A 56,332-nucleotide genomic window follows, 5' to 3' on the forward strand; every position below is an offset into this window, starting at 1 on the left:
CCAAATTCCTCCTATAATGTTGTATTCCGAAAAGTTCGGTTATCTTAAAATTTTACCCAAGAACGCTTTTGTCCGCTCATGTGTCGGATTATCGAAGAAGTGCTCCGGAGTGCCTTCCTCTACGATCATGCCGTCAGCCATAAAGATGACCCGATCGGCAACCTGTCTCGCAAAGCCCATTTCATGCGTCACGACAACCATCGTGATGTTCATGCTGGAAAGTTTGATCATGACATCCAATACTTCCTGAACCGTTTCAGGATCCAATGCTGAAGTGGGTTCATCGAAAAGAATGATTTTCCGCTGCGAGCAAAGCGCTCTTGCGATTGCCACCCTTTGTTGTTGCCCGCCTGAAAGCGTTGAAGGATAAACATTCGCCTTTTCGCGCAAGCCAACGATATCCAAATATTCGTAAGCCATTTCTTCCGCTTCTTTTTTGGATTTGCCTTGCAGCTTCATAGGGCCGATTGTCAGGTTCCCTAACACTGTCATATGTGGATAAAGATTAAATTGTTGAAAAACCATTGCAGAGGAATGACGCACAATATCCAACTTGTTTTTAGTTGTGACTTCTGTACCGTCTATAAAAACTTTTCCGTCTGTAGGTTCTTCGAGGAAATTCATACAACGCACCGTTGTACTCTTACCTGAACCTGAAGGACCGATAATGACCACTTTTTCCCCTTCGGCAACTTCCAGGTTGATATCCTTCAACACATGGTTGGCGCCGAAATACTTATTTACGTGCTCTAACTTAATCAATTTTGCCTCAACCCCTTTTGTGCTCGTCATCATACTACTATTATTTCAAGAGCATGGATTGGATCCTTATCAAGAAAGGACCGCTTCTTATTATTATACCATTAATCAAAATTATAATGAAAGCATGATTAAAAATCAATTAAATTGTTCCGTAGAATTGTTAGGTTTTCTAACACGTATTTTCTGTATTCTTACTTAATCGTTAAAAACAGCCTGTTTTGTGCCTGTTTTATGAGAAAGCCTTCCACGATTGTCGCTTTGATAAAAATAAATCCGCGTAAATGAAGCATATCGAGAAAAAAAGCTTCATTCGCAACATATTGTCTGACGGACAATTTATTGGTAATTCTCATTTCATTTCGCGGTTATGCACTGGATCAGCCGAAATGGGCACATTTCAGTATCACTTTCAGCCGTTTTTTGATAAAATGACTGCAGATGAAAATTCCATGATAAAGGGGTACTTACTTTGCCAGAAAAACATAATAAAATTCTTTCTTCCAAAAACTGGGCACCACATACGCACCAAGCGCTGAATGCTGTCATCGCTGCCTACGGGAACCAAAACAGCTCATTCGACCCAGCTGACCCTCCTTACGTTGTATTTGATTTCGACAATACTTCCGCCATCATGGATATAGAGGATACCTTGATGCTTTACATGTTGCTGCATTTGGATTATCGTTTGACACCCGATCAGTTCCATGCGATTCTGATGGATGGCCTTGAAAATGTAGGCGCAACAGAGGCTACGCTCCTTGATAAGACCAATCCGCTTGCTACTATCGGCAATATCGCTGACGATATCAAAACGGCCTATGCTTGGTTGTATAGGCAATATGAAGGTTTTATGCAAGGCGGTATTCTCTCTCTTGAAGAAGCTAAAAAAACTTCTTATTATGAAGAATTCGCTGCAAAAATCCGTCTGTTCTACACGGTCATCAACGGCGACTTCAAAAGAAAAGCCGGCTATCCTTGGATGACTTATCTTTTCGCTCAACGCACAAGCGAAGATTTGCGCCAACTGGCTTACCAATCCATCTCTTATTGGTTGCAGTTCGGCAAATTCGAACGCGTGACCTTGACAAGCCCGGCTGAATTGCCGAGCAAAGCTGGCGTCATCGTATCCCATTACGATACAGGTTTGGCGTTCCCTACCGAATTGAAGGAACTCTACCACGTCCTGAAGGCGAACGGCATCGTCGTCTATGTCATTTCGGCTTCACCTGTGGATGTCGTCCAGGTCGCCGCAACGCATCCGGACTTCGGTTACGGGTTGGACAACGAGCACGTCATCGGCATGTATTACAAGAAGGATGAAAACGGCCTGATCCAACCGTGCATGGAACCCGGCAAAAACATCACCAAAGGCCCCGGCAAGACAGCCGTCATCACGGAACAACTGATGCCGAAGCATAACGAAAAACAGCCGCTGATGCTCTTTGGGGACAGCACCGGCGACTACGATATGATGGTGGAACTGCAGGACACCAAACTCTGCGTCCTCTTCAACCGCTACATGAAAGATGACACCCAAAAATTGGCGCGCGAAGCCTTCGATACAATCGAGGATGCAAACCCGCGCATCGTTCTGCAAGGACGCGACGAAAACAAAGGTAGCCTGCGCCCTTCCGAAAAGACGATCCTTTTGGGGACCCAAGAAGAAGTACTCATCCACGAAACCTAGACAAAAAGAAGCCTCCGCACAATTGAAATATTGTGCGGAGGCTTCTTTTTGTCTATAAAATGATGCGGGATTCGAATTTTTGATGGCAGGTAGGACATTTCACTGTCTTCTTGCCGCGTTTGACGGGCAAACGCAAAGTCGTCCTGCAGTTGGGGCACTTGCGGAAACGGGCCACTTTGATTTCCTTGAACCTTCTGAAAAGCAGCTTCAGCTTTTTCTGGTTCGGTTGCCACCACTTCAGGAATTTGCGGTTTTCCTCAGCGCGTTTATAGATTTTTTTCGAATAAACCCTGAACAGAGCCCAGAAAATCAAAAGTTGCGCCACGAAGACCAACACACCAAAGTCTGTCATTGCACCCAAAAAGTACAGCACCATCCCAGAAATGATCAACGCATTGTAGAGCTGATCCGCGCCGTATCTCCCGCGCATAAAATTCATCATTTTTCTTTTCAATTTTTCCAATTAACTATCCCCTTATCGCTGCGCTGGAATGTTCCTGATGCTTAAGCATCGGCAACAGGGCTTCCATGCACTGTTCCTTCATTATATCACAGCGGACAACGGGGAAATGTTAAGAATAATTGAAAATGATGAGTAGCTAATAATGTGCGGCGGACAGTCCGCCGACGTTGCAGACCGCAAACTGACCGTCAGCTCCGGTGAAGCACGCCTGGCCGGAAAACAGGGTTCAATCCGAACTTGTCCTCCGGTGAGCACCGGCTAACAGGAGCTGAGTCTGTATTCTGTTCCCCAGCTCCGGCTAGTCCCGCCTGGCCGGAGTTGGAGTTCAGACACTCAAAAAAAATCAGCAAAAAAAGAGGCACCAGCCTGATCAACAGGATGGTGCCCCTTTACGAGCTGATTTATTTTTCTTATTTTGCTGCTTGTTTACGGCGTTCAGCCAAGATAGCAACGTTTTCTGCCACTTTTTCTTTAGTCAACGGATAGATGAACCATAGGCATAGCGCAACGCCTGTGTACCCGATTGCAGGCACGAGTGTAGCCACATCGTAGATGCTGTCAAGAACGGAAGCTTCTTGTGTTGCCGCAGCTGATGCGTAACCGATAGCAGCCAGAGCGAAACCGCCCAATCCGCCAGCCAAAGCTTGACCAAGTTTTCTAGAGAAGGAGTAGACTGCGTATACTGTACCGCTATCCGCAGTTCCGGTTTTCACTTCTTGGTAGTCGATGATGTCCGTGATGAAAGCCCAGATGACTACATTGAAGTAGTTCATTCCCAGACTTGCAAGAAACGCCATCGGCAAGAATAACATGACATTGTCTGTATGTAGGAAGTACAGGACTCCGTATACAGCTGCCGAGAAGAACAACGCTACTGTCGCTGATTCTTTTTTACCGAAACGCGAAGCGATTTTTTGTGCGAAAGGTGCAAGCATCAATGTTCCGACAGTACCCAGAATACCGGCTACAGCCAATGTCTTGGAGCTCTTGAAATAATCAGCATAAAGATAAGCATTCATCGTGTTCACCAACAGCATGGACAATAACAGGAAGATTGCAGCTGCGATGATGCCGCCTAGTGCGCGGTTTGTTGATAAGCCTTTGATTAGAACTGCCATCTCTTTACCGAAAGATTGTTTTTCAGTTTCCGGTTTTTGTGGAATCTGTACACGTTCGATCGTGAAGTGATAGCAGAATTGGTACAGTGCGAAAGCAAGAACAGCAAAAACACCGGCAAGGAGCGTGAAGCGTTCAGGAATTACGATTTGTGCACCGTTAGCGTCAGTCTGGTAGACGAACAATGGAACAAAGAATGAGATGAAGATGCTAGCAAGGCTGGCTCCCATGCTGCGGAATACAGAAAGGGAAGCACGATCTTCAGGTTTCTCACTGATGACGGATGCCATCGAGCCATAAGGGATGTTGATCGCTGTGTAGCAGATGCTTCCCCAGAACAGATAAGTCACAAAGATGTAGACGATTTTTGCAGTCATGGACCAGTTTTGAACGACTGATAAGAACATCAGGAAACCGGCGATGACAGCGAATGGTGCTACGCGTTTGATCCAAACACGGAAGCGGCCGTCTTTTGAAGGTTTCAGCGTATCAACGAGACGTCCCATCCCCATATCCGTAAAAGCATCGACAATCCTCGCTGACAAGAACAACGTACCTACAACGGCTCCGCTGATCCCCAACACTTTTGTATAGAACAACATCAAGAAAGAACTTGAGAAGATGAAGAACAGGTCATTTGCGATGTCCCCCGCCATATAGGCTAATTTATCGATCAGACCGAATTCCCTTACATTTCTCTTGTCATCGGTTACATTTTGAACTTTATTTACGCTTGCATGTTGCATTTCATGACCCCTTTTCTTATTTTGATAAATCGACGCCGAACCAGTTGATAAAATGGATAGAAACAATATCACTATGCGATACTCGGTTGCGATTAAAAAACGATAAACGTTTTCAAATGAAACTACGTAACATTTACACACAAAATATACCACGCATTTTTTGCGCATACAACGGATTTATTATTAACAATTTGTGAACGTTTTTCACGATATCTGTCCTGTTCTTGATCCAGCAATTATGTAAACGATACCAAAAAGACCAGCTATCCCTATGTTAATGTGGATAGTTGGCCTGAAAATTAATGCTGTATTTTGACCTTCGTCACAATTGTTTCATTCCCCATCACCAGCACGTTCGTCAAAACAAATGCCATGATGAAGGTAGCGATGCCGATCACAACATACATCGTCAATTGGTACGGATCATAAATATACATCAGTGGCGACAACAACACCGCCAATCCGTAACTGTTCGCCTGGATCCCTAGCAGCGAAAGGGCCATGCCTCCCAGAGCGGAACTCGCCAACATCACGCCGATCGCCTTCATACCGGTGCGCATCACGACCCCGAACAGCGCCGGTTCGCTGATGCCCAGCATCTGGGTAACGGTCGCGGAAATGCCGGCCGTTTTTACGGCGGCGCTGTTTGTCCGCAAAGCAATCGCCAGACACACGGCAGCGTTCGCAAAGCCGTACATCGCGCAAACCGTGATCAGCGGGTTGAATCCGGTTGAAGCGATCAGCGACGTTTCGATCATGATGAACATGTGGTGCATCCCGGTCATGACCGCTATCGGATAGAGGAAACCGATGATCAGGCCGCCGATGCCCAGAGGCAGATGCAGGAACATTTCGATCAGTTTGACAGCCTGTGCTTCAAACCCATGCACCAAGGGGCCGAGCACAAACAGCGCGATGAATACGGAAACCAGGATGACCACAAACGGCGTGAAAATGAGGTCCATCGCGTTCGGCATCACCTTACGCAACTTCTTCTCCAGATTGGCGCCGATGATCCCGGTGATCAAGGCAGTCAAAATGGAGCCTTGGTAACCGACCAATGGAATGACACCGAAAGCCATAATCGGTTCAGCAGTTCCGCTCGCTACGGCATAAGCATTCGGCAAGGCCGGCGAAACCAGCATCAAACCGATCAGGAAGCCGATGATAGGCAAACCGCCGACTTTTTTGAACGCCGACCAACAGATGAAGGCGGTCAGGAAACCGAAGGCTGTGTCCGTCAACACGGTCACGCTGGCGCTCAGCCAAGTTGGTATGGCATCAGGCGTAAGCCCCATCGCACCCAGTACGGTTTCATTGAAAAGCACGCCCTTCAGTCCCAGGAACAGTCCGGTTGCGCCCAGAATCGGGATGATCGGGACAAAGATATCCGCAATATTGCGGACTCCCCGCTGCAATGCCGATGATTCATCCCTCGCTATCTCGTCTTTGGAAGCTTCGCCGAAGGAATACAGCGCTTGCAATTCGGCGTATACTTTATTGACGATGCCGGCTCCGAGGATGATCTGATACTGGCCGGCGTTATAGAAAACGCCTTTGACTTCCTCCACTTCCTCCACCTGATCGTCATCGATCGCTTTGCGGTCCTTCACCTGCAGACGCAAACGCGTCGCGCAGTGGGTAGCGGAGACGATATTATCGTCCCCCACTATCGCTACTATTTTTTTGGCAATCTCCTGGTAATTCGGCAATTTAGACATGTTCTTCATCCTTTCTGATCACGATGGTTTGGTATGGTTTTAAAATCGATTGCGTTCCGGATTGTTCGATGTTTTCGTAGTTGTTCAATAAAACTTCTCCGGAAACCTTCTCTGTTGCGGTTTCCTGATTGCTCATGTTCACAAAAATCTGGATGACCTCATCCCCGACGCGCTCATAGCCGATCACATCATCAGGCGTCTCCAATGGTCCGAATGCTCCATAGATCAGCGTATTCTTATAAATAGAATGATTTCTGAGCTGGATCATCTGTTTATAGAAGCTGAAGATGGAATCCGGATCGTTCACTTGATCCGCAGCGTTGACTTCTTCGTGATCGCCGACTAGTTTGAGCCAAGTTTCTGTTCCCTCATTGAAACCGGCATTTTTCGTGGCATCCCATTGGAAAGGCGTGCGCCCGTTGTCGCGGGAGCGTTGGTTCACAAAAGCGAGCGATTCTTCCGCGGTGAAGCCCTCCAGCACCGCGCGCGGATAGTTATCCAGGCTGGACACATCATTGAAGTCAGCGATCGAATCCCTTTTGAAATTCTTCATGCCGATTTCCTGCCCTTGATAGATGTAAGGCGTCCCCCGCAGAAAGAAGAAGAGGGTTCCCAAGGCTTTCGCGCCAATTTCGTTCTGGTAGGCTTCATCCTTGATGTATTTGGAAAGGGACCGCGGCTGATCGTGGTTTTCCAGGAAGTTCGCTCCCCAGCCGGCTTTTTGGACAGCTTTTTGGCTTTCGAAAATCAGTTCCTTCAGTTCCTTCGGCTTCCAGTCGGTCTTGCGGAACCATTCGCTTCCGTTCTCCACATCGATATCCGCATAATGGAAATCGAAGATCATGTTGAAATAGCCGCCTTCCCCGATGTATTGGTCAAATTCATCATAAGTCACACCGGGCGCTTCGCCAACAGAAACGCATGGATAGTTGTTGAAAGTTTTCCGGTTCAGTTCCGCCAAGAAGTCGGCGATTCCCGGTCGGTTCCTTCCTTTGTGCTTCACGCTGGCCAAACCATCCGCTCCATCGGCAGGTACATCACTGTAATCCTGATCCTTTTTGATGAAGGTGATAGAGTCGATGCGGAAGCCGGCAATGCCTTTTTCCAGCCACCAATTGATCATCATGTAGATTTCTTCGCGCAAGGCTGGATTTTCCCAGTTCAAGTCTGGCTGTCGTTTGTCGAAGGTATGGAAGTAATAGTTGTTTTCTTCACCCGGTACTTTTTCCCAGACACTGCCGCCGAAAATGGACCGCCAGTTGTTCGGCGGGTTTCCGTTCTTGCCTTCCTTGAAGATGTAATAATCCCGGTATTCGCTTGCCGGATTGCGCAAAGCCTGCTGGAACCAGTCATGCTCATCTGAGGAGTGGTTCACGACCAGATCCAGAATGACGCTGATATTCCGCTTCTTGGCTTCATCCAGCAATTCCTCAAAATCGGCCATCGAACCGAACTCGGGTTGGATCCCTTGGTAATCGGAAATGTCGTAGCCGTTGTCGACCATCGGCGAAGTGAAGATTGGACAGATCCACAGCATCGTGATCCCCAGTTCCTCCAGATAAGCCAATTTCTGTGTTATCCCTTTGATGTCCCCACTGCCGTCGTTGTCGCTGTCATAAAAACTCTTCGGGTAAACCTGATAGACGACATCCTCTTTCCACCATTGCTTCTGTTCCATGTGTTCGCTGTCCTTTCTTTCCTTGGTTGCGTTTTTCATGCTGACTCCTCCGCTTGTGGTATCGATACCACATTTCTGTTTTTTGAGAACCCGCCTAAGCGGATTCCCGTTTGATCAATTCTAATTTCAGTTCTTTCGTATCTATCTGATAAGCAGTCTCTTCGATCTGCGCTACCAACACCTTCGTGGCTTCTCTTCCCAATGCATCGACCGGTTGCGCGATCGTCGTCAACTTGACCGCAAGCATCGCCGTGAACGGTTGATTGTCGAAGCCCATGATCGCCAAATCTTCGGGAACTTTCTTCCCTGCCTCCAGGAACTTCTGCAGAATGCCGCTGGCTACTTCGTCACTGCCTGTGAAAATCGCATCCGGCCGGTTGCTTTCCGGCAAGCTCAAAATGTTCTCTGCAATCTGATGACCATCCGCAATCGTATGGACCTCCTTGAAGATCCAATCTTTCTTCATCGGAAGCTTGCTCTCCAATAACGCCTTCTCGAATCCCGCCGTCCTGGCATTCCCGTGGCCGCCCTTAGTCAGGCTGCCGCCCGTACAATAGGCGATTTTTTTGTAGCCTTTCCCGATCAGGTAGTTTGTGGCTTCAAAAGTCGCCTGTTCCTGATTCGTATAGACTTGCGGAATCGTCGAACCCGGGATCCTTTCGTTGCAGAAAACGATGGGTCCGTACTCTTGGTACGTTTCGATCACATCGGGATTTCCTTCTACTGAGCACATGATCAATCCTGTGATCACCTGTTGCTTCAGCAGCTCCAGCATCTTCAGTTCGGCCGCCGGATCGTCATAGGTCTGCATGACCAACACGTTGTAGCCCAACAGCTTGCTGTTCTTTTCGATTGAATCCACCAGATAGGAGAAAAATGGATTCGTTATGCGCGAAACCAGGATCCCGATCATGGTGCCTTTTTTGGAACGCAATTGCGTCGCCACCATGCTGGGCGAATAGTTCAATTCATCCATCGCGTCTTTGATGCGTTTCTTCTTATCATCCGAAATATAAGGATGGTCGTTCAGATACCGGGATACTGTCGAAACGGACAGCCCTGCCTTTTTCGCAACGTCCTTGATTGTCGCCATGCGAATCACTCCTCTCATATTTGTGGTATCGATTTCATAAACAAAGTATAATGGAACCGATTCCGAATGTCAACAGCGATTTTTTAAATTGTTTTTTTTATTTTTATTTTTATTTTTATGCTGCAGGCTCCAAAAAAGAGGAACGAAAGCAATCATCAGATGCCTCCGTTCCTCTTTCTGCAATTATTCTTAAAGATCGATCACATCGCCGCCGGTCACGCCATAGATTTGGGCGGTCACATAGCTAGCGTTATTGGATGCCAGGAAGACATAGACATGCGCCAGTTCGACCGGCTGCCCCGCTCTTCCCAACAACGTTTTTTGTCCGAATTCCGGCAACGCGCCTTCCGGTTGCCCGTGATCCAGTTGCAACGGCGTCCAGATTGGACCCGACGCCACGCCGCTCACGCGGATGCCTTTCTTGGCGAACTGTTTCACCAAACTGATCGTGAAGCTGGCGTTTGCAGATTTGGTGGCGGCATAATCCATCAAATGGGCACTCGGATTGTATGCCTAAACCGAGGTTGTCGGGGGATGATGGCGTCCACCACCAGCAAATGCGGTTAAGCAGCTTTCACCAGTCCGAACATCGAAATGATGTTGCCCACGAGAGTATCTTTGCTTTGTTCCAACGGCAATTACGAGATAGGCTTCCGCACAATTTTTTGTGCGACGTTCAGGACTAATGAAAGACTATCAAATGTTTGTTCCTTAATTGTATATTTTTTATTAAAATAGCCCTCTACAATAATACTCTTAGTTAATTAACTAAAAACATGTTAATATTAAACAATAAAGTATAAAGGAGTTAAGCGAATGATTATTGATGATATTCTTGTTTGGGTACAAAAACTGCCATATTGGCAACAGCTTATATCTGAAAAAATTTTACAAGAAAGTCAAATTCAAGAGGAATTTTTGAATGAGATTTACTCCATTTTTAAACAAGAGAATGAACTATTGAATCAATCATTAATTGAAGAAAAAATTATTTTCCCAGTAAAGGCAAAAAAAACAACTACGGATACCGCAATCAAATGGAAAGGCTTGGGCAATGTTTCTGGTGTCAATGCTTTGAAATCAAACGAAACTTTAGAAATTGGTAATCAACTTACTTTAGTCTATGGTGAAAATGGCAGTGGAAAATCTGGTTATACTCGAATTTTAAATAATATATTTATTTCTCGAGGCGATAAAAATATATTACCCAATATTTTCAAAGATACTCAACAAGACACCCCTTCTGCAAAGATATTTTTTCAAGGTGGAGATGGTACTTCAGAAGAACTTTTATTCCCGGAAGATCGAGACCATTCCTACTGTAAAAAAATTTCTGTTTTTGATTCTACGAGTGCATTAAATGATTTAACCAAAGAGTCAGAGTTAAATTTTGCTCCCATTGAATTTCAATTTTTTGATCAGTTATTACAGTTTACCAACGAAATAAAGAAGAAATTAGAAAAAGAAATCGATGGAAGAACCTTAGATAATGATTTCCCTAATTATTTTGATAAAAACACATCTATAAAGAATTTATTATCTAAATTAGATGGGAATACCGATATAAATGAATTTATGCTACAAGTTAAAATAACAGAGGAAGACACTGATTTTTATAACGAAAAAGCAAAACGAAAGGTGCAATTACAAGCTCTTAATTTAGAAGGTAAACTATCTGAATATAACAAATTAATCTCCAACATAGAAGACATGAAAGTAAAAATAAAAATCTTGAATGAGCAGTTCGATTCGGAACGATTATCAAAAATGAAAGAATTATTATCTGAAAGGGAAGCTTATAGAATTTTATCTTTCAAAGAAGGCCTAGAACAATTCGAAAATGAAAAAATTGAAAACTTAGGATCAGCTGAATGGAAAGAATTTATAGTAGCTGCCCAAAAGTATTATCTGAGTATTGGTAAAGAGATTAACTATTGCATGTTCTGTAAACAGGATTTAGATGGAATTGAAGTAATTGATAAGTATTGGAAATATTTACAAAGTAGTGCTGAAAAGAAATCGAACGACCTTAATAGAAATATAAAAAAAACACAGGACAATTTTTCTACTCTTGATTATGAAATCCTTACTAATGGAACAAAAATCTATGATTGGCTTCAAGAAAATCAAATTACACTGTTTGAAACTTTAATAGATAGTGAGCAGAAGTTTAAATTATTGAAAGAAAAAATTGTTCAATCTCTTCAAACATACATTTGGGCCCCTGAAATAGAAGAACTTTCCTTAGATATAGAAATTTTTAACTCTGCAATAACTTTATTAAATGAAAAGATATCTTCATTGGATTCCGAAAAGGTAAAAAGGGAAATTAATGAAATCCAAAGTTTTGAAGATGAATACTTAGATAAATTAAAGGTTGAAAAGTTAATACCTAAAATCAAAATATTTATTCTAAACAGTTTGTGGGTTGGCCTCGCCAACAAAAAGAAAATATCTACTCGACAAATAACTTTATATCAAAATCAATTATTTTCAAAATATGTTACAACTGAATATGTGTCAAAATTCAATGAAGAATGTATAAAACTTAAAGCAAATTTTTCTGCAGAAATATCTCAACGAGGAAGTAAGGGCACTACTCTTAACAAACTTACTGTAAAAGGGAAAAAAACCGTAGAAATTCTGAGTGAAGGAGAACAAAGGTCTATTGCTTTAGCAAATTTTCTAGCTGAAACTAGTCTTCACAATGAAAATATATGTGTCATTTTTGATGACCCTGTTTCTTCTTTAGATTATAAGAGGAGAGAGGTAATATCAAACCGTTTAGTTGAGGAAGCTAAGAAAAAGCAAGTTGTCATTCTAACTCACGATTTGACTTTTTCACTATCAATACAAAATAGATGTTCTGATCAAAAAGTGGATTGTATTTCTACGACTATCAGAAAGATCCAAAAAACAACTGGAATTATTGATAACTCAATACCGTGGATTGGAATGCCTGTAAAGCAAAGAATAGCACATTTGAAAAATAAGCTTCAACAAATAGAAAAAGATTATAAAACTATCACCCCAGAATCAATAGAAACATATCACGAATATCACGAATTAGCTAAACGTTGGTGTGGAGATTTAAGAGAAACATGGGAAAGAACGATTGAAGAAATATTATTCAATAATTCTGTTCAAAGATTTAGTCCTGCAATACAAACACAAAGGTTAAAATCCGCTACTTTCACTACAGCACTTTACGATGAAATTGAGAAAGGCATGGGGAACTGTTCTAACTGGGTTCACGATCGAGCATCAGGATTAGGAGAAGATATCCCTTCCCTCGATGACTTAAAAAAATATCTCATTGAGTGTGAAACTTTTATAAAAAATAACAGACCAAAATAAATACTTGTACTAAGCAGTCTTGTAATATCTAGATTGCTTTTTTATTTGGAGAAACAATTTTGAAACAAAAGATTCGCAATAGTTTATGTACTAATACTTTCATATATATTTTTATCCATAACAACACTTCCCAATCGAATTGAGAAGTGTCCAAATTGGAATATTCAGAATGTCAATTTTTTGAATATTATGAAGATCTGCGAGTTTTCTTTAGACCTGGTTTTGCATATTTTCCTAGTATTTAACAGCTATAATTCCCCTCCCAACAACAATATTTCTATCTTCTTCTCTGCCCTCTTTGGTAAGAATGATTATATACTTTAAAAATTAGTGTCGCGAAGCTCCTCAGCAGCATCGGCCAACCAGTTTACGTTGCGGATAAGCGCTCTGCCTTGCAGAATCAGGTCTGCCTGGTTGGTTTGAAGGATGTGTTCGCACAAGCCAGGATTGTCCAGTAGCCCTACCGTGGAAACCGGAATCGAAACAACTTCTTTCATCGCAGTGGTGTAAGGGACTTGATAGCCTGGACGGACGGGGATGTTCGGTTTCTTATCAATAAGCCCGCCTGTGGAAACGTCGATGCAATCGATGCCGCCTTTTTCAAGCCATTTCCCGATTGTTTTCCAATCAACCAAGCTGTTTTGTTTTTCTGAATCATCATATGCCGTCAGGGATAACCTGATCCAAAAGGAACTATTGAAGGCGCCGCGTATTTGCTCGATGATTTCTTTTGCAAACAGGTAACGGTTTTCCAGCGAACCAGCGTATACATCCGTCCGTTCGTTGGTCAACGGGGACAAAAATTGATTGATCAGATAGCCGTGTGCGCCGTACAGCTCGATCATGTCGACGCTAGCAAATGCGGTACGTTCTGAAGCTGAATCCTCATAAGTCATGGATATTTATTGGCTGGCAAACCGAATATATTCTGATACTTAGTGAGGATTTTTTTACACTGATGGAGGCTATCCGAAACCATGGGCCTGGTCCATGGTTTTCATTTCCACAAAATAAAAACTCTATCCCTTTTGATATGGATAGAGCATGTAATACGCCAGTTTTTTTTAAATTGGACTTATTTTTTATGATCCTTCTGTTCCAAATCAGGTAGAGGACGAATGCAGCCAAGACAATGACAATCGGCAGAGCCACAAACAGCGGTATGCTGATGGGCTACAGCATACCGCTGGATACCGCCGTTGAGCGCAAAAGTAAAGACGAAAAAAAAGGACAAAAGCACTTGGATGCTCTCGTCCTTCCTTCTTCTTGTTTTGAAATTATTTTTTCTGAATAGTATCTTCAACAATTTATGATCGAAGATTCATAAATCACAGATCGATCACATCGCCGCCGGTCACGCCATAGATTTGGGCGGTCACATAGCTGGCGTTGTTGGATGCCAGGAAGACGTAGACATGCGCCAGTTCGACCGGCTGTCCCGCCCTTCCCAACAAGGTTTTCTGCCCGAATTCCGGCAAAGCGCCTTCCGATTGCCCATGATCCAACTGCAACGGCGTCCAGATTGGTCCTGGTGCCACCCCGTTCACGCGGATGCCTTTCTTGGCAAATTGCTTCGCCAAGCTGATCGTGAAGCTGGCAATTGCGGATTTGGTGGCGGCATAATCCATCAAATGGGCACTTGGATCGTATGCCTGAATGGATGTTGTCGTGATTATGGCGCCTCCCGCCGGCAGATGCGGTTCTGCAGCTTTCACCAGTCCGAACATCGAGATGATGTTGACTGTGAACGTATCTTTGACCTGTTCCAACGGCAATTCCGAAATGGACTCCCGCGCAATCTGCTGTGCGGCATTCAATACAAGTGTGTCCAGACCGCCCAATGCTTCGACGGTTTTATCGATTATTTCTTGGTATTTACTCTCATCGCGAAGGTCATATGGAAGCAAGACAGCTTTCCTGCCGGCCTTCTTTATGTATTCGGCAACTTCGTCAGCATCGCGTTCTTCCCCAGGGAAAAATTGGATCGCCACATCGGCGCCTTCTCTGGCATAAGCGATCGCTGCAGCTCGTCCGATTCCGGAATCGCCACCAGTGATCAATATACGGCGATTCTCCAACAAGTGGTTGCCTACGTAGCTTTCCTCCCCGCAATCGGGTTTCGGTAGCATCTTATCTTGCAAAACAGGGGTGTCTTGATCCTGATCTGTAAATTTTCCAGTGTGATACAACTCTCTTGGATCCTTCAAAATAGGTTCAGCCATCTAATTCACTCCTTTGTCTTTGTAAGAATAGTCTAATACACTTACTTACAATTTGGAAATGATAAGCCTTAGAAAATCTGAACAGATTCGTTTAGACTTGAATAGAATAGAAAAATTTTTACCTCGCAATTTTCTCTTCATCCGCCTTGTATGAGTTCTTAAAGAGATAGATATCTATATCAAAAAGACCTCACTCTTTCAGGAAATGAGGTCTTTTGGGCTAAAGCTGAGTATACTTATTTTAAAGAAATGCAATTTTATCAAGCATCTTTTGCAATTTGGTTATTGAGAAGATTTTAATTACTCTTTTACAAGACTAACCGTAATTTTAGGAGCGTTACGACTATAATTAGGAACTTTCTCAGCGAATTTTTGCAAGTGAGACATTTTATTATGTAACTCAATCGCTTCTGCGCTTTCCCATTTTTCAACCATTACAAAACTATTTTCATCTGTAATAGCTTGGTAAAGTTGATAAGATAAGCAGCCTTCTTCTTTCTTAGATTCCTTAATTAGTTCTGAAATTTCAATTAAAAATTGTTGTTTTTGCTCGGTTATAATATAAAATTCTGCATTGATTACTATCATTTCTCCACCTACTTAAAATTAGTGATTTTCTCTGGCGCAAACCGAACGGATTCGTAGCCTTCTTCCATTGCCTTCCCGATAGATAAGATCATGACCGGGACATATCTTTCTTTATCCAAATCAACTGCCTCCGCCAATTGATCAGCTTCAAAGCCGCCGATGGGATTTGTGTCATAGCCATGAGCACGGGCCACAAGCATGAATTGCATCGCTGCCAAGCTGGAATCGATTTTGACAACATCATTCATCTGCTCTTTTGAAAAGTTTTTGTAGTAAGGAATGATCGCAGCCAATTGTTGGTCCCGAACTTCTGCGGACATTTTCCCTTGTTCGACGGCTGCGTTATAGATTTCTTCCCCATGCTCATAGCATTGCATATCCCCGAATATCAAAACCATCGCTGACGAAGTATCATTTTGTCTTGTGTTGAAACGGATCAGCGGTTTCAATTTGACTTTTGCTTCCTCGCTCTCGACTACCACAAAACGCCAAGGTTGCATATTTACGGATGACGGTGTCGTTGTGGCTTCCTGGATCATTTCCAGCATTTCTTTTTGACTGATTTTAAAATTTTCATCATAAAGACGGATGGATTTTCTTCCGAATGCGATATCCGAAAAATCGTTGTTGATGAGTTTTTTTGTCATGGTAATAGCCTCTTTCTTTTTATCTTTTCAAGTATAGTTTGTTCAGCAAATCGGATAATTGTTCTGCCTCCTCAGCGCTTAATGACAGCGATAAGGAAGATTTACCCTGATCATGTTCTTTTCCGCAGGCTGCCAAATCTTGGATTGCCTGCTCTGATAATTGAACAAAGACCTCTCTGTTGTTCTCTGCATTCCGATTTCGGATGACATAGCCCTTTTGTTCCAATATTTTCAGATGGCGCGTGATTGCCGCACTGTCTATCTTCAGTTCTGTCTGGATCTGATTTTGGGAGCACGTCCCCTTTTCTTTCAGGAACATCAGCATCTCATATCGCGTCAAACTGAAGCCCGTTTCTTTTTCGAACAGCGTATTGATTTCCTGATTTGTGAGTTTGATCTGATATAGCAACCTGCTGATCTCTCTCAAGTTCATAAATGTTCACCTCGATTATGCGGATTTTCCTGGCTGACCGAACGATTGACTGGTCAACTGTTGATTAATCAATCATAAAGCAGCAGCTAACTTTTGTAAAGCAATTTGCCTGGAAAGCAATCAGACATGCTGCCTTCTTATGATCCTATAAAAAAAAATCCCACTCTTCCGAATAGGATCACCCAATTTGTAACATGCGAGCAGCAAGTGCACCGCCCATGAATTATCTTTTGGAAGTCACAAGAGTTATGTAAGGATAGTTACTTACTGACTAAATAGAGTAAAATACCTGCAATTAGCCCACCACGAAGTGCAGCCGATAATAAGTATAGTGATTTTTGAAAACTTTTTCCTCCTAACAATCCATACACAAATATACCTACGCCAGTTGCTAATCCCATATCAACAAAAGCTCCTCCAGTTTGGTGTATAAGAGAAAAAGTCATTCCATGGTTCAGTAACCAAATTGGACCAACAATTAGAAAAGCCGACAAAAAACCTCCAACTACTTTCCAGCGGTTTACCAACCTTCCCCATACTTGTATGATAGCGAAAGGTAATATAAATCCGCCTATAATTGTTAATATTTCTCTATACATCGGGAGCCCCCTTCCTTCTTTCAAAGTAGTGTGAAACTACTGCTGCAAACACTGCACCGATTGATAAAAGAATAATTGTCGGTAATGATGAAAAGCTATTATTAACCCCTTTAGATAAAACATCTCTCGTAAAAACAGCAATCGCGATGCCAGCTCCCATATCGACTGTCGCTGCCTCACTGTCTTGATAGATTAGACCCTTGTAGTGAACAATATACCAAACGGGTCCAATTATTAATATTGCCGCTGCAAAACCAGCATAAATTCCCAAAATGGAAACATAACTCCAAAGGTAAGGGACCAAAAAACCAGCTAAACAATACGCCAAAAATGTTCTGATATAGTTCAAAGACAACACCCCCTGATACCACAAATAATAACATGAGTCCTCTTGTTAATCAGTCAAATTGTTCATTTAATAACACCGTTTACAATTTGTTCACGAAAGTTAATAATTATTGTAAACAGTGTTCTAAGAACGGAGATATTCTGCTATTAAGTTAAGGCTTGACTAACTATCCATTCTCCCCTATTGAATTTGAGACTGCCCCTCATTTCCATAAAAAAAAGACCCCGCTCTTTCGATTGGGATCTCCAAAATATCATAGATTAACTTACTTATTATAAATCTTTGGACCTTTGCGCATGTTCTTAATATCATTTTTCGGCGTGTCGATTTGTTTAGACCTTCCGCCGCCTTGTTTATTCTTGATTATTTCTAACATTTTTTCTTTTGGACTCACTGTTTACACCGCCTTTGTTGATGGAACACTCCATATTTTCATTCTATTGAATTGATGCCATAAAAAAAGCATCAGCAAAATGCCGATGCTTTAAGGCTGTTAATTGATTTGTCAAATTGGTCTTTTGAACCAAATTGAAGCAAAAAACTTTTTTAAAAACGTTGATACAATAAATATTAACGTTTTGAGAATTGTGATGCTTTACGAGCTTTTTTCAAACCTGGTTTCTTACGTTCAACCATACGTGGGTCACGTGTTAACAGACCAGCTGCTTTCAATGGTCCGCGGAAGTCAGGATCTACTTCTAATAATGCACGAGAGATACCGTGACGAGCTGCTCCAGCTTGTCCAGTGAATCCGCCGCCGTTTACGTTAACGAAGATATCGTAGCTACCTAAAGTACCTGTAAGGTTTAAAGGTTGTTTGATTACTTCATATAAGTAAGCGAATGGGATGTATTCTTCCATGTCTTTTTTGTTGAAGATGATTTTACCTGTTCCAGGTAATAAACGTACGCGTGCAGTCGAATTCTTACGACGACCAGTTGCGATATATTGTGCTTGTGCCAATGAAATTCCCTCCTTAAATTAGGTTAGTGATGTCTAAAACTTCTGGTAGTTGAGCTTCGTGTGGGTGAACTGCTTCACCGTATACGTGTAACTTAGTGAATTGTTTAGCACCTAAAGAGTTCTTAGGTAGCATGCCTTTAACAGACAATTCAACTAATTTTCTTGAATTCTTAGCACGTAATTCACCAGCTGAAATTTGTTTTAGCCCACCTGGATAACCTGAATGACGGGAATAAATTTTGTCAGATGCTTTTTTACCTGTTAATGTAACTTTGTCTGCATTGATAACAATCACATAATCACCAGTGTCTACGTGTGGTGTGAAAGTTGGTTTGTTTTTACCGCGTAAAATAGTTGCAACTTGTGTTGATAAACGTCCCAATGGGATGTCAGTCGCGTCGATTACGAACCATTTGCGGTCGATCTCGTTTGCTTTAGCCATGTATGTTGTACGCACGTTTGTTTCCTCCATATTCTTCTCTGTCTGTTTGATCCAATTGAGTTTCCGGGGCTCATCGTGGGGCAAACAATACCGTCTTATATGATACGACATCCCAAAGGAATTGTCAAACGATTCAAAAGAAATAATTTATCATTTACTTCGTAAAAAAGTCTCCACATACCGCATGGACTGCGATAGTGAAGGCTTCTCAGATTATTTTTTCAAATATAAATATAATTGCTCGATGACCTCTGCTGGCACAAATGGATAGGACCCTTTGCTGGAGGTCTTGTGCGGCTTGAACGCTTCGATGATACTGTTATCCTTCACAATATCCTCCACCGAGACGAACGCGCCTTTTTTCGTGAGCGTCAATTCAAATGCTTCATATTCTTCTACTGCGACATTCTTTTTCGGAACCGAGTAATGCGCCATGCTGGCTTGCACGGAAAGGACCACATCATTCGGCAGACCGATTGCTTCATAAAACTGGGGCATAGCGGCAGCCACAAAATCCGGCACATCGCCGCGTGGGATGCGTTTGAGCTCTTTGATGAACGTTACCATTATTCCACTCTCCTTCATTCATTCTTATACTTCCATTATACGCGAGTTTCGTAATTTTAACATCATTCCAGAGAAATAACCGTTCAAGCGTGATCGGTTATTTCTCGCAACTTCACTGACTTTAAATACATAAAAATATTGACCACTTTAAGCCCTCATGCTACCATTGCACTAACATTAATTTTAAATGATAAATAAATGATAATGCACTTATGTATGTCATTTCGCATAAAGGAGAATCGATGATGGACAATATCAGCATTCAAAGTTATCTTGCGCAATTGGGCAACAGAAAAGATCCGAAAACCGGCGCCGTCAGTGCACCGATTTATTTGTCCACAGCTTATGGACATCCTGGTTTGGGCCAATCGACCGGCTATGATTACACCCGCACTGCCAATCCGACTAGGGATATCCTTCAGGAAGGCTTGGCTGTTCTTGAAAACGGCGTCCAAGGCTTCGCCACCAGCTCCGGCATGAGCGCCATCCAGCTCGCCTTCAGCATTTTTCCGGCCAACAGCCATTTCGTCGCGTCGAGGGACCTTTACGGCGGCAGCTTCCGTTATTTCCAGGATATGGAGAAAAAAGGCTTCTACTCCTTCACTTATGTCGATGATCCGATCGATATCGCGTCCGCCATTCAGGACAATACGGCCGCTGTCTACATTGAAACGCCGACGAACCCGTTGATGAAGGAAACGGATATTTCAGCTGTGGCTGAGATCGCAAAAAAACACGGTTTACTGGTGATTGTGGACAATACCTTCTACACCCCTCTTTTGCAGCGTCCTTTGGATCTGGGCGCGGATATCGTCGTCCACAGTGCCACCAAGTACCTCGGCGGTCATAACGATCTGTTGGCTGGTGCGGTCGTGACGAACGACAAGGCGCTCGGCGAACAGTTGGCTTTCCAACTGAACACGGCAGGCGGCACTTTGGACGCCTTTGACTGTTGGCTCTTGGTCCGCGGACTGAAGACATTGCCGTTGCGCATGAAGCAGCATCAGGCGAATGCACAGGCTGTCGTTGCTTATCTGGAATCGGAAACTCTGGTCAAATCGGTCTATTATCCGGGCAAAGGCGGGATGCTCAGCTTCACTCTCCATGATAAAGCATACATCCCTGTCGTGTTGGATGCCTTGAACATCTTCACTTTCGCCGAAAGCCTGGGCGGTGTCGAAAGCCTGATCACTTATCCGACTACCCAGACCCATGCCGATATTCCGGTTGAAGTCCGCGAATCATACGGTTTGACGGACGATCTGCTGCGCATCTCGACAGGAATCGAAGATCCGGATGATCTGATCGCCGATCTGCGTCAGGCCTTTGCGAAGGCTGCGGTTGTTGCCAAAGTCTGATAAGGCAGATCGCAAAAGAAAATATGTTGAAAACCTCCGACGGGCGTTTAGCGCTTGCGGGGGTTTTTGTTTTTGGCGCTGTCCGGTGGTTTCCTCAGGTGCCCAATGTTTTTTTCTCCGGTGAACGGAGGCCTCGCCGGAGTTCAGACATTTCGCGGGAGCGGCAGCTCCTGTGGGGGTTGCTTCATAGGAGCTGGCGGAGATTGCAGAAGCTGTCCTTCGAGGAGTGATGGCTACACCGGAGTTGGAGCCGCTAGCCACCGCTCAAGCACGCAAAAAAGCGGCTGTGGAAAAGATTTCGTCTTTTCCACAGCCGCTTTTTCAGCATGCTTTTTGCTCTATTCTTCGTTCTGTTTGGTTTCGAATGCTTTCGTGATCGTCATCAGGGAACGGAAGAGGTCTTCCACGCTGCCTTCGTAGGCTTTGTTCTCGGTCAGCCCGCGCACTTTATCAAGCACCTTGTCTTCCCTGGATTGGTCCAGAATCGGCAGTTCATTTTCTTTCTTGATCCGCGCGATTTCCGTGACTGCATCCATCCGGCGTTCGAACAGCTTCACCAATTCCTGGTCGATGGCATCGATTTCCGCTCTTTCCTTTTTAAACATCCCGCTTCCTCCTATCCATTCCTTAATCTTTCTTCATCGTAATAAACTTCCACGAGATACAATCCCTGCGACGGGGCTGTCGGCCCGGCTTGACGTCTGTCCTTCACTTCCAAAAGGCGGTCGATTTCCTCGACCTTTTTCAGGCCGTCAGCGATCTGCAGCAGCGTCCCCACGAAAATGCGGATCATATTGTAGAGGAAGCCATTGCCTCTGAAGGTGAAGACCAGCTCATTGTTTTCCTCGTCCTTCCTCACGCTCGCTTCGTAGACGGTCCGGACCAAATCGGTCTTATCCGTTTTTGTCGAACAAAAACTGGTGAAGTCGTGCTCGCCTTCCAGTTTTTTGATGGCCTGCTCCAGATTCGCCATATTGAAGCGGTAAGGATGATGCGTTGTATACAGTCGCTTGAAGGGATTCGGGAAGCGATCGAGATCGACCCGGTAAATGTATTTTTTCCCCATCGCATGGTAACGCGAATGGAATTCTTCTGGAGCGAACTCCACGGAGGTGATCAAAATGTCATCGGGCAGCAAGCTGTTCAACGCCCGCAGCAGATGATCAGGCTTGATCGCAGCTGGGTAATCAAAATGGATGACTTGTCCGAGCGCATGGACACCTGAATCGGTTCGGCCGGATGCATGGATCGGAATGATCTGCCCATTCGACATTTTTTTCAACGCCTTTTCGATTTCCGTCTGGACACTGTTGCCGTTAGGTTGGACCTGATAGCCCACATAACCCGTTCCGTCATATTGCACGATGCATTTGAATCGTTGTACACTCATGGGTGGCGTATGCCCCTTTCTTATCTTTCTGATGTATGGTTATGGTTTTTTCTATTTTAAAAGGGACCGGAAATACTACCCGGTCCCCAGACTCGTTCTATAGCTGCAAATTGCGCCTGTATGCGCTCAAGATCGGAAGAACAGCAACAACCCGGTCAGTGCGACAAACGCCAGCATGCTCAGCGTATCCAGCCTCTGCCAATCGAGGATGCGGTATTTCGTCCGGCCTTCCCCGCCCTGATATCCACGTGCTTCCATAGCGTTCGCCAATTCATCGGCACGATTGAACGAGCTGACGAAAAGCGGCACCAAGATCGGTGTGACTGCCTTCATCTGCTTCACGATATTGCCTTCGCCGAATTCGACACCGCGAGCCCGTTGCGCATTCATGATCTTCGAAGCTTCATCCATCAATGTCGGCACGAAACGCAACGCAATGGAAAGCATCAGCGCGATTTCGTGGACAGGAACCTTAAAGCGTTTCAGAGGCCCCAGCAGTTTTTCGATCGCATCGGTCAACGACAACGGCATCGTCGTGAGCGTCAGCAACGTCGAAATGAAGATGATCAGGACGAAGCGCATAAAAATGAAAGCCCCGTTGATCACCCCGAAGGAAGTGATGCTGATCGGTCCGAGTTCAAAATATGTTTCCCCGCCCCGTGTGAAGAGGATCTGAAGCAATACCGTGAACATGATCAACCAAATCAGCGGCTTCACACCGTTCAAGAAGACCGACAGTTTGATGTCGGAAAGGATGACGCACAGGAAAGTGAACAATGTCATGATCAAATAAGTCTGCCAGTTGTTGGCCAGGAAGATGACGATGATGAAATAGAAAGCACCGATCAACTTCGCGCGCGGATCCATTCTATGGACCAGCGAGTTGCCTTGGATGTAGCGCCCGAAAAGTAATTTATCCAACATCTATGCCACCCTCTTTCTTAGCGACATTTTTTGTGCTTTTGTTCTCATTTATTTTGGCGATCAGCACAGCCGCCAGTTGTTCCGTACGCAGCGGTCTTTCGCTTCCGAAATCGATGCCTGTCTTTTGGCTCAACGTATCGAGGAAAGCAAGTGCGGACGGCAAGCCCAATTGTTTCTCCCGGAGCCAAGCGGCATCCTGGAAAATTTCTGCAGGCGGCCCCATCCGGACAACCGTCCCCTTCTCAAGGATGACCACATGATCCGCAAACGTTGCGACATCATTCATCTGATGCGTGACCAATACGATGGTAAGCCCGTTATCGATATGGAGTTGATAGAACATATTCATAATTTCCCGTCTGCCCGCAGGATCCAATCCGGCCGTCGGTTCATCCAGGACCAGCACTTCCGGTTCCATCGCCAATACCCCAGCAATCGCTACACGTCTCATTTGACCCCCTGAGAGGTCGAATGGGGATCGTTCCATGAAGGACTCATCCAAGCCGACCAAAGGCAACACGCGCCTCACGATCGCCATTGCGTCCGCTTCGCTGACGCCGAAGTTCATCGGACCAAACGCGATATCCTTCGCGATCGTCTCCTCGAACAGCTGCGACTCCGGAAACTGGAAAACGATCCCCACTTTTTTGCGCAGGTCCTTCAGATTTTTGTTGTTCGATTTGTTCGTAATGATGCGGTCACCGATCGTTACGCTGCCTTCCGTTGGCTTCAATAAAGCATTGAGATGCTGCGTGACCGTCGATTTGCCGCTGCCTGTATGCCCGATCAACGCCGTATAACTGCCATCCGGGATATTCAGGTTCACATCATAGAGGGCCCGGTTTTCGAAAGGCGTTCCGGCAGAGTAGGAATAGCCTACTTTTTCGAAAGTAATGTCCATAACCAACTCACCATCCCTTCCTCAGTCAAATATTCTTCAGGAACTTCCAGTCCCTGTCTCTTCAATTGGTACTTAAGCTTCTCAGGGAATGGGATATCCAAACCGATATCGATGATTTCCTTGCCCAAGCTGAATATCTCTTCCGGGGTGCCGATCCGTTTCAACTGCCCGGCTTCCATCACAAAGATGCGGTTCGCTTTCGCAGCCTCGTCGATGTCATGAGTGATCGAGATCACCGTCAAATTTTCTTTTTCCTTGATTTCTTGGATGGTCTCGATGACTTCATGACGGCCTTCTGGGTCCAACATAGTCGTCGCCTCATCAAGGATGATAATGTCCGGAGACAAAGCTACGATCCCAGCGATTGCCACCCGTTGCTTCTGTCCACCCGAAAGACGTGCCGGCTCCTTGTCCATGAAGTCGGCCATGTTCACAGCCGCTACAGCATCAGCAACGCGCTTCACCATTTCCTCGCGGGGAACACCGACATTCTCCAAACCGAACGCAACATCGTCCTGTACGGTCGAACCGACGAACTGATTGTCCGGATTCTGGAAAACCATCCCGATTTTTTTGCGGACGTCCCAAACCGTCTCTGCATTCAAAGGTATCCCTTCAATGATCACTTCTCCGGAGTTCGCTTCTATCAAACCGTTGATCGTTTTGGCCAAGGTTGACTTGCCTGAACCGTTAGGCCCGATGATGGCAATCCATTCACCCTGCTGGATTGTTAACGAAACGTTGTTCAATGCCGGTCTTGCATCTTCCTCTGAATAGGAAAAAGTCACATTGCGCAACTCGATAATTTCATTCATGATGGCTGTCCTACTTTCTCTATTGTTGAATCTTTAAATCCGTATCCGTCCATCCGTTCCACTGACAATTAAGTATAAAAAAAGATGAAAAATACGGAAAAGGAATGTCTACTTAGTAAGTATAAACTACTCCTCCCTATTTTTCATCCACTGTCTTGACACAGCACGGAAATAAAACGCTTTTATTTATATATCAAAAGAAACTAGAAAATATATTGGCATTTTCTAGTTTCTTTTGATAAAAAAAGCACTTTTTTTGATGAAAAAATGCCCTTCCGAAGATCATGCAATCTTCGGAAGAACCTTGAGCTAGACTAGGGAAGCCAGAAGCAATCCCATCATCATAACACTCTATTTCATCTAAAAGTGAACGTTTCATCTTTATGCGATTGAATTATACTAATTCAATGATAACCATTGGTGCAGCATCGCCACGACGAGGTTCTGTCTTCAAGATACGTGTGTATCCGCCTTGACGTTCTGCATAGCGAGGTGCGATATCAGAGAACAATTTTTGTAAAGCTGATTGAACAACGATTTTGTCATCTTCTTCACGTACATCTGCAACTTCGTTACGAACGTATGCTGCAGCTAAACGACGAGCAGATAAATCTCCACGTTTGCCTAAAGTAATCATCTTTTCAGTAGTTGAACGAATTTCTTTAGCACGAGCTTCAGTTGTAACGATTCGTTCGTTGATGAGTAAGTCAGTAGTCAAATCACGAAGCATTGCTTTTCTTTGGGCGCTTGTGCGTCCTAATTTACGGTAAGCCATCCTAGGTTTTCCTCCTTTGTACAGTACTAGTCGTCTTGACGCAAGCCTAGATTAAGATCATTCAGCTTGTTTTTCACTTCTTCAAGTGATTTGCGTCCCAGATTACGTACTTTGATCATCTCTGCTTCAGACTTGTCTGTCAATTCTTGGACTGTGTTGATGCCTGCGCGTTTCAAACAGTTATAAGAACGTACGGATAAATCCAATTCTTCAATAGTCATTTCCAGCATTTTCTCTTTATGAGTTTCTTCTTTTTCAACCATTATCTCAGCCTTACGAGCTTCATCGGTCAGATTAACAAAAATATTCAAATGTTCCGTTAAAATTTTGGCAGCCAAGCTGACTGCTTCTTCCGGGCTGATGGAACCATCTGTCCAGACATCCAACGTTAATTTATCATAAATATTTTTTTGTCCGATACGAGTGTTTTCAACTTGATAATTTACTTTGCTGATTGGAGTATAAATGGAGTCGACTGGCAAAACACCGATCGGCATATCTTCCGTTTTGTTATATTCGGAACGAACATAACCACGGCCATTTTTTACATCCAAGCGAACATGAAAATGTGCTCCCTCTGAAACTGTACATATATATAAATCAGGGTTTAAGATTTCCACATCGCTGTCATGGGTAATATCCGCTGCAGTTACTACTGCTGGACCTTTTACGTCAATCTCGATTGTTTTGTCTTCGTCCGTATACAATTTCAAAGCTAATTTTTTGATGTTCAGAATGATTTGGGTAACATCCTCGACAACACCATCAATCGTTGAAAATTCGTGTAGAACACCATCGATTTGGATAGTTGTTACAGCTGTACCAGGAAGTGAAGATAATAGAATTCGACGTAATGAGTTCCCAAGTGTTGTTCCATAACCGCGTTCTAGTGGTTCTACAACGAATTTACCAAATTTGGCATCTTCGCTGATCTCAATCGTTTCAATTCTTGGTTTTTCAATTTCGATCATTTATCAATTTACCCCTTTCAAAACGTGAAGTTCATGTTAGTGAGTCCATTGCGTTTCGTTACATATCAGTACAATTCTCAATTAAACACGACGACGTTTTGGTGGACGGCATCCATTATGAGGAACGGGCGTTACGTCGCGGATTGCGGTAACTTCCAAACCTGCTGCTTGTAATGAACGAATGGCAGCTTCACGTCCAGAACCAGGACCTTTAACAGCTACTTCAACTGTTTTCATGCCATTTTCCATAGAAACTTTAGCTGCTGCTTCTGCAGCCATTTGTGCAGCATAAGGAGTAGATTTACGAGAACCTCTGAATCCTAATGAACCTGCTGATGACCATGAAATAGCATTTCCATGAACATCTGTAATCATAACAATAGTATTATTAAAAGTTGAACGGATATGTGCGATACCAGCTTCAACATTCTTTTTTACGCGGCGTTTGCGAGCTACTTTTTTAGCCATGAAGTTTTGACCTCCTTCACTTAATTATTATTTTTTCTTGCCAGTGACTGCTTTAGCTGGGCCTTTACGAGTGCGTGCGTTGTTCTTAGTGTTTTGTCCGCGAACAGGCAAACCACGACGGTGACGCATTCCTCTGTAAGATCCAATTTCAATCAATCGTTTAATATTTAGGTTAACTTCACGACGAAGGTCACCTTCAACCTTTAATTTATCCACTTCAATACGGATACGGTCTAATTCATCATTCGTCAAATCACGAACACGTGTATCTTCTGAAACTTCAGCTGCAGCTAAAAGCTTTTGAGCTGTGTTCAATCCGATACCAAAAATATAAGTTAATGAAATAACCACACGTTTGTCACGCGGAACATCTACTCCTGCGATACGAGCCATTTATAGGCACCTCCTTGTTATTATCCTTGGCGTTGTTTGTGTTTGGGATTTTCGCAAATCACCATAACACGACCATTGCGGCGAATGACTTTGCATTTTTCGCAAATGGGTTTTACTGATGCTCTAACTTTCATTTAAATTCCCTCCTATTTAGTGATGGAGTGCAATTATTTAAAGCGGTAAGTAATGCGTCCACGAGTAAGATCGTACGGTGATAATTCTACCGTAACTTTATCGCCTGGCAAAATGCGGATGTAATGCATTCTAATTTTACCAGATACGTGAGCTAATACTATGTGACCATTTTCAAGTTCGACTTTAAACATTGCATTGGGCAAAGTTTCAACGACAACTCCTTCGATCTCAATTACATCGTCTTTCGCCACGCCTGCTAACCTCCTAACATTCTGTTGAGCTGATTAATCTTATGTCTTGGCAATTTTTACTCTAACTGCTAGATTATACCATAGCAAGTATCGATTGAAAAGAAATTTTCGATTAATTTCAAATGACAGTTGCAACTATTCTATAATCTTTTGGATTTCGGAAAACAAGTTGTCGATGCCGATTTCGCCATCCACATTATGTACCAATCCTTTTTCGCTGTAAAATGCAATGATTGGTTTAGACTGTTCTAGATTAATCTGAATGCGATTTTCTACGGTTTCAGGCTTGTCATCTTCACGTTGATAGAATTCGTGTCCGCCACAGCGATCGCATGTTCCTTCTGTTTTAGGAGGATTGTTTTCTTTGTGGTAAGTCGCTCCGCAAGAGCGGCAAATTATTCTACCCGTTAGACGTTGCATCAAAACTTCAGGGTTCACATCAATGTTAATAACAGCATCGATTTTTTTGTCGAGTTCATTCATGATAGCTTCAAGTGCTTTTGCTTGTACGAGGGTTCTTGGAAAACCATCCAATAAAAAGCCTTTTTCAGTATCAGATTCTGCTAATCTCTCTTTAACGATTCCGTTTGTAACTTCATCTGGAACAAGTTCGCCTTTATCCATATATGATTTTGCTTCCAGGCCCAACGCTGTCTCATTTTTCATGGCAGCTCGGAACATGTCTCCTGTAGAGATATGCGGAATATTGTATTTCGCGATGATCTTTTCAGCCTGTGTTCCTTTTCCAGCACCGGGAAGACCCATAATAATTAGGTTCATCATTTTACTGCCTCCTAAAGATGTAAGAATATGTGACGAGGAAATCACTTCCCCCACCACAAACTTACTATTGAATAAATCCTTGGTAATTACGTTTAACCATTCGACCTTCAATTTGTCTTGCCGTTTCCAATGCAGTACCTACTACAATCAGAAGACTTGTACCGCCAAGGGCGAGCGAGTCCGGCAAATCCCACAAACCTGAGGCAATGATTGGCAATAACGCAATCAGTCCAAGAAATAGCGCGCCGACCGTACTTAATCGCATAATCATGCCGGAAATGTAATCTTCTGTCCCTTTACCCGGACGTACACTTGGAATATAGCCGCCTTGCTTTTGCAAGTTCTCTGCCATCTTTTCAGGATTGATCTGAATGAAGGCATAGAAGTAAGTGAAGACAACGATCAACACCGTATAGATTGTTGCGCCGATGGGTTCACGGTAATTAAAGATGGTTGACAAAATTTGATACCAGCTAGCTTCACTTTGACTTGCCGCGAAAAATCCAAGGATCGTCTGCGGGGTCATCATGAAAGAACTGGCAAAGATTACTGGAATGACTCCAGCTGAATTGATTTTTAAAGGCAAATGCGCGGATTGATTAGATCCGGAAGCACGCTTGGAATATTGAATGGGGATTTTACGTTCAGCTTGTTGAACGTACACAACGAGTATGACCACCAATAATATTGCTGTCAATAGCGCAACCGAGAACAAAATGTTGTTCATTAAATCGGATCCTGCATCTACAAAACGATCATTGTAATAAGTGTAAAGATCTGTAGGGATTCTTGCGATGATACCCGAGAAGATGATCAATGACGTTCCGTTTCCGATACCGTGCATTGAAATCGATTCTCCGAGAAAAACAACTAGCATCGAACCTGCTGTCATCACTAACGCGATGATCATGTAGGTTGTCATACCTGGATCGTTGACCAAACCCAAATTAGAGAGTTGGTTGAAACCGATCGAAACACCGACAGATTGCACAAATGCTAAAATGACTGTCAAATATCTTGTAACTTGATTTAACTTTCTTCTACCTACTTCACCCTGTTTGGACCATTCCACAAATTTCGGAACAATGTCCATTTGTAACAATTGAACGACAATAGAAGAAGTGATGTATGGCGAAACACCCATAGCGAAAATGGAATACTGACTCAGTGCTCCACCTCCGAATGTGTTCAACAGACTGAACAAGCCCGTCGATGCCAAGTTTGTGATGGCACCCGCATCAACACCCGGTACAGTAATGTGTGTTCCGAGACGGAACACAATCAACATACCTAGAGTAAAAAAGATTCTATTTCTAATGTCCTTCGCCTGAAATGCATTTTTCAGAAGAGCAAACATTAGATCACCTCAACAGTCCCACCTGCAGCTTCGATAGCTTTTTGTGCTGCTTCGGAGAATTTATTAGCTTTAACTGTCAGTTTTTTCTCAACGCTTCCGTTGCCTAAAACTTTGATGCCTGATTTTTCATCTTTGACAATACCAGTTTCAACTAATAAAGCTGGAGTAACTTCTGTACCATCTTCGAAACGGTTTAAGATTTCTAAGTTGATGACAGCATATTCCTTACGGTTGATGTTCGTGAATCCACGTTTTGGAAGACGACGGAACAATGGAGTTTGTCCACCCTCGAATCCAAGTCTCACACCGCCGCCTGAACGGGCTTTTTGGCCTTTATGTCCACGACCGGATGTTTTACCATTACCGGATGAAGATCCGCGACCGACACGGTTACGTTCTTTACGTGAACCTACAGCAGGTTTTAATTCATGAAGTTTCATAGTAACTTGGCACCTCCTTTAATCTGATGTTTATTATTTAACTTCTTCTGATGTAACTAAGTGGCTTACTGTGTTGACCATGCCCAAGATAGCTGGGTTAGCTGGTTTAACAACAGATTTGCCGATTTTGGACAATCCCAAAGCTTTGCAAGTATCTTTTTGGTTTTGAGGACGTCCAATCAAGCTGCGTTTTAAAGTGATTTTTACTTCTGCCATTATGTAGTCCTCCTTATCCTAGTAATTCTTCAACTGTTTTGCCGCGTAATTTCGCAACGTCTTCAGCATTTTTCAACTGTTTCAAGCCATCGATTGTAGCACGTACCATGTTGATAGGTGTGTTAGAACCAAGGGATTTGCTTGTGATATCAGCGATACCAGCTAATTCGACAACGGCACGGACTGGTCCGCCTGCAGAAACTCCGGAACCGGATTTAGCAGGTTTCAACATTACGTTACCGCCACAGAAAGATCCGATAACTTTGTGAGGGATTGTTGATTCAGACATTGGAACTTCGATAAGGCTCTTTTTAGCAGATTCGATAGCTTTACGAATAGCTTCAGGAACCTCAGCTGCTTTACCAGTACCGAATCCTACATGTCCGTTTCTGTCTCCTACAACAACTAAAGCAGCAAAACGCAGACGACGTCCACCTTTAACAACTTTTGTTACACGATTGATCGCAACAACGCGGTCTTCTAATTCAATATGATTTGGGTCAACATAAACCATGTGTGGTTATCCTCCTTTTCTTAGAAATCTAGTCCATTTTCGCGAGCAGCTTCAGCTAAAGCCTGTACACGGCCATGGTACAGATAGCCACCACGGTCAAAGACTACTTTTTTGATACCTTTAGCAACAGAACGTTCAGCAATCAGTTTTCCAACTGCAGCAGCAGCTTCAGTTTTAGTACCGGTTGCGATTTCTGTTTCTTTTGTAGAGGCACTTGCTAGCGTCACACCCGCTACGTCATCAATTAATTGAGCGTAGATGTTTTTGTTGGAACGGAAAACGTTCAAGCGTGGGCACTCTGCAGTACCAGAGATTTTTCTTCTTACGCGTGCGTGTCTAGCTTGGCGCACTTTGTTTTTATCTGGTTTAGTAATCACAATTGTCACCTCGTTATATTTATTTTGTTGCGTCGTTCAGGAAGCAAGTAATAATAGCGGACTATTATTTACCTGTCTTACCTTCTTTACGACGGATGATTTCGTTAACGTATTTGATACCTTTACCTTTGTAAGGCTCTGGTGGGCGTACGCCGCGGATGTTGGCTGCCAAAGCGCCAACTTTAGCTTTATCGTAACCTTTAACGATGATTTTAGTGTTAGTTGGTACTTCCACTTCAATACCGTCTTCAGGTGTGAATTCAACTGGATGAGAATAGCCGACGTTCAATACAAGTTTTTTGCCTTGCAATTGAGCACGGTACCCAACCCCTACTAAGTCCAATTCTTTCATAAATCCTTCAGATACACCTACAACCATGTTGTTTACCAACGCGCGTGTAGTACCATGAATGGATTTAGTGAATTTCTCTTCGTTAGGACGAGTGAAAGTAACAGTGTTTCCATCGATCTTGATGCCGATCATTTCATTAAATGTGCTAGTTAATTCGCCTTTAGGGCCTTTAACTGTAACAGTGTTACCTTGTTGAGTAACGGTTACGCCAGCTGGGATTTCGATTGCTTTATTTCCAATACGACTCACAGGGCTGCACCTCCTTTATTTTCTCTTATTTTTTTAAAAATTACCAAATGTAAGCTAATACTTCGCCGCCGATGTTTTTCGCTCTTGCTTCTTTGTCGGTGATAACACCTTCAGAAGTTGACACGATTGCGATTCCTAAACCATTCAATACTTTAGGGATGTCGCCAGTTTTAGCGTATACACGCAAACCTGGTTTTGAAATACGTTTCAAACCAGTGATGACGCGTTCGTTGTTTGGACCGTATTTTAAGAATACACGGATAACACCTTGTTTGTCGTCTGAAGTGTAATCAAAGTTTTTGATGAAACCTTCAGCCTTAAGAATGTTAGCGATCTCTAATTTTGTCTTTGATGCAGGCACTTCTAAAGATTCGTGACGTACCATGTTGGCATTACGAATACGAGTTAAGAAATCTGCGATTGGATCTGTCATGACCATTTACATTATACCTCCTTTTGCGAGTATGGTTAAATTACCAGCTAGCCTTTTTCACGCCGGGAATTTGTCCTTTATAGGCAAGTTCACGGAAGCAAATACGGCAAAGTTTGAATTTGCGATAAACTGAATGTGGACGTCCGCAACGTTCACAACGAGTGTAAGCTTGTGTAGAATGTTTAGCGGGACGCTTGTTTTTAGCAATCATGGATTTTTTAGCCAATTATCATTCGCCTCCTTAGCTTATTTTTGGAATGGCATTCCAAGTTGTGTCAATAATTCTCTTGATTCTTCGTCAGTGTTAGCAGTAGTTACGATAACGATATCCATACCACGTACTTTGTCGACTCTATCATAGTCAACTTCTGGGAAAATCAATTGTTCTTTGATACCTAAAGTATAGTTTCCACGACCATCAAAAGATTTTTTGCTGATCCCACGGAAGTCACGTACACGTGGTAATGAAACTGTTACTAGTTTATCCAAGAAGTCGTACATTCTTTCGCCACGTAAAGTAACTTTAGTGCCGATAGGCATACCTTCACGTAAACGGAATGCAGCGATTGATTTTTTAGCTAACGTGATGACTGGTTTTTGACCAGAGATCAAAGTTAGTTCTTCAACTGCTTTATCTAGGTTTTTTGTGTTTGAAACTGCATCACCCACACCCATGTTGATGACAATTTTGTCAATTTTAGGTGTTTGCATAATTGATGTGTATTCAAATTTTTCCATCAATGATGGAACGATTTCTTTTGTGTATCTTTCTTTTAAACGGTTCATTTAGAATATCCTCCTTCCTCTAATAATTAATCAATGATTTCGCCGGTTTTTTTGGAAACGCGGACTTTTTTGCCATCTACGACTTTAGATCCTACGCGAGTAGGTTCGCCAGTTTTAGCATCAATTAACATAATGTTAGAAACATGGATAGGTGCTGCTTCTTCAAGAATTCCACCTGTTGGGTTTGTTTGAGAAGCTTTGCGATGTTTCTTGACAATATTAATGCCTTCGACAATAACACGATCTTTTTTAGGGAAAGTTTTAAGGATGACTCCTTCTTTACCTTTATCTTTTCCAGTAATGACTTTAACTTTATCACCAGTTTTTACGTGCATGCTTTGTTGCACCTCCTTCATTTATGACAGTTGATTACAATACTTCTGGAGCAAGGGAAACGATCTTCATGTAGTTGTTGTCACGCAATTCACGTGCAACTGGTCCAAAGATACGTGTTCCACGAGGGCTCTTGTCGTCACGAATGATTACACAAGCATTTTCGTCAAATTTGATGTAAGAACCATCTTTACGGTGCGCGCCGTGTTTCGTACGAACGATAACAGCTTTAACTACGTCACCCTTTTTGACAACACCACCGGGTGTAGCTTGTTTTACTGTGCAGACGATTGTATCACCAATTCCTGCGAATTTGCGGTTTGAACCACCTAACACTTTGATAGTTAACACTTCTTTAGCGCCTGAATTATCGGCAACTCTTAAGCGGGATTCTGTTTGTATCACGTCAGTATCCTCCTTCCGGATATAAAAATATTTATTTGTCTGATTAGATGATTACTGATTCTTCAACAACTTCAAGCAAGCGGAAGTTTTTAGTAGCAGATAGAGGACGAGTCTCCATAATTCTAACTACATCTCCCATTTTAGCTTGGTTGTTTTCATCATGTGCTTTGTACTTTTTAGAGTACTTAACGCGTTTACCATAAGTTGAATGTGTTTTTGTTGTAGATACTTCTACAACGATTGTTTTATCCATCTTATCAGAAACAACAACACCTTGGTAGACTTTACGTTGGTTACGTTCTTCAGTCATTTCGTTGTGACCTCCTTTGCTGATCTACTATTTTTGCAATTCTTGTTGTCGCAATACAGTTTTAATACGTGCAATTGATTTGCGTACTTCTTTCAAGCGGGCAGTATTTTCTAACTGTCCGGTTGCAAGTTGGAATCGTAGATTGAATAATTCATCTTTGAATTGTTTTTCTTTTTCAATCATTTCAGCAGTGGATAACTCTTTAAGTTCATTAGCCTTCATTCGATTCACCACCAATTTCTTTACGTTTTACAATTTTTGTTTTAACTGGCAATTTGTGAGATGCAAGACGTAGAGCTTCGCGTGCCACTTCTTCAGGGACGCCTGCTACTTCGAACATGATCTTGCCGCGTTTAACTGGAGATACCCAACCTTCAGGTGCCCCTTTACCAGAACCCATACGGACTCCGATAGCTTTGGATGTATATGATTTGTGAGGGAATATTTTGATCCAAACTTTCCCGCCACGTTTCATGTAACGAGTCATAGCGATACGAGCAGCTTCGATTTGACGGTTTGTGATCCAATGAGAGTCAACAGCTTGCAAACCATATTCGCCGAAAACTACTTCTTTTCCGCCTTTAGCTTCTCCGCGCATTTTTCCACGGAACTCACGACGGTGTTTTACACGTTTAGGTACTAACATTGGTTATTTCCCTCCTTTCTCAGTTGTTTTTTTTGCTGGTAAAACTTCACCACGGTAAATCCAAACTTTAACGCCTAATTTACCATAAGTTGTGTCTGCTTCTTCCCAAGCGTAGTCGATGTCCGCACGCAATGTATGCAATGGAACAGTTCCTTCAGCATGAGTTTCAGCACGAGCGATATCTGCACCATTCAAACGACCAGAAACTTGCGTTTTGATCCCTTTAGCGCCAGATCTCATTGTACGTTGAATTGCTTGTTTTTGCGCACGACGGAAAGCTACACGGTTTTCCAACTGTTTAGCGATACCTTCAGCAACTAATTTAGCATCCAAGTCTGGTCTTTTGATTTCCACGATGTTGATGTGTACTTTTTTACCAGTAAGTTCATTTAACTCTTTACGAGTTTTTTCAACTTCAGAACCGCCTTTACCGATTACCATTCCAGGTTTGGCAGTATGAATAGAAACGTTCACGCGGTTAGCTGCACGTTCAATTTCAATTTTAGAAACAGAAGCTTCGCTTAAGTTCTTTGCGATGTATTTACGGATACGTAAATCTTCATGTAAGAAAGCTGCGTAATCTTTTTCAGCGTACCATTTAGCATCCCAGTCACGAATGATGCCGACACGTAATCCTAATGGATGAATTTTTTGACCCACAGATTATCCCTCCTTCTTTTCTGATACCACGATTGTGATGTGGCTAGTACGTTTCAAGATTGGTGAAGCTGATCCTTTTGCACGTGGACGGAAACGTTTCATCGTTGGTCCTTCGTTAACATAAGCCTCGCTTACTACCAAGCTTTCGATATCTAAGTCATAATTATGTTCTGCATTAGCAATTGCTGACATCAACACTTTTTCTACAACGGGCGAAGCGCCACGCGGTGTGAATTTCAGAATGGAGATTGCTTCTCCGATGCTCTTGCCTCTGATAAGATCCACTACTAAACGAACCTTACGAGCGGCAATGCGAACAGTTTGTGCAGATGCTTTTGCAGCTGTGATTTGTTCTGGCATGTTATTTCCTCCCCTCGTAATTAACGGCGACCTGTTTTCTTGTCGTCTGCGGCATGGCCACGGTATGTTCTTGTTGGAGCGAATTCTCCTAATTTGTGTCCTACCATGTCTTCTTGAATGTAAACTGGAACGTGTTTTCTTCCATCATAAACTGCAATCGTTTGTCCGATGAATTGTGGGAAAATTGTTGAGCGGCGAGACCAAGTTTTAATTACTTGTTTCTTTTCGCTAGCTAGAGCAGCTTCAACTTTCTTAATTAAATGTTCATCGACAAAAGGTCCTTTTTTCAAACTACGACCCATGGTGAAGCCTCCTTTCGATTATGTGTTGCTTCAGTCACTTATTGTTGTGATAATTATTTTTTACGTCCACGAACGATCAGCTTGCTAGATTTAGCTTTCTTGCTACGAGTTTTGTAACCAAGAGCAGGTTTACCCCAAGGAGTAACTGGCGCTTTGCGTCCGATTGGAGATTTACCTTCACCACCACCGTGTGGGTGATCGTTCGGGTTCATTACAGATCCGCGGACAGTAGGGCGTTTACCCAACCAACGGTTACGTCCAGCTTTACCGATGTTGATCAATTCGTGTTGTTCGTTACCTACTGAACCGATTGTTGCACGGCAAGTTGAAAGGATTAAACGTACTTCGCTTGAGTTCAAACGAACTAGTGTATATTTACCTTCTTGTCCAAGTACTTGAGCACTTGTACCAGCTGAACGGATCAATTGACCGCCTTTGCCTGGTTTTGTTTCGATGTTGTGGATAACAGTACCGACTGGGATGTTTGCCAATGGCATAGCGTTTCCGATTTTGATATCAGATCCTACTCCAGATTCGATTTGTTGGCCTACTTCGATGCCTTTAGGGGCAATGATGTAAGTTTTGATTCCATCAACATATTGGATCAACGCGATGTTTGCAGTGCGGTTTGGATCGTACTCGACAGCTTTGACGATACCAATGACTCCATCTTTATTACGTTTGAAGTCGATCACACGGTAAGCACGTTTGTGTCCACCAGCTTGATGACGAACGGTAATTTTACCTTGGTTGTTGCGACCGGCTTTTCTTTTGATTGGTTCGACCAAAGATTTCTCAGGTGTTGTTTTTGTAATTTCTGCGAAATCAGAACCAGTCATATTACGACGGCCGTTTGTGGTAGGTTTGTATTTCTTAATCGCCACGTTTTTTCCCCTCCTATTTGATTATTTCAGTAAATTAATTTTCGAATAATTCGATTGTTTTAGAATTTTCAGTCAAAGTGATGATTGCTTTACGGCGTTTTTTTGTATAGCCTTTGTATTTGCCCATACGTTTAAGTTTGCCGCGTACATTCATGATGTTTACGTTTTTAACATCTACACCGAACAATGATTCGATAGATTGTTTAACTAATGTTTTGTTAGCACGTACATCTACTTCAAAGGTATATTTCTTTTCATCCATTGCAAGCATAGAAGCTTCCGTGATGATTGGGCGTTTGATAACGTCTGTTGCTTCCATTATATAAGAGCCTCCTCTACCTTAGAAAGAGCAGCTTGTGTCAAGACTAATTTGTTGTTTGAAACAACATCCAATACGTTGATTCCTGTTTCGTTAACGACTGTTACGCCAGGAAGGTTACGTGCTGATAATGCTGCAAAATCGTTGTCGTTTTCTACAACAACCAATACTTTCGTATCAACGTTAAGGTTTTTCAACACATTTGCAAATTCTTTTGTTTTTGGTGCGTCGAAGTTCAATGTTTCAACTACGATCAAGTCTCCTTCAGCAACTTTCGTTGAAAGAACTGATTTGATAGCTAAGCGACGAACTTTCTTGTTTAATTTATAGCTGTAAGAACGAGGTGTTGGTCCAAAGACAACTCCACCGCCAACCCATTGTGGTGAACGGATTGAACCTTGGCGTGCACGGCCTGTTCCTTTTTGTTTCCATGGTTTACGACCACCACCGCTGACAGCGCTGCGGTTTTTTACTGCGTGAGTTCCTTGTCTTAAAGAAGCGCGTTGCATGATGATTGCATCGTAAACAACGTTTTCGTTAGGCTCGATCCCAAAGATTTCTTCATTCAAAGTTACTTCACCGTTTTGTGTTCCATCTTGTTTAAATAAGGCTACGTTTGGCATTTTTCTCGTTCCTCCTCTCTTTTATATTATTTGTTTGCAGCTTTGCGGGCTACTTTGATTTCGATTAATGATTTTTTAGAACCAGGTACGTTACCTTTGATCAGGATTACGTTTTTCTCAACGTCAACCATAACGACTTCAAGGTTTTGGATAGTAACGCGATCGTTACCCATACGTCCTGCTAATTTTTTACCTTTGAATACGCGGGATGGGAATGAAGCAGCACCCATTGAACCCGGACGACGATGGTAACGAGATCCGTGGGCCATTGGTCCGCGGCTTTGTCCGTGACGTTTGATTACGCCTTGGAAGCCATGTCCTTTAGTGGTACCAGTGACATCAACAATGTCGCCGGCTGCAAAGATATCAACTTTGATTTCTTTTCCTACTTCGTATTCTCCTAGCTCAACATTGTTAAATTCACGAATGAAGCGCTTAGGAGCAGTTTTTGCTTTTGCTGCATGACCCTTAGCAGGTTTGTTTGACAATACTTCACGCATTTCTTGGTAGCCTAGTTGTACCGCTTCGTAGCCGTCTGTTTCGTTGGTTTTAACTTGTAAAACAACGTTTGGAGTAGCTTCGATAACTGTAACTGGTACTAACTCACCGTTTGCAGTAAAGAATTGAGTCATTCCTACTTTTTTGCCTAAGATTCCTTTGGTCATGGTAACACCTCCGTTTGTTTTTTATATGATAGGTTTGATTATAATTTGATTTCGATGTCTACGCCGCTTGGTAAGTCAAGCTTCATCAAAGCGTCAACAGTTTTTGTTGTTGGGTTGATGATGTCGATTAGACGTTTGTGTGTAAGCATTTCGAACTGCTCACGAGAATCTTTGTACTTGTGAGTAGCACGGATCACTGTGTATAGTGATCTTTCAGTCGGCAATGGAATCGGACCAGAAACGGTAGCTCCCGTTCTTTTTGCTGTTTCCACGATTTTATCCGCTGATTGATCAAGAGCACGGTGTTCATATGCTTTTAAACGAATACGTATTTTTTGTTTTGCCATGTTGTTCCCTCCTTCGTCAGATGTAATTCATAAGACTAGCTCCACGAAAATTCCCCGGCACACCCGCCGTGACAAAGCGACCGGGTGTGTCGCAACCTCTCGTCTCTTAGCTGCAGTTTCCGAATGAACGGTCCCCAATACATTATTCATAACCATGAATGCCGTACCAATATATTATACATAATCGCATTAGTTAAAGCAAGTCTTTTCTGAAAATAATATTCAATTTCTGTTATTATCCAAATGACCAGTATTGCCTGAGCACTATGAAGCATTTTGTCCCTTCACTATTATACTGATCCGCAAGAAGAATGCAAGCCCATTAGCCATGTTGAATAGTCGGACTCAAGAAATGTAACAAAATTAAATAAGGGGCGGTCTCGTATGAGACAACCCCTTATTGCTTATTCGTTCGGATATTCCAAAGCTTTCTTGCCTTCATCCCCTGTGCTGACGCGGATGACGTTTTCTACATTATAGATGAAGATTTTTCCGTCACCGATATTGCCTGAGTACAAAGCTTTTCTGGCAGCGTCCACGACTTCTTGGACGGGAACCGTGCTGACGACAACTTCGACACGGATCTTCGGCAGTAGGTCAGCTTCTGTCTCGACGCCACGATAATAAGTAGAGTGGCCTTTTTGCATGCCGTAGCCGAATACATCGAAAACGGTCATACCTGTGATGCCGATACTGTTCAACGCTTTTTTCAGACCTTCAAATTTACTTTCATTCGTGATGATTTCTATTTTGGTGATTTTTGTTTGTGGACCTTGACCGCCAGTTGTTGCGCCGGAGGCTTGGTATTCCACAACCACTGATTTGTCCAAGTCTTCAAGGGATGCATTCGCGAAGGCCAATTCCTGATCGTTGCCTCCGAAAGTGCGCTCTTGGAATTTTTGGAAAGCCGTTCTCAATTCGCCCGGCACAATCGATCCAGCTGTATTTGAATAATTGGTATCGCTCAGTGCTACAGCCAGACTACCATATGCTGTTTCGCCATGGAGAGCATAATCCAATCCGATTTCTTCTTCTTCTGCAGAGACACGCACTGGCATAAATTTACTGATCAATTTCAACAAGAGGTAGGACATGATGCCGGCGTATGCAAGTACAGCCAAAATGCTGATTATTTCTGCTATCAAAAGTGATGCGCTGCCGTCAACCAAACCGCCTTCGATGGCAGGGTTGATGCTGCTTGATGCAAAGATACCTGTTGCGATTCCGCCCCAGATTCCGCCGATGCCATGGCAACCGAATGCATCAAGCGCATCATCATAATCAAATTTCTTCTTCAGGACGGATACGCCATAGAAGCAGACGATTCCGCCGATGAAACCGATGGCTAATGCTGAAATCGGGCTTACGAATCCGGCACCAGGCGTGATGGAAACCAAACCAGCTACGATCCCGCTGACGAATCCAAGTGCAGTCGGTTTCTTGTGGATGATCCATTCGCAGATCATCCAGCTTATGCCGGCAGTTGCAGCGGCAGTGTTTGTCGTGATGAAGGCATCCAGTGCAATATCATTGATCGCCAGCGCGCTTCCGGCGTTGAAACCGAACCAACCGAACAACAATAGACCGGCGCCGATCATAGTCATCGGAATATTATGTGGCTTGACGGAATCGTGATTTTTCCTTTTTCCAAGATAAATGGCCGCTACCAGAGCAGATATACCGGAACTGATATGAATGACGCTCCCGCCAGCAAAGTCGAGTGCACCCAGTTCGCGGATCCAACCGCCATTTCCCCAGATCCAATGGGCAATCGGATCATAGACGAAAGTCGTCCATAAAAGGATGAAGGCAAGGAATGCTGGGAACTTCATGCGTTCCGCAATGCTTCCTGAAATCAAGGCTGGGGTGATGATTGCGAAAGCCATCTGGAACATCATGAATAATTGATGCGGAATGGTCGGTGCATAATCAATCGGCGTGAAGCCTACACCGTTGAGTAATGTGAAAGACAAATCGCCGAAAAATTTCGAGTCGCCTCCGAATACAAAAGAATATCCGAATAATAGCCATTGGATAGAAACGATTGCGATGGCAGCGTAACTGTGCATCGTCGTGCTGAGAACATTTTTCTTCCGGACCATCCCTCCGTAGAATAGGGATAAAGCGGGCGTCATCATCATGACTAAAATCGTTGCAAGGAAGACGAAAGTTGTATCTGCATAATTAATGTTCTCCATATAGATTCTCCTTCTGCTGATAATTTTTTTGGTGTATTACTGCTTTGTGATGTTTCTTACTTTACACCTTAAAAAAAAGAAAATCATCAAAATGATGACGACATATGTGATGATATGTGACATTAACAAGGCGTTGCGGATGGATAAGACTGCACAAGTTGCTCTAACAGCAAATAAAAGGCTATTCCGCCCTCGATAAGTGCTGTAACTGTGTCATGAAAACGGTTCAATCACTAATATTACGTTATATAACCTAACATGGAATGAGGTCACAACAAAAAAAGTTGGAAATTGGGCAATATATCTGTAAAATAGCTGCGTTCAATGAATGGATTACCTCAACAAGCCCAGTCGGAAATCCTGTTTCTTCTATATAATGTGAACACCAATAAAGATAGAACTGAAATGGTAAAAATTCTGGGCTTTCCTTTCCGGGGCCCCCACTGCTCTCCCCCCACACAAAAAGACGCTCTATTGAAGAGCGCCTTCCTGGATCGAAATTTTCCAAAAAAAAAACGGGAGCCGAGGCTCCCGTTTTCCGAATTTTATTTTGAAATAAAATTATTTAGTGATTGAAGCTACAACGCCAGCGCCTACTGTACGTCCACCTTCACGAATAGAGAACTTAGTTCCGTCTTCGATAGCGATTGGGTGGATCAATTCGATAGTCATAGTAACGTTGTCGCCAGGCATTACCATTTCAACGCCTTCTGGTAAGTTACATACGCCTGTAACGTCAGTTGTACGGAAATAGAATTGTGGACGGTAGTTTGTGAAGAATGGAGTGTGACGTCCGCCTTCTTCTTTTGAAAGTACATAAACTTCAGCAGTGAAAGTTGTATGTGGAGTGATTGAACCTGGTTTAGCCAATACTTGACCACGTTGGATTTGCTCACGTGTAACACCACGTAACAAAGCTCCTACGTTATCGCCAGCTTCAGCGTAATCCAATAATTTACGGAACATTTCAACACCGGTAACAACTGTTTTCTTAGTTTCTTCAGCAATACCGACGATTTCAACTTCGTCACCAACGCGGACTTGTCCACGTTCAACACGGCCTGTAGCAACAGTACCACGTCCAGTGATTGAGAATACGTCCTCGATAGGCATCATGAAAGGCTTGTCAGTTTGACGAACTGGAGTTGGGATATATTCGTCAACAGCAGCCATCAATTCTAAGATTTTTTCTTCGTAAGCTGGGTCGCCTTCAAGAGCTCTCAAAGCTGAACCAGCGATTACAGGAACATCGTCGCCAGGGAAATCGTAGTCTGTTAACAGGTCACGAACTTCCATTTCAACTAATTCCAATAATTCTTCATCGTCAACCATGTCGACTTTGTTCAAGAATACTACGATGTAAGGAACACCAACTTGACGAGACAACAAGATGTGCTCGCGAGTTTGTGGCATTGGGCCATCAGCAGCAGAAACTACTAAGATAGCGCCGTCCATTTGTGCAGCACCAGTGATCATGTTTTTAACATAGTCAGCATGGCCTGGGCAGTCTACGTGAGCGTAGTGACGAGTTTCAGTTGAGTATTCAACGTGAGAAGTGTTGATCGTGATACCACGTTCTCTTTCTTCTGGAGCGTTGTCGATTGCAGCATAGTTAGATGCTTCAGCGAACCCTTTTTTAGCTAAAACTGTTGTGATAGCTGCAGTTAATGTTGTTTTACCATGGTCAACGTGTCCGATTGTACCAACGTTTACATGGGGCTTTGAACGGTCGAATTTTACTTTTGCCATTTTAAATCATTTCCTCCTCATATTGAGTGCTTATAATTTGTCTAGACTTTAATCGTCTATCGTATAAAGTATACCGATTTGTGCTCGAAAAAGCAATATACAAGCTAAGCAACAGCGAGATTACTCTTCGCTATTTTTTCCGCTCTTCTTGATGATTTCTTCTTGAACAGATTTAGGAACAGCTTCGTAATGATCGAATGTCATTGAGAACGTTCCGCGGCCTTGTGTAGAAGAACGTAAAGTTGTAGCATATCCAAACATTTCTGATAATGGAATGCTGCTCTTAACGATTTGTGCGTTACCGCGTGCTTCAGTACCTTCGATACGTCCACGACGAGAACTTACATGACCCATTACATCTCCCAAATAGTCATCAGGAACTGTAATTTCTACAGCCATCATTGGTTCAAGGATTGCAGGGTCAGCTTTTTTAGCTGCGTTACGCAAAGCAAGTGAAGCAGCAACTTTAAATGCTGTTTCAGATGAATCGACATCATGGTAAGAACCATCATACAATTTAGCTTTAACGTCAACTAAAGGATAACCAGCCAACACACCGTTTTCCATTGCGTCTCTCAAACCTGCTTCAACTGCAGGGATGTATTCACGAGGAACAACCCCACCGACGATAGCATTTTCGAACTCAAAGCCTTTTCCTTCTTCATTAGGAGTAAATTCAACCCATACGTGACCGAATTGACCTTTACCACCTGATTGACGAACGAATTTACCTTCAGATTGAACTGATTGACGGAATGTTTCACGGTAAGATACTTGAGGAGCACCTACTGTAGCTTCAACTTTGAACTCACGTCTCATACGGTCAACGATGATGTCCAAGTGCAACTCACCCATACCAGCGATGATCGTTTGACCAGTCTCTGGGTTAGTGGAAGCACGGAAAGTAGGATCTTCTTCAGAAAGTTTCTGTAGCGCGATACCCATTTTATCTTGGTCAGCTTTTGATTTAGGCTCAATAGCAACTTCGATAACTGGTTCTGGGAAATTCATGGATTCAAGGATTACTTGTTTCTTTTCATCACACAAAGTGTCTCCTGTAGTCGTATCTTTCAAACCAACTGCAGCAGCGATATCTCCAGCAAATACTTCTGGGATTTCGTTACGGTGGTTAGCATGCATCTGTAGGATACGGCCTACACGTTCGCGTTTGCCTTTAGTGGCATTCTGAACGTAAGAACCACTTTGAAGAGTACCAGCATATACGCGGAAGAATGTCAGACGGCCAACAAACGGGTCAGTCATAACTTTAAATGCTAAGGCTGCAAAAGGCGCTTCGTCGCTTGCAGGAACAGCAACTTGTTCTTCAGTATCTACGTCAGTACCTGTGATGGCAGCAACATCCAATGGTGATGGAAGGTAGTCAATAACTGCATCAAGCAACAATTGAACGCCTTTATTTTTGAAAGCAGAACCGCAAAGCATCGGGAAAAATTCTACATTACATGTAGCAGTACGGATACCTTGTTTCAATTCTTCTTTCGTAATTTCTTCACCATCAAGATATTTTTCCATCAAAGCTTCATCAGTTTCCGCAACAGCTTCAACTAATTTAGTATGCCATTCTTCAGCTGCTTCAAGATATTCCGCAGGGATATCTTCTTCATGGTATTCAGTACCTTCGTCGTTGTCATAGATTTCAGCCTTCATTTCGACTAAATCGATGATACCTTTGAATGTATCTTCAGAACCAATCGGCAATTGAATCGGATGCGCATTAGCATTCAGACGGTCATGGAGAGTGTCTAAAGAGTACAGGAAATCTGCACCCATTTTATCCATTTTGTTAGCGAATATAATACGAGGAACACCATAAGTTGTAGCTTGACGCCAAACTGTTTCAGTTTGAGGTTCTACGCCTGATTGTGCATCAAGTAAAGCGACAGCGCCATCCAATACACGTAGGGAACGTTCAACTTCAATAGTGAAGTCCACGTGTCCAGGAGTATCGATGATGTTTACGCGATACCCTTTCCATTGTGCAGTAGTAGCAGCTGAAGTGATGGTAATACCACGTTCTTGTTCTTGTTCCATCCAGTCCATTTGTGAAGCACCCTCATGGGTTTCACCGATCTTATGGATTTTACCGGTATAGTACAAAATACGTTCAGTTGCCGTTGTTTTACCAGCGTCAATATGAGCCATGATACCGATATTTCTCGTATTATGTAGAGAAAATTCTCTTTGTGCCATCTTCTTCAAACACCTCTCTCTTGTAAAAGTAATTGCAAGTCCATTTTATTGGAAAAATGGTGACTTATACAACCATAAAGCAAATTTCTTGCAAGAAAAAATTCTTGCAAGAAAATTTTACCAACGGTAATGAGCGAAAGCTTTGTTAGCTTCTGCCATTTTATGTGTATCTTCACGTTTCTTAACTGAAGCACCAGAGTTGTTAGCAGCATCCATAATTTCTTTAGCTAGACGCTCTTCCATAGTATCTTCACCGCGTAGACGAGAGTAGTTTACCAACCAACGTAATCCTAAAGCCATACGACGATCTGGACGTACTTCGATAGGAACTTGGTAGTTAGAACCCCCTACACGACGTGCTTTTACTTCTAAAACAGGCATGATGTTTTTCATAGCTTGTTCGAAAACTTCCAACGGGTCGTTTCCTGTAGATTCTTTGATCATTTCAAATGCGTTATATAAGATTGTAGCAGCTTTACCACGTTTTCCATCAACCATGATACGGTTGATTAAACGAGTCACCAATTTTGAATTGTAAATCGGATCTGGCATTACTTCACGTTTTGTAACTGGACCTTTACGAGGCATTCAAATTCCTCCTTCCTTAACTTTTGTTTTTCGTTTATTGTTTAATTATTTTTTCTTAGGTCTCTTAGCTCCGTATTTAGAACGGCTTTGCATACGGTTGGCTACACCAGCTGTATCAAGAGCGCCACGAACGACATGATAACGTACCCCTGGCAAGTCTTTTACTCGTCCGCCACGGATTAGCACCACGCTATGTTCTTGTAGGTTATGTCCGATACCAGGAATGTAAGCTGTAACTTCTAACAAGTTAGACAAACGTACACGAGCGTACTTACGTAACGCTGAGTTAGGTTTTTTCGGAGTCATTGTACCCACACGAGTACAAACACCACGCTTTTGAGGTGAGTTTGTATTTGTTTGAGATTTCTTGAAGCTATTGTAACCTTTTCCTAAAGCAGGAGCAGTTGATTTTACAATAGCAGATTTGCGAGGTTTACGCACTAATTGATTGATTGTAGGCATTGATTTTCCTCCTTCCTCGATGGGATAGCTAGGTCCACACATCCAGGTGGTTCCTTTTTAGTTAAAAAAATAAATAAATCGAATATTTCGACCTACTATTCTTTCTGTGACAATCATACACCAGTCAGCACGACTGAAAGATATTGTTCAGGAATCTGTGTATAAAATCACCTTATGAATCATAACATGTATATTTCTGACCGTCAACCATTTGTCTTGTATTATTTGCAATATTTTCCGTTTTTTTCATTTTTTTCATTCGATTCCGGGTGCGCCGGCAGCGCGCTATTCTCTAAACATACAAAAGGGCTACCGCAAATTGCGGCAGCCCCCCTCACATTTAAGTTAAATCTCTAGATTTCTCATCGTCGGGAACAGCAGGACGTCCCTGATTGATTGACTGTCTGTCAACATCATAACGAATCTGTCGATGCCGATGCCCAATCCGCCTGTCGGAGGCATACCGTATTCCAAAGCTTCGATGAAGTCTTCGTCAACGCCATGCGCTTCGTCATTGCCTTGCTCTTTTTCCATAGCTTGCGCTTCGAATCGTTCTCTTTGATCGATCGGATCCGTAAGCTCGGTAAAGGCGTTTCCGTATTCCTTGCCCATGATGAAGATTTCAAAACGGTCCGTAAAGCGCGGATCTTCTTCATTTTTACGTGCCAATGGCGAGATTGCCAGCGGATGACCGTAGATGAATGTCGGCTGAACCAACGTGTCTTCCACAAATGCCTCGAAAAATTCATTGATGATGTGTCCTACCGTCATGTTCTTCGTGAACGGCACATTGTGTTTTTCCGCCAAAGCTTGCGCCTCTGCGTCAGTCATCGGTGCCCAGAAATCGACGCCTGTAACGGCTTTGACTGCGTCAACCATGTGGATGCGCGGGTATGGTCCGGCCAAGTTGATTTCAGTACCGTCATAGACCACTGTTGAGGAGCCTTTGACTTTTGTTGTAACCGTCTCAAAGATGCCTTCAACCACTTCCATCACATCGTGGAAGTCCGTATAGGCTGTATACATTTCCAACATCGTGAATTCCGGATTGTGGGTTGTATCGATCCCTTCGTTACGGAATACGCGACCGATTTCATAAACCTTTTCCATGCCGCCGATCACAAGACGTTTCAAGTGCAACTCCAATGCGATGCGCATGTACAATTCCATATCCAATGCGTTGTGGTGCGTGATGAACGGTCTTGCGGTTGCCCCACCGGCCATATTATGCAAAGTCGGCGTTTCAACTTCCAGGTAACCAAGACCGTTCAGGTAAGTTCTGATTTCGCTGATGATCTGGCTGCGTTGCACGAACTTATTGAAGCTCTCTTTGTTGCTGATCAAGTCAAGGTAGCGTTGACGGTATTTCTGTTCAACGTTCGTCAACCCATGATATTTGTCAGGCAACGGACGCAAAGCTTTCGTCAAATGCACAAGCTGCGTCGGTTTGATGGTGACTTCACCGGCATCGGTTTTCATGATCGGGCCAGTTACGCCAATGATGTCGCCTAGATCGGCCTGCTTAAAGATCGCATAATTCTCTTCCCCAACAGCGTCTTTGCGCACGTAGATCTGGATTTGGCCTTTGCTGTCCTGCAAATGCGCAAAGCCAACCTTGCCTTTGCCGCGTTTTGTCATGATTCTTCCGGCTACGGAAACGATCGTCTCATCTTTTTCTTCGATTTCCTCTTTCGTAAAAGCATCGAAATCTTGATGGATAGTTGCGGATAAATGTGTTCTTACAAAACCATTTTGAAAGGGTTCAATTCCTTCTTCGCGTAAAGTCTGCATTTTTTCACGGCGAATCAGTAATTGGTCATTCATTTCTTCTGAATGTTTTTCTTGACTCAATGAGGTCACTCCGTTCTTAAATCTACTTGTTTCATAATCTTCTTAATATTGCCAATAAAAGAGTGAAAAATCAAGCCGTCTTAGCTATTTATTTCGATTTTTTCGGATGTAGGCGCTTCTTTTGAGGCTTCGCGTTCTTCTATTTCAAAAATGAACCGATCCAACAAGTCGACAACTTCTTGTTGTCTGGATGCAGAAGTGACCGCAGCTTTTGTTTTTGAAGCACGCGGGATGCCTTTCAGGTAATAACCTGCGATGCTGCGGAACTCTTTGACAGCGACTGTTTCGCCCTTCAGATCCGTCAATCGGTCCAAGTGCAGTTTTGCGATTTCCAACTTCTCACGCGGGGTCGATTGCGGCAACATCTCTCCGGTTTCCAGATAGTGGACTGTCTGTTTGATCATCCAAGGGTTGCTCAAGGCAGCCCGGCCGATCATGACACCATCCACGCCTGTTTCGTCCAACATCCGCTTCGCATCTTCAGGCGTCTTCACATCACCGTTCCCCAATAATGGGATGCGCGTCAAAGCTTGCTTGACTTCCTTGAAGATGTTCCAGTCAGCTTTGCCTTCATACATCTGTACGCGTGTGCGGCCGTGCATGGCAACGGCGGCTGCACCAGCGCGTTCTGCAGCCAAGGCATTCTCCACTGCAAACAGATGATCGGCATCCCAACCGGTCCGCATTTTCACGGTTACAGGCTTATCAACGGCATCCACGACAGCGGAAACCATTTCATAGACTTTGCCCGGATCCAACAACCACTTGGCCCCTGCTTCCGCCTTGATGACTTTGCTGACGGGGCAGCCCATGTTGATGTCGATGATGGCAGCTTCAGTGTTTTCCGCCACATATTTTGCCGCTTCAACCAGCGTATCCTTGTTGCCGCCCATGATCTGCACGCTCAACGGATACTCATTCGGCTCGATATGCAGCATCCGCAAAGTCTTCTCATTGCGGAATTGGATGCCCTTATCGCTGATCATCTCGCAGACGACCAAGCCTGCACCCATCTCTTTGACGGTGACACGGAAGGCAGCGTTGCTGATTCCAGCCATAGGTGCGACTGCGACCGGATTATTGATTTCAATATTGCCAATTTTATACATTTTTTACTTCCTTTGTTATTTATTTATGGTGATCTCATCCATTTTCTGGATGCTCGAAAAACTCTTGGACCATTCTATCATCTTACAATCAGTAAGAAAAGAAAAATATCTTGCCTGATTGCAGATGACGCATCACAAATAAGAAAAAGGACAAGCCATCCAATCGGCCTGTCCTTCTTATCCATTTATTATTGTACGCTGAACAGAGGCGTGGACAGGTAGCGTTCTCCGTTATCCGGCGCCACAGTCACAACAGACTTGCCTTTGCCTAAACGGATGGCCACTTCGATCGCACCGGCGATGGCAGCCCCGCCTGAAATACCCACCAGTATGCCTTCTTCCCGTGCGACACGGCGAGCCATTTCGAATGCTTGTTCATTGGAGACTTGGACGATACCGTTGTAAAGTGTCGTGTCCAAGACAGACGGGATAAAACCCGCCCCGATACCCTGGATTTTATGCGGGCCTTTCGGCTTTCCGCTCAATACGGCCGAATCGGTCGGCTCCAGTGCATATATTTCCACGTTAGGATTGACTTTGCGCAATGCCTTGCCGACTCCAGTCACGGTGCCGCCCGTTCCGACTCCGGCAATGAAGGCATCAGGCGTCTTGCCTTCAAAAGCCTCGATGATTTCCGGTCCGGTGATAGCTTCATGCACAGCCGGATTGGCTGGATTATCGAATTGCATAGGCATAAAGTGATCCGGTTGCGCAGCGATTTCCCTTGCTTTCGCAATCGAACCGTTCATCCCTTCAGCGCCAGGTGTCAAAACCAACTCTGCGCCATAAGCTGCCAACAACAAGCGTCTTTCCATGCTCATCGTATCAGGCATAACAAAAATGGCTTTATAGCCTTTTGCCGCCGCCAACATAGCCAAACCGACACCTGTATTCCCGCTGGTCGGCTCTACGATTGTATAGCCGGGTTTCAGAAGACCTTCTTCTTCCGCCACTTCGATCATGTTCAAAGCGATGCGATCTTTTACGCTTCCGCCCGCGTTGAACGATTCCAGCTTGACGTATACATCAGCCACACCCTCGGGTACCACTTTATTCAGTTTGATTATCGGAGTTTCCCCGATCAAACTCGCAATTGAAGAGACTATTTTTACCATGTCGATTCCTCCAGCTCAGATAAATTTTACTGATCAGTTCCGTCAAACGGATAGATTACTTTCATTGTAGATTACGTGAAACCGCATTACAAGCGAGAAGCCGGCGCCATCAGATGTTGGCAGCGCGTTTTTCATCAATGGCCGTCACCAGTTCCTGCAGATCTGCTTCCGAATAGTGGTACTTTTCGCCACAGAAATGGCAAACAACCTCAGCGCCATGATCCTCTTCGATCATTTCATGCAACTCAGTCTTTCCGATCGAACTCAACCCTTCACTGAATCGTTCTCTGGAACAATCGCAGTGAAAACGCACAGGCATCTTCTCCAGCACTTCAACATTTTCTTCGCCCAGTATGCGCGTCAAAATCTGTTCAGGCGTTTCCCCGTTTTCCATCAATCTGGAAACCAACGGAATGGCTGCGATATTCTTTTCAACTTTCGAGATGGCTTCATCGCTGGCGTCAGGCATAACTTGGATCATGAAACCGCCAGCGGCTTTGATTGAATCATCAGTGTCCACCAGTACGCTCAAACCAATGGCTGAAGGTATCTGCTCCGAGTTTGCCATGTAGTAGGTGAAATCCTCGCCCAATTCACCGCTGACAAGAGAAACTTGTCCCGTAAACGGTTCTTTCATCCCTAAATCTTTGATGACGGTCAAGGTGCCTTCCGTCCCCACAACTGCACGCACATCCAGTTTGCCATCGCCGTTCAAGGAAAGGTTGACGTTCGGGTTTGCAATATAGGCTTTGATATCGCCCTTGCCGTTCGCATCTGCGAGTATGCGGCCTCCCAGGCCATCCCCATTCACGATGACTGTCATTTTTTCCTCGTTCTTCAAGCCGGCAGCAGCCAGCAACAACGTCCCTACCATCGTGCGGCCTAAAGCTGCAGAAGAGGCGCTCCATGTATCATGTCTTCTCTGAGCCTCCGCAACCGCTGCTGTAGCATCGATCGCATAGGCACGGAATTGTCCTTCGTAGGCTAATGCTTTAATTAAATAGTCACTCATATGTAATCCTCCATCGCATTCTTAAATTGTTTCTCTATCATTCTACTATAGGTCGGGACGAAAGCAACCACACTTTGCTCACTTTCATTTTCAGAGTTGCCCTTTGATGACAAAAAGCCCGGGATTGTCATCCCAGACTTTTTGCAAAACGCTATTTGTTTTATTTTTCTTCAGTATCGGCGGATTCATTTTCCGATTCATTTTCTGCTTTTTCATCAGCAACAGGTAATGAAACGTTAGATGAATCTTCGGATTCGGCATCAGCAAGCATCTGCTCTTCTTGACGAACTTTTTCAGCCTCTTTCTTTTCAAGAGCCCGTTTGGCTTCTTCAAAAGACTGCGCTTTTTCGCTTGGATATTCTTCTGAATTCGAGTCCGAAGGCATTTGGCCGGTTTCGAACAAGCTGCGGATTGTTTTCTCGTCCAATGTTTCCAATTCCAACAATTTTTCAGCGATCAGATTCAGTTGTTCACGATGCTCTTCGATGATTTGACGCGCTCTGACATGCGCCTCACTCATCATGCGACGGACTTCCGAGTCGATTTGGTAAGCAATATCTTCAGAGTAAGCTTTGGTTTGGCCATAGTCACGTCCGACGAATACTTGATGGTTCCCTTCATACTGCACAGTGCCCAACTTCTCACTCATACCGTACTCGGTAACCATGCTTCTGATCAAGCCAGTAGCTTGTTCGAAGTCGTTGCTGGCGCCTGTAGTTTGGACGTTGAAGACAACTTCCTCCGCAACACGTCCACCAAGCAATCCGACAACTTGTTCCAACAATTCATCCTTCGTCATAAGGAATCGATCCTCTTTCGGAAGCATGATTGCGTATCCTCCAGCGCGACCGCGCGGAACGATCGTAACCTTGTGGACAATGCGCGCATCGCTCAGGACCATACCGACTATTGTATGACCGGCTTCATGGTAAGCAACCATTTCACGTTCGCGCTTGCTGATGACACGATCTCTCTTGGCAGGACCGGCAATGACACGGTCATGCGCTTCGTCAACATCAAGTGCATCAATTTTTGTTTTGTTCCGTCTGGCCGCGACTAAGGCAGCTTCATTCAACAGGTTTTCAAGATCTGCTCCAGAGAAGCCTGGTGTCTGTTGCGCGACAACTTTCAGGTCCACATTACTTGCCAACGGTTTATTGCGGGAATGTACTTTCAGTATCGCTTCACGGCCTTTTACATCCGGTCTGCCTACCAAAATCTGGCGGTCAAAACGACCTGGACGAAGCAACGCCGGATCGAGTACGTCCGAACGGTTGGTAGCGGCAATTACGATGATGCCTTCATTGCCGGAAAAACCGTCCATCTCAACCAACAATTGGTTCAGTGTCTGTTCGCGTTCATCATGTCCGCCACCCATACCGGCGCCACGTTGACGTCCGACAGCATCGATTTCATCGATGAAGATGATTGCAGGAGCTGCTTTTTTGGCTTGCTCGAACAAATCACGTACACGGCTGGCACCGACACCGACGAACATTTCCACGAATTCCGAACCGGAAATCGAGAAGAAAGGTACCCCGGCCTCACCAGCGACAGCTTTGGCCAATAAGGTCTTACCTGTTCCTGGAGGTCCTTCCAGCAAGACACCCGCCGGAATTCTTGCTCCAAGTGCCGTGAAACGACGCGGATCCTTCAGGAATTCCACTACTTCCACAAGCTCTTGTTTTTCTTCCTCTGCACCAGCAACGTCAGAAAAACGTACTTTCATCGGTTTTTTGGTGGCATCCTCTGACTTTGTTTTACCGAAGTTCATGACATTGCGGTTACCGCCTTGCCCGCCTCCAGCTTGTCCCATCATCATGTACATGAAGAAGATGAAGATGACGATCGGCAATACGCTGAACAGAATGCTGATCCATGCGCCGGACTGATCTTCTTCCAACGGCACCATCTGTGTATCCGTCGTTTCGGCGATGTCCGTGATCTGTTTCAGAGTCTCATCATTCGGTAAGACTCTGGTTGTGAAATTCTTCGTCGTTGTACTGGTCGTATCATCAAACAACAGCAGATCGCTGGATGAATCAGCCACTTCCAGTTCTTGTTCAGTGCGGTATTCACCGCTGATTTCATAAACGCCTGCACCCGGTTGGATCGTAAAACTATCCACCTCTTCCGAGTTCAAGGCATCCATAAATTCACTTGCTGAAATTTCTTGGCTCGTCTCTGTGTCCATGCCGCCTGTAATCATCGAAACCACTGCAATGATCGCAAGGAAGATCAGCACATAAAAGCCGCTGCTTTTAAGAAAATTATTTTTTTTCATTAGAACCTCCTCGTCAGATATCGTTCTTCGCAGACTTTATCTTACGTCTCATCTTTTTTGTTAGTACAATATACTGGTATCTCACTAATCATATCATATCTGACCAATTTTAACGAATGATTTTACTCATAAACTTCGGTTTTTAAAACCCCGATATAAGGGAGGTTCCGGTACTTTTCATTGAAGTCCAATCCGTATCCGACGACGAACTCGTTCGGAACGTTGATACCAATGTAATCCGCTTCCAAATTAACGACGCGGCGTTCTTTTTTGTCCATCAAAGTGACCACTTTTATGGATTTTGCTTTACGGTATTTGAATATTTCGATCAGGTAGCTCAACGTCCGTCCGGTGTCGATGATGTCCTCCACGATCAACAGGTCGCGTCCGTCCACTGTCGTATCCAAATCTTTCAAGATCTTCACGTCTCCGCTTGATTCCATTCCCGCTCCGTAGCTGGATACGTCCATGAAATCCAATTCCAGATCGCATGCCATCGCGCGCGACAAGTCGGTCATGAACATGACGGCACCTTTCAGTACCCCAATCACCAATGGATTTTTCCCTTGATATTCTTTAGTCAATTGCGCGCCCAAGTCTTTGACTACTGCGCTGATTTCTTCTTCACTGTATAATACTTCCTTGATATCAGGATGCAACATTTCTTTCACCTCAAAAATTTATTTAATGTAAATCAATCTGTAATACGTTTGTTCGTCGTCATTCTCGGACAACCAGACGGACTGGGCATAGCCCGGCACCCATAAAATACGTCCCTCGTCATCAGTGACGATACAGGCTTTTCGTCTTTCTTCATCCGGAATTTTTTTATCCACAAAAAGCCGACTCACTTTTTTTGTGAATGGCTGATTTTTGTTCAAAACTATCTTGTCGCCCGAACGCCGGGAACGCACAGTAAAAGGCATCGTTGCCAATTCGCCGTTGATTCCAACGACCTGAGCATCCATCAAAACTTCTTTTGAAAACGCATTATCGCCATGAAATAATCCTATTCTACCATGAGAAGGCAAGGTTACCCATTTATTTAGCTCCAATACTTCAGAAAAATCAGAAAAATCAATCTTGACTGAATCGGGGGATAAGAAAGTAAGTTTATCATACCTTTTTCTGGCCTGCCACCCTCCCGCCAAAGATATTTGCTTTTGGGGAGATTGGTTTTCGATAAGATCCATGATGGCAGTCAGTTGGCTCCTGCGGAAGTCTTGCCCTGCAGGTATCATCTGCTCCGTCACAAAATGACTGAGCACGAGCCGTTGCAAGGAAATCTCACATACTTGCCACGCGGTCAGATCCAATACCCAGTCCGCTTCAACCTTGTTGAACAACGAGCGAAACGACTGGGATACAATAGGTTGAACAACAGTCAATACATCCTGCAGATCTTCCGAAAAATTGCCGAAATGCCTGGATGCTTGGTTGTTTTCAGCCTTCAGCAGCGGAATGATACTGTTCCGGTATCTGTTCCGCGTGAAAGTCAGCTCTAAATTGGTGCTGTCTTCCCGATAAGGGATCCCGGCCATTTCGCAAATCCGATAGAGCTCGTCTTTCTGGAACGACAGCAACGGGCGAACGAGTTGCCCTGGCCCAAAACTGCGCGTCGCAACGATTCCGGAGATGCCCTTCAGCGTGCTTCCCCTCACCAGACGCATCAGAATCGTCTCCAGCTGATCATCCGCATGATGCGCTGTCGCCAAGTGGGTCGCAGGCCATTTTTCCATCATCTCGGCAAAGAAGGCATAGCGGAATTCCCTTGCTGCCATTTCCAGATTCGACTTCGGGTGGTTTTCTTCTTCCCAGTGTTCGGCAAAAAATGGTAGCCCTTGGCTCTGACAGTAGTCTTGGACCATCCGAAATTCCTCATCTGACTCTTCCCTGAGATGATGGTGGACATGCACCACCGCAAACTGCGGTTGCCATTCCGGCGGCAATTGTTGGACAAGCCCCAGCAACGCCATGGAATCCGCACCGCCGGATACCGCCAAAAGCAAGCGGCTCTCTTTATCCCAAAGTTGCTGGCGCTCCAACTCTTTGCATAGACGCAGAATATATTCCTGCATAACATCCCTGCTCTCTTTACTCGTAAAGCAAAAAAGAGGGTGCGACAATCGGTTTCCCTTTTGCCCATCCTCTAGAAATTACTGTTTTCTATCCACGTCTGCCGCCACGGCCGCCGCGTTTGCCTTCCGTATTGCGCTTGATGGAAGTCAGACGATCTTCGCTGTCCTTCAAGAAGCTGCTCATCAACGAGTCAAAGTCGTTTTTAAGACCTTTATCCTGATGGGCTGAGAAATCTTTTCTGCCTTTGGAAAAAGAACCTTCTGGACGAGGAGTTGTACTTTTTTGATAAGGTCTGCTTTCACGTTGAGGTCTGGAAACTTCCCCTGCTGGCTTGTCCACAGCTTTACGGATGGATAAACCGATCTTCCCATCATCCGCAATGGACATAACCTTAACGGTCACTTCATCGCCAACCTTCAAAACATCCTTTATTTCCTTTACAAAAGTATCAGAAATTTCACTAATATGAACTAATCCTGTCTTACCGCCACCTAAATCA

The 56,332-nt window shown here is 43.8% G+C and carries 67 protein-coding genes and 2 pseudogenes (1 of these 69 only partly in view); 4 read left to right on the forward strand and 65 right to left on the reverse strand.

All coding sequences use genetic code 11. The features are described 5' to 3' along the window. Positions 1 to 39: 39 nt before the first annotated feature. Positions 40 to 762, reverse strand: a complete 723-nt coding sequence (locus tag C7R73_RS02110) for an amino acid ABC transporter ATP-binding protein (protein ID WP_086627535.1) — start codon at positions 760 to 762, stop codon at positions 40 to 42. Positions 763 to 1,231: 469 nt separating this feature from the next. Between C7R73_RS02110 and C7R73_RS02115 the strand changes: the two genes are divergently transcribed. Next, a complete protein-coding gene (locus C7R73_RS02115; RefSeq protein WP_106448916.1) occupies positions 1,232 to 2,449 on the forward strand; it encodes an HAD family hydrolase in 1,218 nt (405 codons plus the stop codon). 52 nt (positions 2,450 to 2,501) lie between these two features. Here C7R73_RS02115 and C7R73_RS02120 read toward each other — a convergent pair whose 3' ends face one another. The 6 genes and pseudogenes from C7R73_RS02120 to C7R73_RS02145 all read right to left on the reverse strand — a co-directional run. Continuing rightward, on the reverse strand, positions 2,502 to 2,912 hold the full coding sequence (locus C7R73_RS02120; protein WP_106448917.1) for a zinc finger domain-containing protein: 411 nt from the start codon (positions 2,910 to 2,912) through the stop codon (positions 2,502 to 2,504). Positions 2,913 to 3,322: 410 nt separating this feature from the next. Beyond that, positions 3,323 to 4,774, reverse strand: coding sequence for an MFS transporter (locus tag C7R73_RS02125; protein ID WP_205076448.1), 1,452 nt, complete (start codon positions 4,772 to 4,774; stop codon positions 3,323 to 3,325). 299 nt (positions 4,775 to 5,073) lie between these two features. Further along, entirely contained in the window at positions 5,074 to 6,495 is a 1,422-nt protein-coding gene (locus C7R73_RS02130) for a PTS transporter subunit EIIC (protein WP_106448918.1), read from the reverse strand. Further along, entirely contained in the window at positions 6,488 to 8,212 is a 1,725-nt protein-coding gene (locus tag C7R73_RS02135) for an alpha-glucosidase (RefSeq protein ID WP_106448919.1), read from the reverse strand. Before C7R73_RS02135 ends, C7R73_RS02130 begins: the two co-directional genes overlap by 8 nt. Positions 8,213 to 8,267: 55 nt before the next feature. Beyond that, complete coding sequence (locus C7R73_RS02140) at positions 8,268 to 9,266, reverse strand: LacI family DNA-binding transcriptional regulator (RefSeq protein WP_106448920.1); 999 nt, start codon at positions 9,264 to 9,266, stop codon at positions 8,268 to 8,270. Between the two features lie 189 nt (positions 9,267 to 9,455). After that, positions 9,456 to 9,955, reverse strand: a pseudogene (locus C7R73_RS02145) (SDR family oxidoreductase); the annotation flags it as partial. Between the two features lie 127 nt (positions 9,956 to 10,082). Between C7R73_RS02145 and C7R73_RS02150 the strand changes: the two are divergent. Continuing rightward, positions 10,083 to 12,623: an AAA family ATPase gene (locus tag C7R73_RS02150; RefSeq protein WP_106448921.1), complete on the forward strand. Its 2,541-nt coding sequence runs from the start codon at positions 10,083 to 10,085 to the stop codon at positions 12,621 to 12,623. Between the two features lie 320 nt (positions 12,624 to 12,943). On the opposite strand, the gene C7R73_RS02155 is transcribed toward C7R73_RS02150, so the two are convergent. Next, the gene (locus C7R73_RS02155) at positions 12,944 to 13,519 is read right to left on the reverse strand and encodes an oxidoreductase (protein WP_153060332.1); all 576 of its coding nucleotides are present in this window, start codon (positions 13,517 to 13,519) and stop codon (positions 12,944 to 12,946) included. 236 nt (positions 13,520 to 13,755) lie between these two features. Here C7R73_RS02155 and C7R73_RS13705 point away from each other — a divergent pair, with 236 nt between their 5' ends. Continuing rightward, a complete protein-coding gene (locus tag C7R73_RS13705) occupies positions 13,756 to 13,917 on the forward strand; it encodes a hypothetical protein (protein WP_161525847.1) in 162 nt (53 codons plus the stop codon). Positions 13,918 to 13,951: 34 nt separating this feature from the next. Here C7R73_RS13705 and C7R73_RS02160 read toward each other — a convergent pair whose 3' ends face one another. The 9 genes from C7R73_RS02160 to C7R73_RS02200 form a co-directional block, all read right to left on the reverse strand. Next, a complete protein-coding gene (locus C7R73_RS02160) occupies positions 13,952 to 14,845 on the reverse strand; it encodes an SDR family oxidoreductase (RefSeq protein ID WP_106448922.1) in 894 nt (297 codons plus the stop codon). Positions 14,846 to 15,145: 300 nt separating this feature from the next. Continuing rightward, a complete protein-coding gene (locus C7R73_RS02165) occupies positions 15,146 to 15,433 on the reverse strand; it encodes a putative quinol monooxygenase (RefSeq protein ID WP_106448923.1) in 288 nt (95 codons plus the stop codon). An 8-nt stretch (positions 15,434 to 15,441) separates the two neighbouring features. Further along, positions 15,442 to 16,080, reverse strand: a complete 639-nt coding sequence (locus C7R73_RS02170) for a nitroreductase family protein (RefSeq protein WP_106448924.1) — start codon at positions 16,078 to 16,080, stop codon at positions 15,442 to 15,444. A 19-nt stretch (positions 16,081 to 16,099) separates the two neighbouring features. Beyond that, positions 16,100 to 16,513 carry a MarR family winged helix-turn-helix transcriptional regulator gene (locus C7R73_RS02175; protein WP_106448925.1) on the reverse strand — a complete coding sequence of 138 codons (414 nt, stop codon included), beginning with the start codon at positions 16,511 to 16,513 and terminating at the stop codon, positions 16,100 to 16,102. A gap of 260 nt (positions 16,514 to 16,773) precedes the next feature. Next, positions 16,774 to 17,112, reverse strand: a complete 339-nt coding sequence (locus C7R73_RS02180; protein WP_106448926.1) for a Lin0368 family putative glycerol transporter subunit — start codon at positions 17,110 to 17,112, stop codon at positions 16,774 to 16,776. Beyond that, positions 17,105 to 17,461 carry a Lin0368 family putative glycerol transporter subunit gene (locus C7R73_RS02185; RefSeq protein ID WP_239992554.1) on the reverse strand — a complete coding sequence of 119 codons (357 nt, stop codon included), beginning with the start codon at positions 17,459 to 17,461 and terminating at the stop codon, positions 17,105 to 17,107. Before C7R73_RS02185 ends, C7R73_RS02180 begins: the two co-directional genes overlap by 8 nt. A 570-nt stretch (positions 17,462 to 18,031) precedes the next feature. Further along, positions 18,032 to 18,424 carry a 30S ribosomal protein S9 gene (gene rpsI / locus C7R73_RS02190; protein WP_086626929.1) on the reverse strand — a complete coding sequence of 131 codons (393 nt, stop codon included), beginning with the start codon at positions 18,422 to 18,424 and terminating at the stop codon, positions 18,032 to 18,034. 13 nt (positions 18,425 to 18,437) lie between these two features. Continuing rightward, the gene (rplM, locus tag C7R73_RS02195; RefSeq protein ID WP_086627527.1) at positions 18,438 to 18,881 is read right to left on the reverse strand and encodes a 50S ribosomal protein L13; all 444 of its coding nucleotides are present in this window, start codon (positions 18,879 to 18,881) and stop codon (positions 18,438 to 18,440) included. A gap of 198 nt (positions 18,882 to 19,079) precedes the next feature. Further along, positions 19,080 to 19,433 carry a hypothetical protein gene (locus C7R73_RS02200; RefSeq protein ID WP_106448928.1) on the reverse strand — a complete coding sequence of 118 codons (354 nt, stop codon included), beginning with the start codon at positions 19,431 to 19,433 and terminating at the stop codon, positions 19,080 to 19,082. A 242-nt stretch (positions 19,434 to 19,675) separates the two neighbouring features. Here C7R73_RS02200 and C7R73_RS02205 point away from each other — a divergent pair, with 242 nt between their 5' ends. Continuing rightward, positions 19,676 to 20,791, forward strand: coding sequence for a PLP-dependent transferase (locus tag C7R73_RS02205; protein WP_205076449.1), 1,116 nt, complete (start codon positions 19,676 to 19,678; stop codon positions 20,789 to 20,791). Positions 20,792 to 21,129: 338 nt separating this feature from the next. On the opposite strand, the gene C7R73_RS02210 is transcribed toward C7R73_RS02205, so the two are convergent. The 48 genes and pseudogenes from C7R73_RS02210 to C7R73_RS02445 form a co-directional block, all read right to left on the reverse strand. Continuing rightward, positions 21,130 to 21,396, reverse strand: coding sequence for a chorismate mutase (locus C7R73_RS02210; RefSeq protein ID WP_106448930.1), 267 nt, complete (start codon positions 21,394 to 21,396; stop codon positions 21,130 to 21,132). An 11-nt stretch (positions 21,397 to 21,407) separates the two neighbouring features. Next, positions 21,408 to 22,181: a tRNA pseudouridine(38-40) synthase TruA gene (gene truA, locus C7R73_RS02215; RefSeq protein ID WP_106448931.1), complete on the reverse strand. Its 774-nt coding sequence runs from the start codon at positions 22,179 to 22,181 to the stop codon at positions 21,408 to 21,410. Between the two features lie 126 nt (positions 22,182 to 22,307). Next, positions 22,308 to 23,105 (reverse strand): energy-coupling factor transporter transmembrane component T family protein, encoded by a 798-nt coding sequence (locus C7R73_RS02220; protein ID WP_106448932.1) that lies wholly within the window; start codon positions 23,103 to 23,105, stop codon positions 22,308 to 22,310. Beyond that, positions 23,095 to 24,006 carry an energy-coupling factor ABC transporter ATP-binding protein gene (locus tag C7R73_RS02225; RefSeq protein ID WP_106448933.1) on the reverse strand — a complete coding sequence of 304 codons (912 nt, stop codon included), beginning with the start codon at positions 24,004 to 24,006 and terminating at the stop codon, positions 23,095 to 23,097. Before C7R73_RS02225 ends, C7R73_RS02220 begins: the two co-directional genes overlap by 11 nt. Continuing rightward, positions 23,982 to 24,821, reverse strand: coding sequence for an energy-coupling factor ABC transporter ATP-binding protein (locus tag C7R73_RS02230; RefSeq protein WP_106448934.1), 840 nt, complete (start codon positions 24,819 to 24,821; stop codon positions 23,982 to 23,984). The genes C7R73_RS02225 and C7R73_RS02230 overlap by 25 nt, the downstream gene beginning before the upstream one ends. Before the next feature lie 394 nt (positions 24,822 to 25,215). Further along, positions 25,216 to 25,596 carry a 50S ribosomal protein L17 gene (gene rplQ, locus C7R73_RS02235; protein ID WP_086626921.1) on the reverse strand — a complete coding sequence of 127 codons (381 nt, stop codon included), beginning with the start codon at positions 25,594 to 25,596 and terminating at the stop codon, positions 25,216 to 25,218. A gap of 26 nt (positions 25,597 to 25,622) precedes the next feature. Next, positions 25,623 to 26,567: a DNA-directed RNA polymerase subunit alpha gene (locus tag C7R73_RS02240; RefSeq protein WP_068558946.1), complete on the reverse strand. Its 945-nt coding sequence runs from the start codon at positions 26,565 to 26,567 to the stop codon at positions 25,623 to 25,625. Positions 26,568 to 26,648: 81 nt separating this feature from the next. Next, positions 26,649 to 27,035 carry a 30S ribosomal protein S11 gene (gene rpsK / locus C7R73_RS02245; protein WP_106448935.1) on the reverse strand — a complete coding sequence of 129 codons (387 nt, stop codon included), beginning with the start codon at positions 27,033 to 27,035 and terminating at the stop codon, positions 26,649 to 26,651. Between the two features lie 27 nt (positions 27,036 to 27,062). Continuing rightward, entirely contained in the window at positions 27,063 to 27,428 is a 366-nt protein-coding gene (rpsM, locus tag C7R73_RS02250; protein WP_106448936.1) for a 30S ribosomal protein S13, read from the reverse strand. A gap of 20 nt (positions 27,429 to 27,448) precedes the next feature. Continuing rightward, positions 27,449 to 27,562: a 50S ribosomal protein L36 gene (rpmJ, locus tag C7R73_RS02255; protein WP_062470716.1), complete on the reverse strand. Its 114-nt coding sequence runs from the start codon at positions 27,560 to 27,562 to the stop codon at positions 27,449 to 27,451. Positions 27,563 to 27,595: 33 nt separating this feature from the next. Continuing rightward, on the reverse strand, positions 27,596 to 27,814 hold the full coding sequence (gene infA / locus C7R73_RS02260; protein WP_068558953.1) for a translation initiation factor IF-1: 219 nt from the start codon (positions 27,812 to 27,814) through the stop codon (positions 27,596 to 27,598). Positions 27,815 to 27,949: 135 nt separating this feature from the next. Continuing rightward, positions 27,950 to 28,594 (reverse strand): adenylate kinase, encoded by a 645-nt coding sequence (locus C7R73_RS02265; protein WP_106449089.1) that lies wholly within the window; start codon positions 28,592 to 28,594, stop codon positions 27,950 to 27,952. Positions 28,595 to 28,661: 67 nt separating this feature from the next. After that, positions 28,662 to 29,954, reverse strand: a complete 1,293-nt coding sequence (gene secY / locus C7R73_RS02270; protein WP_086626919.1) for a preprotein translocase subunit SecY — start codon at positions 29,952 to 29,954, stop codon at positions 28,662 to 28,664. Then, positions 29,954 to 30,394 (reverse strand): 50S ribosomal protein L15, encoded by a 441-nt coding sequence (gene rplO, locus C7R73_RS02275; protein WP_086626918.1) that lies wholly within the window; start codon positions 30,392 to 30,394, stop codon positions 29,954 to 29,956. The genes secY and rplO overlap by 1 nt, the downstream gene beginning before the upstream one ends. A 33-nt stretch (positions 30,395 to 30,427) precedes the next feature. Then, positions 30,428 to 30,610: a 50S ribosomal protein L30 gene (rpmD, locus tag C7R73_RS02280; protein ID WP_086626917.1), complete on the reverse strand. Its 183-nt coding sequence runs from the start codon at positions 30,608 to 30,610 to the stop codon at positions 30,428 to 30,430. A 13-nt stretch (positions 30,611 to 30,623) separates the two neighbouring features. After that, positions 30,624 to 31,124 (reverse strand): 30S ribosomal protein S5, encoded by a 501-nt coding sequence (gene rpsE / locus C7R73_RS02285; RefSeq protein WP_106448937.1) that lies wholly within the window; start codon positions 31,122 to 31,124, stop codon positions 30,624 to 30,626. A gap of 20 nt (positions 31,125 to 31,144) precedes the next feature. Next, entirely contained in the window at positions 31,145 to 31,501 is a 357-nt protein-coding gene (gene rplR / locus C7R73_RS02290) for a 50S ribosomal protein L18 (RefSeq protein ID WP_086626915.1), read from the reverse strand. 64 nt (positions 31,502 to 31,565) lie between these two features. Beyond that, on the reverse strand, positions 31,566 to 32,102 hold the full coding sequence (rplF, locus tag C7R73_RS02295) for a 50S ribosomal protein L6 (RefSeq protein ID WP_086987323.1): 537 nt from the start codon (positions 32,100 to 32,102) through the stop codon (positions 31,566 to 31,568). Between the two features lie 40 nt (positions 32,103 to 32,142). Then, a complete protein-coding gene (gene rpsH, locus C7R73_RS02300) occupies positions 32,143 to 32,541 on the reverse strand; it encodes a 30S ribosomal protein S8 (RefSeq protein ID WP_086626913.1) in 399 nt (132 codons plus the stop codon). Positions 32,542 to 32,575: 34 nt separating this feature from the next. Next, on the reverse strand, positions 32,576 to 32,761 hold the full coding sequence (locus C7R73_RS02305) for a type Z 30S ribosomal protein S14 (protein WP_087033208.1): 186 nt from the start codon (positions 32,759 to 32,761) through the stop codon (positions 32,576 to 32,578). 20 nt (positions 32,762 to 32,781) lie between these two features. Next, positions 32,782 to 33,321, reverse strand: a complete 540-nt coding sequence (gene rplE / locus C7R73_RS02310; protein ID WP_106448938.1) for a 50S ribosomal protein L5 — start codon at positions 33,319 to 33,321, stop codon at positions 32,782 to 32,784. A 26-nt stretch (positions 33,322 to 33,347) separates the two neighbouring features. Continuing rightward, positions 33,348 to 33,656, reverse strand: coding sequence for a 50S ribosomal protein L24 (gene rplX, locus C7R73_RS02315; RefSeq protein WP_068558971.1), 309 nt, complete (start codon positions 33,654 to 33,656; stop codon positions 33,348 to 33,350). Between the two features lie 34 nt (positions 33,657 to 33,690). Next, positions 33,691 to 34,059 (reverse strand): 50S ribosomal protein L14, encoded by a 369-nt coding sequence (gene rplN, locus C7R73_RS02320; RefSeq protein WP_068558973.1) that lies wholly within the window; start codon positions 34,057 to 34,059, stop codon positions 33,691 to 33,693. A gap of 43 nt (positions 34,060 to 34,102) precedes the next feature. Beyond that, positions 34,103 to 34,369, reverse strand: coding sequence for a 30S ribosomal protein S17 (gene rpsQ / locus C7R73_RS02325; protein WP_086626911.1), 267 nt, complete (start codon positions 34,367 to 34,369; stop codon positions 34,103 to 34,105). Between the two features lie 27 nt (positions 34,370 to 34,396). Continuing rightward, on the reverse strand, positions 34,397 to 34,591 hold the full coding sequence (gene rpmC / locus C7R73_RS02330) for a 50S ribosomal protein L29 (protein WP_068558977.1): 195 nt from the start codon (positions 34,589 to 34,591) through the stop codon (positions 34,397 to 34,399). After that, the gene (gene rplP / locus C7R73_RS02335; protein ID WP_068558979.1) at positions 34,581 to 35,015 is read right to left on the reverse strand and encodes a 50S ribosomal protein L16; all 435 of its coding nucleotides are present in this window, start codon (positions 35,013 to 35,015) and stop codon (positions 34,581 to 34,583) included. The genes rpmC and rplP overlap by 11 nt, the downstream gene beginning before the upstream one ends. Positions 35,016 to 35,018: 3 nt before the next feature. After that, positions 35,019 to 35,675 carry a 30S ribosomal protein S3 gene (gene rpsC / locus C7R73_RS02340; protein WP_086987320.1) on the reverse strand — a complete coding sequence of 219 codons (657 nt, stop codon included), beginning with the start codon at positions 35,673 to 35,675 and terminating at the stop codon, positions 35,019 to 35,021. Between the two features lie 3 nt (positions 35,676 to 35,678). Beyond that, positions 35,679 to 36,035 carry a 50S ribosomal protein L22 gene (gene rplV, locus C7R73_RS02345; RefSeq protein WP_106448939.1) on the reverse strand — a complete coding sequence of 119 codons (357 nt, stop codon included), beginning with the start codon at positions 36,033 to 36,035 and terminating at the stop codon, positions 35,679 to 35,681. 20 nt (positions 36,036 to 36,055) lie between these two features. Further along, positions 36,056 to 36,337, reverse strand: coding sequence for a 30S ribosomal protein S19 (rpsS, locus tag C7R73_RS02350; protein ID WP_068558985.1), 282 nt, complete (start codon positions 36,335 to 36,337; stop codon positions 36,056 to 36,058). Between the two features lie 53 nt (positions 36,338 to 36,390). Continuing rightward, the gene (rplB, locus tag C7R73_RS02355) at positions 36,391 to 37,221 is read right to left on the reverse strand and encodes a 50S ribosomal protein L2 (RefSeq protein WP_106448940.1); all 831 of its coding nucleotides are present in this window, start codon (positions 37,219 to 37,221) and stop codon (positions 36,391 to 36,393) included. A gap of 34 nt (positions 37,222 to 37,255) precedes the next feature. Then, a complete protein-coding gene (gene rplW / locus C7R73_RS02360; protein WP_068558989.1) occupies positions 37,256 to 37,540 on the reverse strand; it encodes a 50S ribosomal protein L23 in 285 nt (94 codons plus the stop codon). Then, positions 37,540 to 38,163 (reverse strand): 50S ribosomal protein L4, encoded by a 624-nt coding sequence (gene rplD, locus C7R73_RS02365; RefSeq protein ID WP_068558991.1) that lies wholly within the window; start codon positions 38,161 to 38,163, stop codon positions 37,540 to 37,542. The genes rplW and rplD overlap by 1 nt, the downstream gene beginning before the upstream one ends. A 26-nt stretch (positions 38,164 to 38,189) precedes the next feature. Continuing rightward, entirely contained in the window at positions 38,190 to 38,828 is a 639-nt protein-coding gene (rplC, locus tag C7R73_RS02370; protein ID WP_068558993.1) for a 50S ribosomal protein L3, read from the reverse strand. A gap of 38 nt (positions 38,829 to 38,866) precedes the next feature. Beyond that, positions 38,867 to 39,175: a 30S ribosomal protein S10 gene (gene rpsJ / locus C7R73_RS02375; RefSeq protein ID WP_068558995.1), complete on the reverse strand. Its 309-nt coding sequence runs from the start codon at positions 39,173 to 39,175 to the stop codon at positions 38,867 to 38,869. Between the two features lie 404 nt (positions 39,176 to 39,579). Next, the gene (locus C7R73_RS13800) at positions 39,580 to 40,104 is read right to left on the reverse strand and encodes a P-II family nitrogen regulator (RefSeq protein WP_275658086.1); all 525 of its coding nucleotides are present in this window, start codon (positions 40,102 to 40,104) and stop codon (positions 39,580 to 39,582) included. A 57-nt stretch (positions 40,105 to 40,161) separates the two neighbouring features. Next, positions 40,162 to 41,364 (reverse strand): annotated as a pseudogene (locus tag C7R73_RS02380) (ammonium transporter); the annotation flags it as partial. A gap of 570 nt (positions 41,365 to 41,934) precedes the next feature. Further along, entirely contained in the window at positions 41,935 to 43,122 is a 1,188-nt protein-coding gene (gene tuf, locus C7R73_RS02390) for an elongation factor Tu (RefSeq protein WP_086987318.1), read from the reverse strand. A 120-nt stretch (positions 43,123 to 43,242) separates the two neighbouring features. Then, positions 43,243 to 45,333, reverse strand: coding sequence for an elongation factor G (gene fusA, locus C7R73_RS02395; protein WP_086987667.1), 2,091 nt, complete (start codon positions 45,331 to 45,333; stop codon positions 43,243 to 43,245). Between the two features lie 117 nt (positions 45,334 to 45,450). After that, positions 45,451 to 45,921, reverse strand: a complete 471-nt coding sequence (gene rpsG, locus C7R73_RS02400; RefSeq protein ID WP_068559002.1) for a 30S ribosomal protein S7 — start codon at positions 45,919 to 45,921, stop codon at positions 45,451 to 45,453. Between the two features lie 45 nt (positions 45,922 to 45,966). Next, positions 45,967 to 46,383: a 30S ribosomal protein S12 gene (rpsL, locus tag C7R73_RS02405; RefSeq protein ID WP_086987317.1), complete on the reverse strand. Its 417-nt coding sequence runs from the start codon at positions 46,381 to 46,383 to the stop codon at positions 45,967 to 45,969. Positions 46,384 to 46,728: 345 nt separating this feature from the next. Continuing rightward, a complete protein-coding gene (lysS, locus tag C7R73_RS02410) occupies positions 46,729 to 48,207 on the reverse strand; it encodes a lysine--tRNA ligase (protein ID WP_106449090.1) in 1,479 nt (492 codons plus the stop codon). Positions 48,208 to 48,314: 107 nt separating this feature from the next. Next, a complete protein-coding gene (gene dusB, locus C7R73_RS02415; protein WP_106448943.1) occupies positions 48,315 to 49,343 on the reverse strand; it encodes a tRNA dihydrouridine synthase DusB in 1,029 nt (342 codons plus the stop codon). Between the two features lie 188 nt (positions 49,344 to 49,531). Further along, positions 49,532 to 50,458: a cysteine synthase A gene (gene cysK / locus C7R73_RS02420; RefSeq protein WP_106448944.1), complete on the reverse strand. Its 927-nt coding sequence runs from the start codon at positions 50,456 to 50,458 to the stop codon at positions 49,532 to 49,534. A 109-nt stretch (positions 50,459 to 50,567) separates the two neighbouring features. Next, on the reverse strand, positions 50,568 to 51,470 hold the full coding sequence (gene hslO / locus C7R73_RS02425) for an Hsp33 family molecular chaperone HslO (RefSeq protein ID WP_106448945.1): 903 nt from the start codon (positions 51,468 to 51,470) through the stop codon (positions 50,568 to 50,570). Between the two features lie 160 nt (positions 51,471 to 51,630). Further along, positions 51,631 to 53,754, reverse strand: coding sequence for an ATP-dependent zinc metalloprotease FtsH (gene ftsH / locus C7R73_RS02430; protein WP_106448946.1), 2,124 nt, complete (start codon positions 53,752 to 53,754; stop codon positions 51,631 to 51,633). A 122-nt stretch (positions 53,755 to 53,876) separates the two neighbouring features. Continuing rightward, the gene (gene hpt / locus C7R73_RS02435) at positions 53,877 to 54,416 is read right to left on the reverse strand and encodes a hypoxanthine phosphoribosyltransferase (protein ID WP_106448947.1); all 540 of its coding nucleotides are present in this window, start codon (positions 54,414 to 54,416) and stop codon (positions 53,877 to 53,879) included. 18 nt (positions 54,417 to 54,434) lie between these two features. Continuing rightward, positions 54,435 to 55,832, reverse strand: a complete 1,398-nt coding sequence (gene tilS, locus C7R73_RS02440) for a tRNA lysidine(34) synthetase TilS (RefSeq protein WP_106448948.1) — start codon at positions 55,830 to 55,832, stop codon at positions 54,435 to 54,437. An 88-nt stretch (positions 55,833 to 55,920) separates the two neighbouring features. Beyond that, positions 55,921 to 56,332, reverse strand: the 3' portion of a protein-coding gene (locus C7R73_RS02445; RefSeq protein ID WP_068559014.1) for a S1 domain-containing RNA-binding protein. Its footprint extends 68 nt past the window's final position; the window shows 412 of its 480 coding nt (coding positions 69–480); the start codon falls outside the window, past its right edge; its stop codon occupies positions 55,921 to 55,923.

The organism is Trichococcus alkaliphilus, from assembly GCF_003008695.1.
Classification (GTDB): domain Bacteria; phylum Bacillota; class Bacilli; order Lactobacillales; family Aerococcaceae; genus Trichococcus; species Trichococcus alkaliphilus.

Coding starts and splice junctions, on each gene's coding strand:
- C7R73_RS02125 (WP_205076448.1), bottom strand. CDS start 4,774: ATGCAACATGCAAGCGTAAATAAAGTTCAAAATGTAACCGATGACAAG.
- C7R73_RS02130 (WP_106448918.1), bottom strand. CDS start 6,495: ATGTCTAAATTGCCGAATTACCAGGAGATTGCCAAAAAAATAGTAGCG.
- C7R73_RS02135 (WP_106448919.1), bottom strand. CDS start 8,212: ATGAAAAACGCAACCAAGGAAAGAAAGGACAGCGAACACATGGAACAG.
- C7R73_RS02140 (WP_106448920.1), bottom strand. CDS start 9,266: ATGGCGACAATCAAGGACGTTGCGAAAAAGGCAGGGCTGTCCGTTTCG.
- C7R73_RS02150 (WP_106448921.1), top strand. CDS start 10,083: ATGATTATTGATGATATTCTTGTTTGGGTACAAAAACTGCCATATTGG.
- C7R73_RS02155 (WP_153060332.1), bottom strand. CDS start 13,519: ATGACTTATGAGGATTCAGCTTCAGAACGTACCGCATTTGCTAGCGTC.
- C7R73_RS13705 (WP_161525847.1), top strand. CDS start 13,756: ATGACAATCGGCAGAGCCACAAACAGCGGTATGCTGATGGGCTACAGC.
- C7R73_RS02160 (WP_106448922.1), bottom strand. CDS start 14,845: ATGGCTGAACCTATTTTGAAGGATCCAAGAGAGTTGTATCACACTGGA.
- C7R73_RS02165 (WP_106448923.1), bottom strand. CDS start 15,433: ATGATAGTAATCAATGCAGAATTTTATATTATAACCGAGCAAAAACAA.
- C7R73_RS02170 (WP_106448924.1), bottom strand. CDS start 16,080: ATGACAAAAAAACTCATCAACAACGATTTTTCGGATATCGCATTCGGA.
- C7R73_RS02175 (WP_106448925.1), bottom strand. CDS start 16,513: ATGAACTTGAGAGAGATCAGCAGGTTGCTATATCAGATCAAACTCACA.
- C7R73_RS02180 (WP_106448926.1), bottom strand. CDS start 17,112: ATGTATAGAGAAATATTAACAATTATAGGCGGATTTATATTACCTTTC.
- C7R73_RS02200 (WP_106448928.1), bottom strand. CDS start 19,433: ATGGTAACGTTCATCAAAGAGCTCAAACGCATCCCACGCGGCGATGTG.
- C7R73_RS02205 (WP_205076449.1), top strand. CDS start 19,676: ATGATGGACAATATCAGCATTCAAAGTTATCTTGCGCAATTGGGCAAC.
- C7R73_RS02210 (WP_106448930.1), bottom strand. CDS start 21,396: ATGTTTAAAAAGGAAAGAGCGGAAATCGATGCCATCGACCAGGAATTG.
- truA (WP_106448931.1), bottom strand. CDS start 22,181: ATGAGTGTACAACGATTCAAATGCATCGTGCAATATGACGGAACGGGT.
- C7R73_RS02220 (WP_106448932.1), bottom strand. CDS start 23,105: ATGTTGGATAAATTACTTTTCGGGCGCTACATCCAAGGCAACTCGCTG.
- C7R73_RS02225 (WP_106448933.1), bottom strand. CDS start 24,006: ATGGACATTACTTTCGAAAAAGTAGGCTATTCCTACTCTGCCGGAACG.
- C7R73_RS02230 (WP_106448934.1), bottom strand. CDS start 24,821: ATGAATGAAATTATCGAGTTGCGCAATGTGACTTTTTCCTATTCAGAG.
- rplQ (WP_086626921.1), bottom strand. CDS start 25,596: ATGGCTTACCGTAAATTAGGACGCACAAGCGCCCAAAGAAAAGCAATG.
- C7R73_RS02240 (WP_068558946.1), bottom strand. CDS start 26,567: ATGATCGAAATTGAAAAACCAAGAATTGAAACGATTGAGATCAGCGAA.
- rpsK (WP_106448935.1), bottom strand. CDS start 27,035: ATGGCTAAAAAAGTAGCTCGCAAACGCCGCGTAAAAAAGAATGTTGAA.
- rpsM (WP_106448936.1), bottom strand. CDS start 27,428: ATGGCTCGTATCGCAGGAGTAGATGTTCCGCGTGACAAACGTGTGGTT.
- rpmJ (WP_062470716.1), bottom strand. CDS start 27,562: ATGAAAGTTAGAGCATCAGTAAAACCCATTTGCGAAAAATGCAAAGTC.
- C7R73_RS02265 (WP_106449089.1), bottom strand. CDS start 28,594: ATGAACCTAATTATTATGGGTCTTCCCGGTGCTGGAAAAGGAACACAG.
- secY (WP_086626919.1), bottom strand. CDS start 29,954: ATGTTTGCTCTTCTGAAAAATGCATTTCAGGCGAAGGACATTAGAAAT.
- rplO (WP_086626918.1), bottom strand. CDS start 30,394: ATGAAACTTCATGAATTAAAACCTGCTGTAGGTTCACGTAAAGAACGT.
- rpmD (WP_086626917.1), bottom strand. CDS start 30,610: ATGGCAGAAGTAAAAATCACTTTAAAACGCAGCTTGATTGGACGTCCT.
- rpsE (WP_106448937.1), bottom strand. CDS start 31,124: ATGGTTTATGTTGACCCAAATCATATTGAATTAGAAGACCGCGTTGTT.
- rpsH (WP_086626913.1), bottom strand. CDS start 32,541: ATGGTCATGACAGATCCAATCGCAGATTTCTTAACTCGTATTCGTAAT.
- rplE (WP_106448938.1), bottom strand. CDS start 33,321: ATGAACCGTTTAAAAGAAAGATACACAAAAGAAATCGTTCCATCATTG.
- rplX (WP_068558971.1), bottom strand. CDS start 33,656: ATGCACGTAAAAACTGGTGATAAAGTTAAAGTCATTACTGGAAAAGAT.
- rpsQ (WP_086626911.1), bottom strand. CDS start 34,369: ATGACTGAAGAACGTAACCAACGTAAAGTCTACCAAGGTGTTGTTGTT.
- rpmC (WP_068558977.1), bottom strand. CDS start 34,591: ATGAAGGCTAATGAACTTAAAGAGTTATCCACTGCTGAAATGATTGAA.
- rplP (WP_068558979.1), bottom strand. CDS start 35,015: ATGTTAGTACCTAAACGTGTAAAACACCGTCGTGAGTTCCGTGGAAAA.
- rplV (WP_106448939.1), bottom strand. CDS start 36,035: ATGCCAGAACAAATCACAGCTGCAAAAGCATCTGCACAAACTGTTCGC.
- rpsS (WP_068558985.1), bottom strand. CDS start 36,337: ATGGGTCGTAGTTTGAAAAAAGGACCTTTTGTCGATGAACATTTAATT.
- rplW (WP_068558989.1), bottom strand. CDS start 37,540: ATGGAAGCAACAGACGTTATCAAACGCCCAATCATCACGGAAGCTTCT.
- rplD (WP_068558991.1), bottom strand. CDS start 38,163: ATGCCAAACGTAGCCTTATTTAAACAAGATGGAACACAAAACGGTGAA.
- rplC (WP_068558993.1), bottom strand. CDS start 38,828: ATGACCAAAGGAATCTTAGGCAAAAAAGTAGGAATGACTCAATTCTTT.
- rpsJ (WP_068558995.1), bottom strand. CDS start 39,175: ATGGCAAAACAAAAAATACGTATTCGTTTAAAAGCATATGAACACCGT.
- tuf (WP_086987318.1), bottom strand. CDS start 43,122: ATGGCAAAAGTAAAATTCGACCGTTCAAAGCCCCATGTAAACGTTGGT.
- fusA (WP_086987667.1), bottom strand. CDS start 45,333: ATGGCACAAAGAGAATTTTCTCTACATAATACGAGAAATATCGGTATC.
- rpsG (WP_068559002.1), bottom strand. CDS start 45,921: ATGCCTCGTAAAGGTCCAGTTACAAAACGTGAAGTAATGCCAGATCCG.
- rpsL (WP_086987317.1), bottom strand. CDS start 46,383: ATGCCTACAATCAATCAATTAGTGCGTAAACCTCGCAAATCTGCTATT.
- lysS (WP_106449090.1), bottom strand. CDS start 48,207: ATGAATGACCAATTACTGATTCGCCGTGAAAAAATGCAGACTTTACGC.
- dusB (WP_106448943.1), bottom strand. CDS start 49,343: ATGTATAAAATTGGCAATATTGAAATCAATAATCCGGTCGCAGTCGCA.
- cysK (WP_106448944.1), bottom strand. CDS start 50,458: ATGGTAAAAATAGTCTCTTCAATTGCGAGTTTGATCGGGGAAACTCCG.
- hslO (WP_106448945.1), bottom strand. CDS start 51,470: ATGAGTGACTATTTAATTAAAGCATTAGCCTACGAAGGACAATTCCGT.
- ftsH (WP_106448946.1), bottom strand. CDS start 53,754: ATGAAAAAAAATAATTTTCTTAAAAGCAGCGGCTTTTATGTGCTGATC.
- hpt (WP_106448947.1), bottom strand. CDS start 54,416: ATGTTGCATCCTGATATCAAGGAAGTATTATACAGTGAAGAAGAAATC.
- tilS (WP_106448948.1), bottom strand. CDS start 55,832: ATGCAGGAATATATTCTGCGTCTATGCAAAGAGTTGGAGCGCCAGCAA.